The sequence below is a fragment of the Magnetospirillum fulvum genome (genome assembly GCF_900108475.1).
GTDB classification, from domain to species: domain Bacteria; phylum Pseudomonadota; class Alphaproteobacteria; order Rhodospirillales; family Magnetospirillaceae; genus Phaeospirillum; species Phaeospirillum fulvum_A.
This window is the reverse complement of sequence record NZ_FNWO01000007.1, coordinates 113865-171535: the sequence shown is the minus strand read 5'-3', so window position 1 is coordinate 171535 and position 57671 is coordinate 113865. Positions and strand designations below refer to the sequence as shown.

47 protein-coding genes (2 of these 47 cut by a window edge) are annotated in these 57671 nt (G+C 64.7%); 20 read left to right on the top strand and 27 right to left on the bottom strand.

Translation table 11 applies throughout. The features are described from left to right. From BLW40_RS10295 to BLW40_RS10280, 4 genes are all read left to right on the top strand, one after another. Positions 1–1030: the end of an adenylate/guanylate cyclase domain-containing protein gene (locus BLW40_RS10295; protein WP_074768217.1), read on the top strand. The gene continues 1031 nt to the left of window position 1, outside the view; the window shows 1030 of its 2061 coding nt (coding positions 1032–2061); its start codon lies off the left edge, out of view; it ends in the stop codon at positions 1028–1030. A gap of 171 nt (positions 1031–1201) precedes the next feature. After that, a complete protein-coding gene (locus BLW40_RS10290) occupies positions 1202–4858 on the top strand; it encodes a CHAT domain-containing protein (protein ID WP_074768215.1) in 3657 nt (1218 codons plus the stop codon). Next, complete coding sequence (locus BLW40_RS10285; RefSeq protein ID WP_244511129.1) at positions 4810–7131, top strand: cyclic nucleotide-binding domain-containing protein; 2322 nt, start codon at positions 4810–4812, stop codon at positions 7129–7131. Before BLW40_RS10290 ends, BLW40_RS10285 begins: the two co-directional genes overlap by 49 nt. A 32-nt stretch (positions 7132–7163) precedes the next feature. After that, complete coding sequence (locus tag BLW40_RS10280; RefSeq protein WP_139305558.1) at positions 7164–7595, top strand: hypothetical protein; 432 nt, start codon at positions 7164–7166, stop codon at positions 7593–7595. 48 nt (positions 7596–7643) lie between these two features. Here the strand turns inward: BLW40_RS10280 and BLW40_RS10275 are convergent, their stop codons facing one another. After that, positions 7644–8057 carry a bacteriohemerythrin gene (locus BLW40_RS10275; RefSeq protein ID WP_170834555.1) on the bottom strand — a complete coding sequence of 138 codons (414 nt, stop codon included), beginning with the start codon at positions 8055–8057 and terminating at the stop codon, positions 7644–7646. A 145-nt stretch (positions 8058–8202) separates the two neighbouring features. On the opposite strand from BLW40_RS10275, the gene hcp reads away from it, so the two are divergent. Beyond that, positions 8203–9771: a hydroxylamine reductase gene (gene hcp / locus BLW40_RS10270; protein WP_074768211.1), complete on the top strand. Its 1569-nt coding sequence runs from the start codon at positions 8203–8205 to the stop codon at positions 9769–9771. 43 nt (positions 9772–9814) lie between these two features. Here the strand turns inward: hcp and BLW40_RS10265 are convergent, their stop codons facing one another. The 8 genes from BLW40_RS10265 to cysQ all read right to left on the bottom strand — a co-directional run bounded on the left by BLW40_RS10265 (position 9815) and on the right by cysQ (position 20423). Then, entirely contained in the window at positions 9815–10957 is a 1143-nt protein-coding gene (locus BLW40_RS10265) for an HD domain-containing phosphohydrolase (RefSeq protein WP_074768209.1), read from the bottom strand. 2 nt (positions 10958–10959) lie between these two features. Continuing rightward, positions 10960–12171 (bottom strand): response regulator, encoded by a 1212-nt coding sequence (locus tag BLW40_RS10260; protein ID WP_074768207.1) that lies wholly within the window; start codon positions 12169–12171, stop codon positions 10960–10962. Further along, complete coding sequence (locus tag BLW40_RS10255) at positions 12168–15404, bottom strand: PAS domain S-box protein (protein ID WP_074768205.1); 3237 nt, start codon at positions 15402–15404, stop codon at positions 12168–12170. Before BLW40_RS10255 ends, BLW40_RS10260 begins: the two co-directional genes overlap by 4 nt. After that, positions 15401–16240, bottom strand: a complete 840-nt coding sequence (locus BLW40_RS10250; RefSeq protein ID WP_074768203.1) for a phosphate/phosphite/phosphonate ABC transporter substrate-binding protein — start codon at positions 16238–16240, stop codon at positions 15401–15403. Before BLW40_RS10250 ends, BLW40_RS10255 begins: the two co-directional genes overlap by 4 nt. Positions 16241–16325: 85 nt before the next feature. Continuing rightward, a complete protein-coding gene (locus BLW40_RS10245) occupies positions 16326–17735 on the bottom strand; it encodes an FAD-binding oxidoreductase (protein WP_244511127.1) in 1410 nt (469 codons plus the stop codon). A gap of 8 nt (positions 17736–17743) precedes the next feature. Then, positions 17744–18706, bottom strand: coding sequence for an L-threonylcarbamoyladenylate synthase (locus tag BLW40_RS10240; RefSeq protein WP_074768199.1), 963 nt, complete (start codon positions 18704–18706; stop codon positions 17744–17746). 36 nt (positions 18707–18742) lie between these two features. Beyond that, entirely contained in the window at positions 18743–19321 is a 579-nt protein-coding gene (locus tag BLW40_RS10235; RefSeq protein ID WP_074768197.1) for a GNAT family N-acetyltransferase, read from the bottom strand. Between the two features lie 313 nt (positions 19322–19634). Then, complete coding sequence (cysQ, locus tag BLW40_RS10230; RefSeq protein WP_074768195.1) at positions 19635–20423, bottom strand: 3'(2'),5'-bisphosphate nucleotidase CysQ; 789 nt, start codon at positions 20421–20423, stop codon at positions 19635–19637. A 121-nt stretch (positions 20424–20544) separates the two neighbouring features. Here cysQ and BLW40_RS10225 point away from each other — a divergent pair, with 121 nt between their 5' ends. Beyond that, positions 20545–21291, top strand: a complete 747-nt coding sequence (locus tag BLW40_RS10225) for an EAL domain-containing protein (protein WP_074768193.1) — start codon at positions 20545–20547, stop codon at positions 21289–21291. 42 nt (positions 21292–21333) lie between these two features. On the opposite strand, the gene ilvN is transcribed toward BLW40_RS10225, so the two are convergent. The 4 genes from ilvN to purM form a co-directional block, all read right to left on the bottom strand. Continuing rightward, positions 21334–21849: an acetolactate synthase small subunit gene (gene ilvN, locus BLW40_RS10220; RefSeq protein WP_074768191.1), complete on the bottom strand. Its 516-nt coding sequence runs from the start codon at positions 21847–21849 to the stop codon at positions 21334–21336. Between the two features lie 13 nt (positions 21850–21862). Continuing rightward, positions 21863–23629, bottom strand: a complete 1767-nt coding sequence (locus BLW40_RS10215; protein WP_074768189.1) for an acetolactate synthase 3 large subunit — start codon at positions 23627–23629, stop codon at positions 21863–21865. A 78-nt stretch (positions 23630–23707) separates the two neighbouring features. Beyond that, a complete protein-coding gene (gene miaA / locus BLW40_RS10210) occupies positions 23708–24649 on the bottom strand; it encodes a tRNA (adenosine(37)-N6)-dimethylallyltransferase MiaA (protein WP_074768187.1) in 942 nt (313 codons plus the stop codon). Positions 24650–24782: 133 nt separating this feature from the next. Then, positions 24783–25832 (bottom strand): phosphoribosylformylglycinamidine cyclo-ligase, encoded by a 1050-nt coding sequence (purM, locus tag BLW40_RS10205; protein ID WP_074768312.1) that lies wholly within the window; start codon positions 25830–25832, stop codon positions 24783–24785. A gap of 107 nt (positions 25833–25939) precedes the next feature. On the opposite strand from purM, the gene BLW40_RS10200 reads away from it, so the two are divergent. Genes BLW40_RS10200 through BLW40_RS10190 form a run of 3 tightly spaced genes read left to right on the top strand, consistent with a single transcriptional unit; the run spans position 25940 to position 28832 of the window. After that, positions 25940–27022, top strand: a complete 1083-nt coding sequence (locus BLW40_RS10200; protein WP_074768185.1) for a DUF2066 domain-containing protein — start codon at positions 25940–25942, stop codon at positions 27020–27022. Then, on the top strand, positions 27019–28131 hold the full coding sequence (locus tag BLW40_RS10195; protein WP_244511125.1) for an AI-2E family transporter: 1113 nt from the start codon (positions 27019–27021) through the stop codon (positions 28129–28131). The genes BLW40_RS10200 and BLW40_RS10195 overlap by 4 nt, the downstream gene beginning before the upstream one ends. Then, positions 28128–28832: an HdaA/DnaA family protein gene (locus BLW40_RS10190; protein WP_074768183.1), complete on the top strand. Its 705-nt coding sequence runs from the start codon at positions 28128–28130 to the stop codon at positions 28830–28832. The genes BLW40_RS10195 and BLW40_RS10190 overlap by 4 nt, the downstream gene beginning before the upstream one ends. On the opposite strand, the gene BLW40_RS10185 is transcribed toward BLW40_RS10190, so the two are convergent. Then, on the bottom strand, positions 28804–29646 hold the full coding sequence (locus BLW40_RS10185) for a hypothetical protein (protein WP_074768181.1): 843 nt from the start codon (positions 29644–29646) through the stop codon (positions 28804–28806). The two genes, BLW40_RS10190 and BLW40_RS10185, sit on opposite strands and share 29 nt — an antisense overlap. Before the next feature lie 147 nt (positions 29647–29793). Here BLW40_RS10185 and BLW40_RS10180 point away from each other — a divergent pair, with 147 nt between their 5' ends. Next, positions 29794–30858: a sulfate/molybdate ABC transporter ATP-binding protein gene (locus BLW40_RS10180; RefSeq protein WP_074768179.1), complete on the top strand. Its 1065-nt coding sequence runs from the start codon at positions 29794–29796 to the stop codon at positions 30856–30858. A 226-nt stretch (positions 30859–31084) separates the two neighbouring features. Here BLW40_RS10180 and BLW40_RS10175 read toward each other — a convergent pair whose 3' ends face one another. Continuing rightward, positions 31085–31789: a response regulator gene (locus BLW40_RS10175; RefSeq protein WP_083386736.1), complete on the bottom strand. Its 705-nt coding sequence runs from the start codon at positions 31787–31789 to the stop codon at positions 31085–31087. A 240-nt stretch (positions 31790–32029) separates the two neighbouring features. On the opposite strand from BLW40_RS10175, the gene BLW40_RS10170 reads away from it, so the two are divergent. Then, positions 32030–32767 (top strand): ATP-binding protein, encoded by a 738-nt coding sequence (locus BLW40_RS10170; RefSeq protein ID WP_074768177.1) that lies wholly within the window; start codon positions 32030–32032, stop codon positions 32765–32767. Positions 32768–32794: 27 nt separating this feature from the next. Here the strand turns inward: BLW40_RS10170 and BLW40_RS10165 are convergent, their stop codons facing one another. Then, positions 32795–33181 (bottom strand): hypothetical protein, encoded by a 387-nt coding sequence (locus BLW40_RS10165; RefSeq protein ID WP_074768175.1) that lies wholly within the window; start codon positions 33179–33181, stop codon positions 32795–32797. Between the two features lie 120 nt (positions 33182–33301). Here BLW40_RS10165 and BLW40_RS10160 point away from each other — a divergent pair, with 120 nt between their 5' ends. The 6 genes from BLW40_RS10160 (at position 33302) to BLW40_RS10135 (ending at position 40830) form a co-directional block, all read left to right on the top strand. After that, entirely contained in the window at positions 33302–33856 is a 555-nt protein-coding gene (locus tag BLW40_RS10160) for a thioredoxin family protein (RefSeq protein ID WP_074768173.1), read from the top strand. Between the two features lie 119 nt (positions 33857–33975). Beyond that, positions 33976–34662, top strand: a complete 687-nt coding sequence (locus tag BLW40_RS10155; protein ID WP_074768171.1) for a tetratricopeptide repeat protein — start codon at positions 33976–33978, stop codon at positions 34660–34662. Positions 34663–34667: 5 nt separating this feature from the next. Beyond that, the gene (locus BLW40_RS10150; protein ID WP_074768169.1) at positions 34668–36029 is read left to right on the top strand and encodes an outer membrane protein assembly factor BamB family protein; all 1362 of its coding nucleotides are present in this window, start codon (positions 34668–34670) and stop codon (positions 36027–36029) included. Between the two features lie 13 nt (positions 36030–36042). Then, positions 36043–37458, top strand: coding sequence for a ribosome biogenesis GTPase Der (gene der, locus BLW40_RS10145; protein WP_074768167.1), 1416 nt, complete (start codon positions 36043–36045; stop codon positions 37456–37458). A 121-nt stretch (positions 37459–37579) separates the two neighbouring features. Then, complete coding sequence (locus BLW40_RS10140) at positions 37580–38671, top strand: zinc transporter ZntB (protein ID WP_074768165.1); 1092 nt, start codon at positions 37580–37582, stop codon at positions 38669–38671. Continuing rightward, positions 38668–40830, top strand: coding sequence for an RNA degradosome polyphosphate kinase (locus tag BLW40_RS10135; protein ID WP_074768163.1), 2163 nt, complete (start codon positions 38668–38670; stop codon positions 40828–40830). Before BLW40_RS10140 ends, BLW40_RS10135 begins: the two co-directional genes overlap by 4 nt. Positions 40831–40904: 74 nt before the next feature. Here the strand turns inward: BLW40_RS10135 and BLW40_RS10130 are convergent, their stop codons facing one another. Further along, positions 40905–41339 (bottom strand): MaoC family dehydratase, encoded by a 435-nt coding sequence (locus BLW40_RS10130; protein WP_074768161.1) that lies wholly within the window; start codon positions 41337–41339, stop codon positions 40905–40907. A 232-nt stretch (positions 41340–41571) separates the two neighbouring features. On the opposite strand from BLW40_RS10130, the gene BLW40_RS10125 reads away from it, so the two are divergent. The 3 genes from BLW40_RS10125 (at position 41572) to BLW40_RS10115 (ending at position 46385) form a co-directional block, all read left to right on the top strand. Then, positions 41572–43314 carry a hypothetical protein gene (locus BLW40_RS10125; RefSeq protein WP_074768159.1) on the top strand — a complete coding sequence of 581 codons (1743 nt, stop codon included), beginning with the start codon at positions 41572–41574 and terminating at the stop codon, positions 43312–43314. A 172-nt stretch (positions 43315–43486) separates the two neighbouring features. Continuing rightward, on the top strand, positions 43487–45322 hold the full coding sequence (locus tag BLW40_RS10120) for a potassium/proton antiporter (RefSeq protein WP_074768157.1): 1836 nt from the start codon (positions 43487–43489) through the stop codon (positions 45320–45322). 10 nt (positions 45323–45332) lie between these two features. Next, a complete protein-coding gene (locus tag BLW40_RS10115; RefSeq protein WP_074768155.1) occupies positions 45333–46385 on the top strand; it encodes a hypothetical protein in 1053 nt (350 codons plus the stop codon). Positions 46386–46462: 77 nt separating this feature from the next. Here the strand turns inward: BLW40_RS10115 and BLW40_RS10110 are convergent, their stop codons facing one another. The 10 genes from BLW40_RS10110 to BLW40_RS10065 all read right to left on the bottom strand — a co-directional run. Then, complete coding sequence (locus BLW40_RS10110) at positions 46463–46657, bottom strand: YbdD/YjiX family protein (protein ID WP_002729880.1); 195 nt, start codon at positions 46655–46657, stop codon at positions 46463–46465. Next, positions 46650–48710, bottom strand: a complete 2061-nt coding sequence (locus BLW40_RS10105; protein WP_074768153.1) for a carbon starvation CstA family protein — start codon at positions 48708–48710, stop codon at positions 46650–46652. The genes BLW40_RS10110 and BLW40_RS10105 overlap by 8 nt, the downstream gene beginning before the upstream one ends. Positions 48711–48812: 102 nt before the next feature. After that, positions 48813–50060 carry a prohibitin family protein gene (locus tag BLW40_RS10100; RefSeq protein ID WP_074768151.1) on the bottom strand — a complete coding sequence of 416 codons (1248 nt, stop codon included), beginning with the start codon at positions 50058–50060 and terminating at the stop codon, positions 48813–48815. A 105-nt stretch (positions 50061–50165) separates the two neighbouring features. Then, positions 50166–50363 (bottom strand): hypothetical protein, encoded by a 198-nt coding sequence (locus tag BLW40_RS10095; protein WP_074768149.1) that lies wholly within the window; start codon positions 50361–50363, stop codon positions 50166–50168. A 102-nt stretch (positions 50364–50465) separates the two neighbouring features. Continuing rightward, positions 50466–51029 carry a YcjF family protein gene (locus tag BLW40_RS10090; protein ID WP_074768306.1) on the bottom strand — a complete coding sequence of 188 codons (564 nt, stop codon included), beginning with the start codon at positions 51027–51029 and terminating at the stop codon, positions 50466–50468. 228 nt (positions 51030–51257) lie between these two features. After that, positions 51258–52346 carry a TAXI family TRAP transporter solute-binding subunit gene (locus BLW40_RS10085; RefSeq protein WP_074768147.1) on the bottom strand — a complete coding sequence of 363 codons (1089 nt, stop codon included), beginning with the start codon at positions 52344–52346 and terminating at the stop codon, positions 51258–51260. Beyond that, positions 52343–53125, bottom strand: a complete 783-nt coding sequence (locus tag BLW40_RS10080; RefSeq protein ID WP_083386728.1) for a thioesterase II family protein — start codon at positions 53123–53125, stop codon at positions 52343–52345. The genes BLW40_RS10085 and BLW40_RS10080 overlap by 4 nt, the downstream gene beginning before the upstream one ends. After that, the gene (locus BLW40_RS10075; protein WP_074768145.1) at positions 53125–54747 is read right to left on the bottom strand and encodes a cyclic peptide export ABC transporter; all 1623 of its coding nucleotides are present in this window, start codon (positions 54745–54747) and stop codon (positions 53125–53127) included. The genes BLW40_RS10080 and BLW40_RS10075 overlap by 1 nt, the downstream gene beginning before the upstream one ends. Positions 54748–54751: 4 nt before the next feature. Further along, the gene (locus BLW40_RS10070) at positions 54752–56398 is read right to left on the bottom strand and encodes a cyclic peptide export ABC transporter (RefSeq protein ID WP_074768143.1); all 1647 of its coding nucleotides are present in this window, start codon (positions 56396–56398) and stop codon (positions 54752–54754) included. 214 nt (positions 56399–56612) lie between these two features. Next, positions 56613–57671, bottom strand: the 3' portion of a protein-coding gene (locus tag BLW40_RS10065; protein WP_074768302.1) for an alpha-D-glucose phosphate-specific phosphoglucomutase. It continues 570 nt past the right edge of the window; 1059 of the gene's 1629 nt are visible here — the last part of the coding sequence; its start codon lies beyond the right edge, outside the window; it ends in the stop codon at positions 56613–56615.

Here is a 57671-nt window from a genome sequence, read left to right as displayed (position 1 = left end):
CGTGCTGGGGCTGGGGCTGGGCTATATCGCCCTTGCCACCGTGCTGTATGTCCGCCACGGGCTGGTGCTACCGGTCTCCTATGTCGTGCTGGCGATCATTTTCAGCTATTTGCTGATCGAGTTCCGCCAGTACATGGTCGAGCGGGCGCAAAAGCAGCGGATCGCCCGCACCTTCGGGCAATATATCCCGCCTGAATTGGTCGCCGAGATGAATCGGAGCGGCCTTAACGTCGAAATCGGCGGCGAAAGCCGCGAAATGACGGTGCTGTTCTCCGACGTGCGCGGCTTCACCACCATTTCGGAAGGGCTGTCGCCGCAGGATCTGACGATGCTGATGAACGCCTTCCTCAGCCCGATGACCCGGGTGATCCACGAGCATCGCGGCACGATCGACAAATATATGGGCGACGCGATCATGGCGTTCTGGGGCGCGCCACTGCACGATTCCGACCATGCCCGCCACGCTGTCGAGGCGGCGCTGGCGATGGTGCGGAAAATGGAGGAATTGCGCGACGATTTCGTCGCTCGCGGCTGGAAGCCGATCAAGGTCGGGATCGGTCTCAACACCGGGACGATGAATGTCGGCAACATGGGATCGGATTTCCGCATGGCCTATACCGTGCTGGGTGACGCGGTCAATCTGGGGTCGCGGGTCGAGAGCCTGACCAAGCAATATGGCGTCGATCTGATGGTGACCGAATACACCCAGAATGCGGTGCCCGGTCTGGTCAGCCGCGAGATCGATCTGGTCCGGGTCAAGGGCAAGGACACGCCGGTTCGTCTGTTCGAGCCGCTCGGCTTCGAGGACGATATCGACGATGAAACCCACGAGCGTTTGGCTCGTCATCACGAGGCGCTGGCGCTGTACCGCGCCGGAAGGTGGGAGGCGGCGGAGGCGGCCTTCGAGAGTCTGGCGGCACTGGAGCCGGGGCGGCTGATCTATCGCATCCACCTCGACCGCATCGCCCATTTCATCGACAGTCCGCCCGGCGAGGGCTGGGACGGGGTTTATACCCACAAGGAAAAGTAAGACCAAATCCCAGAGAGTTGACCTCACTGGGATTTGGTTAGGCCCAAGGGGCCGCGCGGCTCGTGGCGCGGAAGGCAAGGGTTTCGGAGAAACCCGCCCGCCGTTTGAGGGCCTCGGTGATCGGTTGGGATCGCCGAGACATGGTATAAGACCGGAAAGGGAAGGTCCGTGATGCAGCGTGGTTCGATCGGTTCGGCATTGGGAATCCTCGCCCTGGCGTCTTTTCTGTGGGCCGCTCCGGCCGGGGCTGTGAGCATCGACGAGGCGATCGCCGAGGCCGCTCAGGCCTTCGCCGCCGGACGCGCCGCCGATGTCGCCCGACTGGACAGCGAGATTTCCCGCCTGCGCGAGGTGTATCCCCCCTGGGTCACCGAGAAGCAGGTGGAGGCTTCGGCGGTTCCGGCGGCCAAACAGCGGGCGGCGGCGCTGTGGAACCGGGTCCACCAGCAATCAATCCTTGCCGCCGGTGGGGGCGATCTGGCCAAGGCGCTGGACTCGGCGCGGCAGGCCGTGTCGTTGGCTCACGACAATCTGGGCGACGGACATTTCGCCACCATCATCAGCTATAGCGATCTGGCGGCGTTGCAGCATCTGGGCGGCGATGTCGATGCCGCCGAAGCCTCGTACCGTCAGGCGATCGCGTTGTCACGAGCGGCGCTGGGGGCCGGGCATCCCGAGACGCTGAAGCTGTCGCTGGCGCTGTCTCGCCTTTATCGCGATCAGGGTCGGCTGGAGGCAGCGTCGGCACGTCTGGCCGAGGCGGTGGCGGACGCGACCGGGGCGTTCGGGGCGGGCCATCCGCAGACGCTGGCACTGGCCTTTGCGCTGGCCAACGCCCGGCTCGATCAGGGCAAAGGCCGCGAGGCCGGGGCCGGGCTTGACGCGGTCTGCGCCGCCGCCGCCGCGACGTTCGGCGAGGTCCATCCCGATTTCGCCCGCTGTCTGGCTCTGCAAGGGGCGGTGAAGTATCGGCTGGGCGAGTACGCTCCCGCCGCCGCTTTGCTCGAGCGGGCGATTGCGATTCAGGCGGCGGCTCTTCCCGTGTCGGACCGTCAGGCGCTGGCGACCCGGCTTCAGGCTGCCTTGACCTATCACCGTCAGGGACGGCTGGCTGAGGCTAGATCGGCGCAGGACAGCGTGATCCGCGATGCCGCCGCCGCCGGAGACCAAGAGAGTGTGCTGGCGGCAAAGGGCGACCTTGCCGACGTTCTGGTCGATCTCGGCGAGGATGGCGTCGCCCTGGCGACGGCCCGCGAGGTGCTTGACGCCCAGACGGCGCGGCTGGGGCCGTCCCATCCCTCGACCTTGGCGGCGTTGTCGTCGCTGGCCAGCGTGCTGCGCCGTCAGGGCCATCTGCTCGAAGCGGAAAAGCAGTTCGACGAGGCGTTGCAGCGCTATCGCAAGGCGTTGGGCGACGACCATCCCGCCACCGTGGTCGCGGTCAACAATCTGGGCGAAATCTTGGAAAAGGAAGGGCGTTACGACCGTGCCGAGCCGGTATTGCGCACCGCGCTCGAGTCCAGTCGCCGGGCCTTTGGCGAGAACCACCCGGCGACGATGACGACGATGAACAATCTGGCCCTGCTTTATGAGAGCCAGGGATTGTTCGACAAGGCCGAGCCGCTTTATCAGGGCGTGATCGCGGTGTTTGCCCGCACGATCGGGCCGAAGCATCCCGACACCATCGCCAGCACCAACAACCTCGCCTATCTCTATATGTTAAAGGGCGAGCCGGACCGGGCGGCGGCGATGTTCCGCGAGGTTTATGAATCCTGGGCCAAGGCCTATGGTCCTCGTCACCAGAATACTTTGAAGGCGTTGAACAATCTGGCTCGCGCCCTCCACGCCCAAGGCAAGCTGAAAGAGGCCGAGGCCAGTTTCGACAAGGCCCTGGCGGCGCGGCGCGCCACACTGGGCGAACGCCATCTCGATACCCTGCGCTCGATGCACGATCTGGCCGCGCTGTATCGGACCACCAAACGGCTACCCCAGGCCGAGGCGCTGTTGAAGAAGACCCTGGAGGGCGACGAGGCAGTGCTGGGAGCCAGCCATCCCTATACCTTCGAGACGTTGAACAGTCTGGCGGCCGTGCAGGAGGAGCGGGGCGAGACTGCGGCAGCGTTCGAAACCCGTCGCCTGACCTTCCAACGTCGCACCGAATTCTTTGACCGGGTGTTGCCGGTGACCGGCGACAATGCGCGCGAGGGCTATGTCCGCCTGCATGCCCCGGAATATTCGGCCTATGTCGCCTTGCTGGCCCGGCAGAACGATGCCGCCGCCGCGCGGGCATTGCTGGAGGCCAGCCTCAACCGCAAAGGGGTGCTGCTGAAGATCGCGTCGGAAAGCCAGCAGATCGCGCGACTGGCCCGCGATCCCGAGCTTAACCGTCTGGCCGTCGAACTGACCGAAGTCCGCAAGCGGCTGGCGGCACTGACCCTGTCCGGCCCGACGGCGGAAACCCGCGACAATCATGTCGAAATCGTCAACGGGTTGGAGGATCGCGTCAACGAGCTTCAAGGGACGCTGGGTCGGGCCAGCCAGCGTTTCCGCCGCTCGGTCGCGGCGCTGTCGCTCGACGATCTGATCAAGGCGTTGCCGCCCGAAGCGGTGCTGGTCGATTATGTGATCTATGGAGACGACGGACGGCAGAAGCTGGCGGCGGCGGTGCTGCGCAAGGAGGGCGACCGGCCGGTCTTTGCTTTGGTCCGGTTCGACGATCCCGCTGTGATCGAGGCGGCGGTGACCAAGTACCGCACCGTGATCCAGGACGAGGAGGTCGAGATCGACGACCTGCTCGATGCGGGCGAGGCGGTGACCCGTGTGGTGTGGCAACCGCTCGAGGCGGCGTTGGGGGGGCGCCGGCAGGTTTACGTGGTGCCGGACGGAATCCTCAACATCCTGCCGTTCAGCGCCCTGGTGCAGAAGAACCGCAAATATCTGATCGAATCGGTCGATCTGCACCTGCTGACGTCCAGCCGGGATTTGCTGCCCAGCCCAATCGGGACAACGAAGGGCTATCTGATCAATGCCGGTCCCGATTACAACACCGAGGCGGTGGTCGGGCGGGACGTGCTGGAGCAGGCCCGGTCGCGTTCGGCCGGTGCCGCCGACCTTCAAATGTCGGTGCGGGGGATGTCCGGGCTGCGCGGCCTGCATTTCGACCCGTTGCCGGGAGCCGAGCGGGAAGGCCAGTTGATCCAGCGCACCGTCGAGGGCCAAGGCAAGCCGACGGTGATCCATTCCCGCGCCGACGCCCAGGAAAAGACCCTGCGCGATCTGGAGCAGCCGCCCGAAGTGCTTCACATCGCCACCCACGGCTTTTTCCTGAAACCCGACGACACCCTGCGCAAGCGCCTGCTCAAGCTCCAGCGCTCCAGCGATTTTCAGGTGCCGCCGCCCGGCGACAATCCGTTGCTGCGGGCCGGTCTGGCCTTTGCCGGGATCAATTCGAACGCCCAGGTGCTAGGCGAGATCGACACCGACAATGACGGGGTGTTGACCGCGCTTGAAGTGCTGGGGCTCGACCTCACCGGTACCCGCCTCGCCATCCTGTCCGCTTGCGAAACCGGCTTGGGCGAAATCCACGAAGGCGAGGGCGTTTATGGCCTGCGCCGTGCCTTCCAGGAGGCCGGGGTTCAGTCGGTGGTGTCCTCGCTGTGGGAGGTCAGCGATGCCGGAACCCAGACCCTGATGGCGGCTCTTTACAAACGCTTGCTGGCGGGCAAGAGTCCACATGACGCATTGCGCGAGGCTCAGTTGGAAATGCTCAGAACGCCCCAATGGAGCACGCCCTACATCTGGTCCGCCTTCTTCATGGTCGGTGGCTGATGCAGATCGGACGGCCGGAGCCTCTCTCGCGGTCCCCGGTCGCCGCCTCTCCCGGGGGGCGGATGCGTCTGGTGGCGGTGTCGCCCGGTATCAGTTGGGTCGAGGTGCCCGAGGCCGATCTGCGGGTGCTGTGCGGCTGTCCCGCCGACAGCGTCAAGCATCTGATCAAGCGCGGCCTGATCGTCGAGACCGAGCAAAGCGGGGTTTCGTTCGAGACCGGACCCAACGCAATCCTGCTCTCCGACGTCTCGCTTCAGAACGGGGCGTTCTGCAATCTGTCCGAATTCCCGATTCTTCAGATGCTGTACCGCCAGGGGATGATTCTTCCCGGTCATCCCAATTGTCGCGGTCGCAAGCCGCTGATCATCGGCTCGGCCCAGCAGGTCGATGCCCAGCTCGATTATGTGATGCGGGGCAATTACGGCCTGTTGTCGGTCGAGGAGATGGTCGAGGCCGGGGTGGCTCCCGATATCGCCCAGGAATGGATGCGGATGAAGCTCCGCTTTGCCTTTGGCGCGATCCGTCCGCCCCGCGATTTGGTCGAGACCTGCGTCGTCGGCGAGGGGGCGTCCGAACTGGCGGGCGGAGTGACGGTGCGGCGGATCGAGTTGAACGTGTTCGAATTCGCCTATCAGGGCGAGACGGTCACGGTCGATCTCAATCTCGGCTGCGGGCGGACCTATCAGACCCCCTATCACCTCGGTTACCACGATCTCGAACGCGGCTATTTCACCATTGTCCATTCCGGCGAGGGGGATGGCTGGGACGCCGAACGCGCCGCGATTTCAACGATTATGATGGTCCAGGGCAAGGTCTATCTGATCGATGCCGGTCCCAACATCCACGCCTCGCTCCAGGCGCTGGGGATCGGGGTTCAGGAAGTCGCGGGAATTTTCCATACCCATTGCCATGACGACCATTTCTGCGGACTGACCACCCTGTTTCGCGCCGATCACCGCATCAAATATTTCGCGGTGCCGCCGGTGCGGGCCTCGGTGGCGAAGAAGCTGGCGGCCTTGACCGGGGTCGATGAGGCGTCGTTCGGCGACTATTTCGAGGTCTGCGACCTGACCCTGGGGACGTGGAACGCGATCGAGGGGCTTGAGGTGCTGCCGCTATTCTCGCCTCATCCGGTTGAGACCTCGGTGTTCCATTTCCGCACCCCATGGGAAGACGCCTATCGCACCTATGCCCATCTGGCCGATATCGTCTCGCTCGACGTGCTGGGGCAGATGGTCGATGACGACGAGACTCACCACGGCATCAGCAGCGCTCTGTTCGAGCAGGTCCGCGCCGATTACCTGATCCCCGCCGACATCAAGAAGCTCGATATCGGGGGCGGGCTGATCCATGGCTCGGCCGAGGATTTCAGCGAGGATCGCTCGGGCAAGATTGTGTTGGCCCATACCGCGCTGCCGCTGACCCGCGCCCAAAAACGGATCGGGTCGGGCGCGCCGTTCGGTACCGTCGATGTCCTGATCCCCTCGCACCCCGAATCCCGCCCCAGCGTTGCCCGCGACACGCTGCTCGCCTACTTCCCCGGTGTGCCCGAGCATCAGATCCTCAGCCTGCTCAATCATCCGGTGGTCACGATCAATCCGGAAACCATTTTGCTGCGCGAGGGAGCCTCCTGCGAGGCGATCCATCTGGTATTGACCGGGCTGGTCGAGGTGATCGAGGCCGAAAGCGACGGCAACGCGATTCTGTCGGCCGGGGCGATGGTCGGAGAATCCTACGCCCTGTCCGGCAGCCCATCGCGGGAGACGTTCCGCGCCCTCAGTTTCGTCCGGGCGCTCCGCATTCCGGTGGCGCTCTATCGCACGTTCGTCGAGCGCAACCAGATGACCCGGCGAATCACCCGACTGGCCGAGTTGCGCGATTTCTTCACCCACACCTGGCTGTTCGGCGAGGGCCTGTCGAATTTGACTCAGGTCCGCCTGTCCGAGGCGTCGGCTTTCCTCTCTCTCGGCGATGGCGAGCCGTTCGCGCCGCACGGAAGCGACAGCTTGTATCTGATCCGTGGCGGGGCGCTGCTCCGGCATGGTGACGGCGGCGGATTGATCGAGCGGGCCGGACCGGGCGAGCCGTTCAATGAATCCGAGATTTTGTTCGGTCAGCCGTCTCTCGGGCGGCTGACCGCCGAGGGGGCCAGCGAACTTCTGTCGGTGCCGGGGGCGTTGGTGCGCGAGATTCCTGTGGCGCGGTGGAAGCTGCTGGAGCTACATCAGCGGCGGATGCGTACCTTTTCCCTGTTTGCCGAGGGGGTCTCCTGAACTCGTCCGCCTTTTTCGCCACCGCGAGCGTCGTGGCGTCGCTGCTGGTGTCTTCCTGCGCCTCGGTGGTCAACGGGCCATCGTCCGACGTGCGGATCGGCACCCGTCCCGAATCGGCCCGCTGCGTCTTGAGCGGGCAGGGCGGGTTCAGCCAGAGTGTCCAGTCTCCGGCCACGGTTTCGGTGCCACGAGACGCCGCCCCGGTCACCGTCGCCTGTACCGCTCCCGGCTATCGGCGCACCGTCGCGACCCTGACCGCGACCGCCGACGGCTGGGTGTGGGGCAATTCCGCCTTGATGGTGGTGACGGGTGGGGTCGCCCTGCTGGGGTTGGCGGTCGATGAGGCGGTGGGTTCGGTGTGGGAGTACGATCCCGATTTCACCCTGCCGCTCGATGAAGAGAAACGCCGCCCGCTGACGGTGCGCGAGCGCGGCACGGCGACCGAGTTGAAGCTGGGAGAGTAGCTCAAAGCCGATCCCCGTCGCCTCTTTCCACACTCCCGGCCTGATGCGTTAGGATGTGGGCGACTGGCGCTCGCGGACGAAGGGGGCGTAGCGCATGTCTTCGAGCAAGATATGGTCGATCAGCCAGGAATGAAGGTGGTCGCGCAGGCTGGCGATTGAGTCCGGGCCGGGGGCGATGATGCAGCCCGCGACCATCGTGCCCAGGCGGAGGGCAAAGCCGACATGGCTTTCGGCGTGGTCGGCGACGCCGGGATAGCCCAGCCGTTCCAGCATCTCCTCCTCGCGGCGGAAATGGTTTTCGGCATAATCGATCAGTGTGTCGATCACCTCGCCAAATCGTGCGGGATCAACGCCTTGCGACAACATCGTGTCAAGGTCGTTGATCAGTCGCACCAAGTTGCGATGGTCCCCATCGACCTCGGCGACCCCCGTTTCCAGGTTGCTGTCCCACTCTATCGTCATGGCCTTCATCGTTGCAGAGCGTGTGCGCCAAGTCAATCGGGCGGGCTTGACCGGCGTCAAGGCCGCCGTCGGACGGTTCGGGCACAGTGACGGAGACATCGGGCCAGGAAGGCTGGTTTCCGCTCATCAGGGAAGGGGATAGCTCATGTTCTGTTATCAATGCGAGCAGACCGCGCGCGGTACCGGTTGCACCGAGATCGGTGTCTGCGGCAAAAGTCCGGATGCCGCCGGGTTGCAGGATCTGCTGCTGGATGTCGCCAAGAGCTTGGCCCTCCGCCTGTCCGCTGTGCCGTCGGCGCAGCGCCCCGCCGACCGGAGCGAAATGATCGAGGCGGCGTTGTTCGCCACCGTTACCAACGTCAATTTCGACACCACTCGGCTGGAAATGCAGATTCGCGATCTTGCCGACGCGGCGGGACGCGGTCTTCCCTCCGACAGCGCCGGGTTGAATGCCCTGGCCGATCTGGTCGGCATCGCCGCCCGTCGCCGCGTCGATGGCGACGACATCACCGGTTTGCAGGAATTGCTGACCTATGGGCTGAAGGGGATGGCGGCCTATGCCCATCATGCCCGCCGTCTCGGCCACACCTCGGCCGCAGTCGATGATTTCACCATTGAGGCGCTGGCGGCGCTGGCGCGGGGCGAAACCGATATCGGTCGTCTGCTCGACCTCACCTTGCGCTGCGGCGAAGCCTCGGTCGCGGTGCTGGCGCTGCTCGATGCCGCCAATACCGGCACGTTCGGTCCCCAGACCCCCGGCGCGGTGCGAATGGGCCATGTCCCGGGCAAGGCGATCCTGGTCTCCGGCCACGATCTCGGCGATCTGAAAGCGCTGCTGGAACAGACCGAGGGGACTGGGATCAACATCTATACTCATGGCGAGATGTTGCCCGCCCACGCTTATCCCGAACTGCGCCGTCACACTCACCTTGCCGGTCATTTCGGCGGGGCGTGGATGTGGCAGCGGCGCGAGTTCGACACCTTCCCCGGCGCGATCCTGATGACGACCAACTGCATTCAGCGCCCGGCCGATAGCTATGCCGACCGTCTGTTCACCTGCGGCCCGGTGGCGTGGCCCGGTATCGCCCATGTCAGCGGCCAGGATTTTTCGGCGGTGATCGCGGCGGCGCTTGAAGCCCCGGGCTTTACGGACAGCGCCTCGACCGGCGAGCATCAGGTGGGCTTCGGTCACCATGCCGTGCTGGGGCTGGCCGACACCGTGGTTGGCGCGATCAAAAGCGGAGCGGTCAAGCATTTCGCGGTGATCGGCGGCTGCGACGGCACCGATACCGGGCGCTCTTATTACACCGATCTGGCGGCGGGTCTGCCGCAGGATTGGATCATCATGACGCTGGGCTGCGGTAAGTTCCGTCTGCTCGGTCATGATTACGGCCAGATCGGCCCGCTGCCGCGCCTGCTCGACATGGGCCAGTGCAACGATGCCTTCTCGGCGATCAAGGTGGCCCAGGCCCTGGCCGAGGTCTTCGGTTGCGGTATCAACGACTTGCCGCTCAATCTGATCCTGTCGTGGTACGAACAGAAAGCGGTGTGCGTGCTGTTGGCTCTGCTCCATCTCGGCGTCCGCAACATCCGGATCGGGCCGAGCCTGCCCGCCTTCGTTACTCCGGCGGTGCTTCAGGTGCTGGTCGATAAGTTCAACGTGATGCCGGTTGGCGGCGTCGCCGACGATCTGAAGGCGCTGACGGCGGCCTAAAGACCGGGACCAGGATTGGGGGCGGCCTTGCGCCCCCAATCCTTTAGGCCCGGACCTTGATCGGTTCGATGAAGGTGAAGATCCGGCGCAAATTGCGCAGCCGCTCCAACTGGGCCTCGGAAATCTGGCTGTTGGCGGCCAGGATCAGATGTCCGTTGGTCTGACGGATGTCGGACAGGATCGTCTGTCCCACCCGCAACGAAGACAGCGGAACCTCGATCACCGTCGCCGTTTCGGTTGAAAGGGTTTTTTCCAGCGCGATCCGGACCCCGGCCAGCAGGCGCGGGTCATAACGCTCGCGGTGGACCTCCAACGCAGCAAAGGCGGTGCGGGTCAGCGGCCCTCCCTCGGTGGCCAGGGCAAGATCCTTCAACACCCGCAGCAGCCGGGCATCGAACGGGATCGCATCGCCGGACGGGCCGTCGGCGGGAAAGCCGCTGCCATCAAAGCCCTTGTCCTGGTAATAGAGAATCTCCGCCACCTTTTCCAGGCGGGGGATGTTTGACAGCAGGTTGCGCGCCGCCTCGGGGGCGCGTTCGACAATCTGGCGTTCGATGTCGGTCAGGGTTTCGCCCGCACGCAAGCGGGCGACGATCTCGGTCGGGACCGCCACCTGACCGATCCCGATCAGGGTCGCGGCGATTTCGAGCTGCCAGCGGGTCGGCATCCGCATCTCGACCGCCAGCAGCCGCACCCATTCGCGCAGCCGCACCGCCAATTGGTGGCCGACCGGATCGTTCATCGACACCAGATCAACCAGCAGCTTCAGGCTGCCGCTCAGGGTCTTTTCCAGCAGGTCGCGTTCGGCGGTGACCAGGCGGTATTGCTCGATCCCGGCCTGGATTCCCTCGCGCAGCAGATCGGGCGGGCAGGGTTTGGTATAAAAACGCAGGATCGCGCCGTGATTGACCGCGTCGATCGCGGTGGTCTGGTCGGCATTGCCGGTCAGCATCATCCGTACCGTGTCGGGGGCCAGGGCACGGATTGCCTTTAACGTTTCGATCCCGTCCAAATCGGGCATCCGCATGTCCGAGATCACCACGGCAAAGGGCGGCCCGGTGCGGACGGCCTCGACCCCGGCCTTGCCTCCCGGAGCGGTGACCAGATCGAATTCCTCGTCGAACAGGCGGCGCAGGCCGGAGAGAAGGTGAGGATCGTCGTCGATCAGCAAAACCCGTTCGGCCATGGTTATTCCCCGCTGCGGTCCAGCCCAGCCAACGCACGCCACAAGGGAACGTGGCCGTCGTGTCTGGCCTCGATAAGATACGTCATGTCGAGATCGCGGTCGATCCGGCTGCCGGGGGGAAGCAGTGGTGAGGGCGGCCCCAGCACATGGGCGGCGTGCAGCGCGGTCAGGGCCAGATTGTCGCGGCCGGGGCAGGCAGAGGGGGCGCAATGATAGACCAGCGCCTCGACCACGGGATCGGAGAACCCCCACAGCCCCAGCAGATAGCCGCCAATCGCGGCGTGACCGGCACCAAAGCGGGCGGTCTCGGCCTGTTGCAGCGTTTGCCCCGGCTTCAGATCGGCCAGCATCGTCTGATAGGCGGTGGGGTGGGCGTCGAGCAGCACGACACTCCCGATATTGGCCAGCATCGCGGCGATCTGGGCCGATTTGACGGTGGCGACGTCGCCCCCTTCGCTGGCGGCGATCCGCTCGGCCAAGACCGAGAGGGCGAGGCAGTGTTCGGTCAGGGCTTCCAGCAGGGGGGCAAGCTCGGGCTTGCCCGCGAACTGGCGGAACAGCCCGGCATGGAGCACCAGCGCCTGGATTACCTCGATCCCCAGCAATCGGACCGCTTGAAACGGGGTGGAAACCGACCCGGCAGACGAAAAATAGGCCGAGTTGGTCACCTTCAGCACTTCGGCGGTCATCGCCATGTCCTGGGCGATGATATCGGCGATGCTCTTGGCCGAACAATCCGGCGAGATCAACTCGGCCTGAAGGCGTCCGTAAATCTCGGTCAGGCTGGGCAGATTGGTCAGCCCGGCCAGGGTGGCATGCAGGGCGGGGGTATCGAGCAGCGAGCGCAGCGAGATTTGACGGGCCAGGGCGCGCAGCAGCGTTTCGGCATCGCACGGTTTGGCGAGATAGATGTGGGCCGGGCCGACCGTCCGCAGCACCGCGTCGGAATCGGCATAGCCCGACAAAATCACCCGGATCGTCGCCGGATTGAGATCGCGGACATGACCGAGCAGGGTGGCCCCGTCCATTCCCGGCATTCGCATGTCCGACACAACGACGTCGAACGGCTGGCGACGGATTTCGGCCAGAGCTTCCTCGCCCGAGGAGAAGAACGCCATCTCCCACGTCTCTTCCTGATCGGTCATCGCCCGGCGGATGCCGCGCAAGATGTGCGACTCGTCATCGACAAAGGCGATCCGCGCCGGTGTCGTCATGCCGCGCTGTCCTCGACGACGGTTGTCCCGGCGAGCGGCAGGCGGATTGTGAAGACAGCGCCTTGGCCCGGTTCGCCCCCCGCTTCGATCGTGCCGCCATGCTTGACCGTCACGACGTCGCGGCAGATCGCCAGACCCTGGCCGGTGCCCTTGCCCACCGGCTTGGTGGTGAAGAACGGATCGAACAAGCGGTCGCGGATCGCAGGCGGAATGCCGGTTCCGGTGTCGGCGACGCTGATCTCAACCCAATCGCCATCGCGCCGGGTCGAGATTGTGATCGTGCCCGGCAACGGCTTGCCCGCGCTTTCGATCGCCTGGGCGGCGTTGAGAATAAGGTTGAGGAACACCTGATTGATCTCGCCGGTGTGACAATTGACCGGGGGAAGGTCGGTGTCGAAATTACGTTTAATTTCAGCAACATGCTTCCAGTTGTTGCGGCAGACTGTCAGCGTGCTTTCCAGGGCGCGGTTGATGTCGGTGGCGGTCTTGGCCGAGGTGCCGGGGTGAGAAAATTCCTTCATCGACAGGACGATGCGGCCAATCTGCCCGACTCCGTCCAGTGATTCGGCGACCGCATCGGGCAATTCGGTCAGCAGGCGACCGATCTTGACGCGCGCTGCGGTTTCCTCGAACCGCCCCGCCGCTGCGGCGAGATCGGGGGTGGCGGCAGCCTGGACCGCCAGATCGCGCCCCGCCTCGACCACGCTTTTCAATTTGGTCAAGGCACCGTCGAGATAGCGCAGATTGTCGCCGATATACTGGATCGGGGTATTGATTTCGTGGGCGATCCCGGCGGCAAGCTGGCCGATGCTGGCCAGCCGGGCCGATTGCATCGTTTCGTGCTGGGCCAGTTTCAGCACCCCGATATCGCGGAAGGACAAGATCACCCCGCGTCCGATTTCGTCGTCGATCAACGGCGCACAGGAATAGGCCACCGCCAGGGGGCGGCCGCTGGTCAGGATAAAGCGGGCGTCGTTGTCCGAGGGTGCGGTGCCGCCATCCAGCATCTTGCGGAAGGGCGATTGGGCGAAATCGACCGCGCCTGCGGCGGTATCCAGCCGCATGAACGTATCCAGTGGATAGCCCTCGATATCGGTGATGTCGCCGCATTCCAGCAATTGCCGTGCCGATGGATTGGCGAAAACAAGCTGTCCATGCCGGTCGGTGACCACCACGCCTTCGACCAGACTGTCGGTGATGCCCTTCATCCGCTCGCGCGACGAGCGCAAGGCGGCCTCGGTTCTGGCCCGGATATCGACGGCGCGGACCAGTTCGGCGGTGCGCTCGGCGACCTGGCGTTCCAGTTCCTTTTGCTGGTTGGCCAGGGTCCATTCGTAATGCAGGCGAAGGGTAGCATCGCGGACCAGCAGCACCGCGCCGCCGATCTCGCCTGCTTCGACAATCGGTCCGACATAATAATCAATCGGCAGCGGTTGCGAATTGCCACGCGTGACGATCTGGCCGCGTCCGGTCTCGGCGCGGCCGTCGCGGCAGGCGGTGACGATGCCAGGGGCGGCGGCGGTCTGATTTTCGGGTGCGGTGTCGCCTAACAACTCGATCAGTGCGGTTCCGATCATCCGCTCGTCCGAATAATCCAGCAGCGCCGCAGCGGCCGGATTGGCAAAGGTGACCCGTCCGTCACGATCAAGCCCCAAGATTCCTTCGCCCGCCGCCCCCAGGATCAGGGCATAGCGCCGCCGCAGGATGTCTAACTCGACCTCGCGGCGTTTCAGTTCGGTGATGTCGGTACGGACCGAGACAACTCCGCCTTCCCGGGTGGAGAATTCGCGGCTTTGGAACCAGTGGCCGTCATGGGTCTGGACAATGAAGACCTCGCCATTGGCGTCACGATGGCGGCGGATACGATCATCGATCCAGGTGTCGAAATCCCGTCCGCCGATATTGAACAGGCGGTGATCGTAGGCATAGGTAATGATATCGCGAAAGGTAACGTCGCCGTCCGCCGTTTCCTGGTCGATCCGTAACAGGCCGCGATAGGCCGCATTGCTGATCACCAGATGATCATTGACGTCATAAACTGCGATGGCGTCGGCCAAACTCTCCAGCGCATCAACCAATTGCTGTTGGGCGCGCTGGGCGCGGAATTCGGCCAGGGCCTCGCGGGTGATGTCGGCGCCTACGCCGCGATAGCCGGTGAACCGGCCATCGGCATCGAACACCGGGGTACCGCTGACCCGCACGGTGCGGAAGTCCTTGCCGCCCGGTGGGCCGATATTGATCGTCAGATCGCGGAAGGGGGCGCGTTCGGCCAGATCGTGGCGGTATTGATCGGCCATCTCGGGCAAATCGTTCAGGCCGAGATCGAACCAGGTCAGACCGACCACCGCCGCCGGGGTCACCCCCAACACCGAGGCGATCAGTTCGGAGGCATAGGTCAGCCGACCCTGGTCGTCGCTTTCCCAGAACCAGTCCGAGGCCGAGGCGGCCAGATCGCGGAAGCGGGCTTCACTGGCCCGCAATTCGGCTTCGACCTCCTCGCGGCGGCGGATCGCGATGGTCAGGTCCTGGACCCGCTCGTGGACGGCGCGCGACATCGCGTTGAAGGCGCGGCCCAGACGGCCGATGTCATCGTCTCCCTCGGCCATTTCGACCGAGCCGTAATCGCCTTGTCCGACCGCCTCGCTCATCCGGGCAAAGGCGGTGAGATGGCGGGTCAGCCAGATGCCGATCGCGGTCAGCAGCGCCGCCGACAGAGCAATCTCAGCGGCGGCGATCGCCAGACTTTGCGAAAACTGGGTGTGCAGCGCCGCGACCTGCTCATCAAGGTTCAGCCCGAATTGCAGCCGCCCCAGATCCTGTCCCAGCAGACCGACCGGAGCGCCGACGTCGAATCGGTGGATTCCCGGAGCCTTCTCGTTAAACGAGAGGCGGGACTCCACCACGGGCAGTGGAGTGATCTTGTCCCATCCGCTGATGGCGATGACCCGGCCCCGGGCGTCCTCGACCGCCAGATAATCAAGCGCGTTTGAAACCCGGCTTTCGTCAAGGATCGCCTGAACGGTGGCGTGGTCGCGCTGAGCCAGCGGGGTGATCAGCGCCGCCTGGAGCACCGGCACCAACTGTTCCGCCTGGGACTCGGCCTGGGTTTCCAGACTGACGGACAACACCCGCAATCCGTTGCCGACCATCAAAGTCAGCATCACCGTTTCGACCAGAATCGCGGCGATCAGCAACCGGGCGCGGACAGTGCGGATATGGAACGGCCAGATCATGGGGCAGCCTCGCGCAGCAGGGTGCGGACTTCCTGGGCGAAGGGATCCATTGCCGCCAGATCCTGATGTGTCACCGGGCGGTAGCCAGAGAGAGCTGTACTGTTGAAATAATTCTTGCCTGCCGCAGAGGCGGCAAAGGCTTTCAGCGCGGCGAGGATGGCCGGTCGTTGCTCGGCCAAGGCACCGTTCAGCATGTAGACCCGGCCCAGCATCGGCTCGGAGCGGGCGAGAATGCGCAACTTTGCCTGAACGTCGGGGGCTAGGTTCTGGAACACGGCGGTGGACATGAAGCCGGCGGCAGCTTCGTCGGCCAGCAGCAATTGCGCCATGCTGTCGGCGGCGCTGACATAGCGGGTCTGAATCACGGCGATGCCGTGATCGGCGACCCAGTGGCGTCCCCACTGCGTCACCAGCGAGGTCGGACTGAGGCCGATTATCGTTTTGCCGGTCAAATCCGCGGGCTGCCTGATCGTGGATTGTGCCCCCACCACTACGACGGCGCGGAACTCGGCTTCGTAGGTGACGAGCGGCAGGTAGTCCGCATCCTGCTGCAAGAGCCGGGCCTGATGCCCGGTGGTGATCGCGATGTCATAGTCGTGGGCGAGGGCGCGGCGGACGAACGAAGTGAAATCGGGCGCGGTCTGAATCTCGACCTTGCGGCCCAGTTCGGTCTCCAGCCGTTCGCGCAGGGGCTGGTACATTTCCAGCACGACGCGGGCGCTGGTGTGGGGAACCACGCCGATCCGCAGCGTGTCCTCGGCCCGGCTGGCGGTCGAGGGCAGGATCGCCGTCGCCACCATCGCCGCCATGAGTCCCATCAACGTTCGTCTGCGCATTGTCGGCTCCCCCGTAAGGGTGTTTCCGACTAAAGATATAGCGCAAATCGCAGAATTTCTATAGCGTTCGGGTTGGCTTTGTCGTTCACCGGGGGATCAGCACCGCGCCGGGATTCATCAATCCGTCGGGGTCGAACGCCTGCTTGATCCGGTGCATCAGGTCAAGATCGACGTCCGGTTTGATCCGGACCAGTTCGGCTGCTTTCAACCGGCCGATGCCGTGTTCGGCCGAAATCGAGCCGCCCATCGCCGTGACGACATCGTGGATGATCCGGTTGAGCCGGGGCCATTGATCGAGGAAGGAATCCTTGTCGGCTCCCACCGGCTGGGACACGTTGAAATGGATGTTGCCGTCGCCGATATGGCCGAACGCGACCGGCCGCGCCCCGGGCAACGCTTCCGCCACCGCCGCCGTCGCCCGCCCGATCAGGTCGGGCACATGCGAGGTGGCGACGGAAATGTCGTGCTTGATGCTGCCGCCCTCATGCTTCTGGGCCTCGGGGATCGATTCGCGCAGCCGCCACAGCGCCAGACGCTGGGTCTCGCTTTCGGCCAGCACCGCGTCCTGGGCGGTGCCGTCCTCCAGCGCCTCTTCCAGCACGGTTTCGACCGCCTCGCGCAGGCCGCCCGGCCGCGACGACGACAGTTCGAGCAGCAGCAGCCACGGCGACGCGGTTTGCAGCGGATCGCGCAGGCCGGGGATGTGGCGCACCGCCAGATCGAAGGCAAATCGCGACATCAATTCGCAAGCGGTGACGGCGTCTCCGCTGGCTCGCCGTGCCCGTCCCAACAGGGCCAGCGCCGCCTGCGGGTCGGGCAGGCCGATCAACGCGGTCTGGTGCTCGGCGGGGCGGGGATAGAGCTTCAGCACCGCAGCGGTGACGATCCCCAGCGTTCCTTCCGAGCCGATGAACAATTGGTTCAGTGCATAGCCGGTATTGTCCTTGCGGAGCGCCTTGATCCCGTTCCACACCCGCCCGTCGGGCAGCACCACTTCGAGCCCCAGCACCAGATCGCGGGTCGAGCCATAGCGCAGCACGTTGGTACCGCCGGCATTGGTGGCGATGTTGCCGCCGATCCGGCACGATCCCTCGGCCGCCAGTGACAGCGGGAACAGGCAGCCGACCTCGTCCGCCGCCGCCTGGATCGTGGCCAGGATGCAGCCCGCTTCGACCGTCATGGTGAAATCGACCGGATCGACGGCGCGGATGCGGTCCATCCGCTCGGTCGCGATCACGATCGCCCGCTCCAGCCCGGCGGGAACCGCGCCGCCGCACAAGCCGGTGCGCCCGCCCTGGGGCACCATCGCGATTCCGGCCTCGGCGCAGGCGGTAACCAGGGCGGCGACCTCGGCGGTCGAACCGGGTCGCGCCACCGCCAGGGCCGTCCCGCGGTACAGACCGCGTTCCTCGACCAGATAGGGGGCCATGTCGTCGGGATCGGTGACGAGGTTGCCCGGTCCAACGATTGCGGCCAAATGGTCAAGCTCTCGCATCGGGGCGTTCATCCTCGTGGGGCCGCCGCCCGGCGCAGGCGGTCGTTGATCGCCAGACCCAGCCCGGCATCGGGGATCGGGCGGACGGCGATGCCGGTGAAATCCGGACGATCGAGCGCGCGCAGCATCGCGAACAGGTTGGCGGCGGCTTCGGTCGGATCGCCGCCGGGCGACAGATTGAGGGTCGCCGCGCCGGGACCGAAGCCCAGCAGCGCTTCGCCGGGGGCGGCCTCGGCGGCCTCCAGCCGGACCGGCAGCGCGGGCGCGTAATGGCTGGACAGCATTCCCGGCGCGCGCGGCGTAGAGGAAGACGCGTGGTCCGGGCGGGGGCACAGAGGGCGGAGACCCAGCACCGCCTCCAGCGCGTCCAGCCCGATTCCGCCCGGCCGCAACAGCACAGGCACCGCGCCGGTGAGGTCAAGCACGGTCGATTCGACGCCGACCCGGCAGGGGCCGCCATCCAGGATCATCCCGACCTTGTCGCCCAGCGACTGGGCGACGTGGGCGGCCGTCGTCGGGCTGACCGCGCCCGAGCGGTTGGCCGAGGGGGCGGCGAGCGGTCGGCCGAACGCCCGGATCAGGGCCAGCGCGACCGGATGGTCGGGTACCCGCACCGCGATGCTGTCGAGCCCGGCGGTGGCGAGCAGGGAGATCGGCGAATCGCTTCGTCGGCGCAGCACCAGGGTCAGCGGACCGGGCCAGAACCGCGCCGCCAGCGCCTGGGCCAGCGGGCCGAACTCGACCAAGGCGGCGGCGGCCTCGGCCGATGCGACATGAGAAATCAGCGGGTTGAAGCTGGGGCGGCCCTTGGCGGCGAAAATCGCGGCGACAGCGGACTCGCGGGTGGCGTCGCCGCCCAGCCCGTAAACCGTCTCGGTGGGAAAGGCGACCAGACCGCCTTGGGCCAGCAAATCTGCGGCCTCGGCCAGCCGGTCGGGCGGAATGGGGCAGGGGGGGAACGGGTCGGACATAACGGGTTCGGTATAGCGCAATCCGGCGGCGGAATCCTACTCCTTCGCGCGCATGCCGGGGACCGCCGCGTTGACCAGCGCGCCATAGCGGTCGAACAATTCGGCCCAATCGTGAAACACCGCGAACAGGCCGGTCGACATTTCCTGCGACACCGTTAGCGGGTCGGGCGGCGGCAGCGGCAGGTGGGCCTCGGCCTCGCCCTGGGAGAATTCGACCGCCATCCCGGCGCGGCGAGCCAGCGCCACCATCCCGCGATTGTCGGACAGGCACAGGGTGTAGAGTTTTCCGGCGCGACGATTGCGGGCGAACACCACCGCCTGATTGAGCAATTCCCGCCCCAATCCGCCCGAGCGATGCTCGATATCGACGCTAAGGCCGACCTCGGCGACGGCATTGTCATCGTCGAGGGCAAGATGGGCGGCGGCGATCACCCGCTCACGCAGGACGCCGACCAGGATCAAACCATCCTCGGAGATCGCGGCGACATGGGCGTCGATCCACTCGTCGCTGACCCCGGCGCGGGCGAAGCGCAAATGACGGTCTTCGGGCGATAGCCGTTTGAGGTGGTCGGCATAGGACGACCGTTCGTGCGGGGGAAGCCGGCGGATCAGCATGGTCGTCCCGATGTGATGAAAGGGGCCGTGCCCTTCAGATGGGGGCCGGTCTGGCAAAGGGGAAGGGGAACAACGAAAAGACCGCCGGGCGGGCCGACGGCCTCTCTTCGTGAAGAAGCGGCTAGATCCCCGAGGGGCGGATCGCAGTCCGCCACAACCACTATGGGTTGCGAGTTCCGGCCAAGTCACCGTAAGTGAACTACGGCGGCTAAAGGGTGAAAGGATCAACCTCTCACTCGGTCAGAATGGCTCGATCGTGCGAAAAATGCAACAATTTTGAGCGGGGATTTTCCGTCTGGAACGGTTGTCCAGGCTACACGTGTTGGGGGATCGGCTCGGATCCGCGGGCGACGAAATCGGGATTGAGAAAGCCCGGCTTGGCATAGGCCAGCGGCACGCCGTCAAAGGTCTCGATCGTGCCGCCTGCCGCCCTCAGCACGGCATGAGCGGCGGCGATATCCCATTCGCAGGTGGGGCCAAAGCGGGGGTAAAGGTCGGCCGAGCCCTCGGCGACCCGGCACAGTTTCAGCGACGATCCGGCGAAGTCGAGTTCGGGCTGTTCGAACCGGGCCATCCATCGGGTCAACAGATCGGGCTGATTGTGCGACCGGCTGGTGACGATCCGGACGCCGGTGGTGGGGCGGGGACGGCAGGCGATCGACTGGCGCTGTCCATCGGCATCAACCCGGAAGGCCCGGCCGCCCGCTCCCGACCACAGCAGGCCCGGCACCGGGGCCAGCACCACGCCTGCGACCGGATTCCCGTTGTCGATCAAGCCAATATTGACGGTGAACTCGCCGTTGCGACGGACGAATTCCTTGGTGCCGTCAAGCGGATCGACCAGCCAGAACGGGCGGTCGCTCAGCACCGGCACCCGTCCCGCCGCGACCTGTTCCTCGGCGACGATCGCGAAATCGGGGGTCAGCGCGGCGAGTCCGGGCAGGATGATCGCCTCGGCCCGCAGATCGGCCTCGGTCACCGGCGAGGAATCCGCCTTGTGGCGGACCGCGAACTCCTCGGCATAGATCTCCATGATGGCGGCTCCGGCCTGACGGGCAAGATCCTCCAGGGCGGGAAGCAGGGCAGCGGGCGAGTAAGTCATGATGGGAAAAGAGTAAGCGAAGCCGGTTCGCCGCGCCAGTCATGGTTCCAGTCTCGAACAGGCGCGTTGACCCGGCCCCGGCCCCCGGTGGATGATGCCGGGCAAAGACGGGAGGTGACCGATGCCCACCCAGTGCGGACGATGCCGCGATGGCGAGACCTTCGATATTCCCTTTTCGATGGCATTCCAGCCGGTGATCGACCTGGAATTACGCCGGGTGCATGCGTTCGAGGCGCTGGTGCGTGGCCCCGAAGGCCAGTCCGCCGCCAGCATCCTGTCGCAGGTGACGCCGGAAAACCGCTATGGCTTCGATCAGGCCTGCCGGGTCCGCGCGATCGAACTGGCCGGGCGGCTGGGATTGGACCGTCGCCTCAACATCAATTTCATGCCCAACGCGGTTTATGAGCCCAGTGCCTGTATCCGCGCTACCCTAGCCGCCGCCGAGCGGGTCGGTTTTCCCTGCGACCGCATCACGTTCGAAATCACCGAAGACGAAAGCATCTCCGATCACATCCACCTGTCGCGGATCATTGATTATTACCGCACCCAGGGCTTTCTGGTCGCCCTCGACGATTTCGGAGCGGGGGCCTGCGGCCTCAATCTGCTCGCCAACATCCATCCCGACATCGTCAAGATCGATATCGGTCTGGTGCGGAATTGCGACCGCGACCGCACCCGCCGGGTGATTGTCCAGGCGATGTTGTCGGTGTGCCGCGACCTGGAGATCAAGGTGGTGGCGGAAGGGGTCGAGCGGGCCGAGGAACTGGCGGTGCTGAAAGAGTCCGGCTTGCGCTTCGTTCAGGGATTCCTGTTCGCCCGTCCCGCCTTCGAAGCGCTGACCCCGGACGAGGCGATTGATTTCCGCTGACGGGGGACGGACAAAAGCCGCCCCCCGATCGGCGTTCCGCGATTACAGGGCCTTGGGGCCGCGGGCGATGGCGACGACGCCGGTGCGCGACACGTCGATCAGTCCCAGCGGCTGCATCAGGGTCACGAAGGCATCGACCTTCTCGGTCGCGCCGACCACCTCGAACACAAAGGATTCGTTGGTCGAATCGATCGCGCGGGCGCGGAAGATGTCGGCGATGCGGAGCGCCTCGACCCGCTTTTCCCCGGTCGAGGCGACCTTGATCAAGGCCAACTCGCGCGAGACATGGGGGCCTTCGATGGTCAGATCGTGGACCTTGTGCACCGGCACCAGACGGCGCAGCTGGTTCTTGATCTGCTCGATAATCATCCGGGTGCCCGAGGTAACGATGGTGATCCGCGACAGATTCTCGCGCGCATCGACCTCGGCGACGGTCAGGCTCTCTATATTGTAGCCACGCCCCGAGAACAGGCCGATGACCCGGGCGAGCACGCCGGATTCATTATCGACCAGGACGGAAATGGTGTGGCGGTTGCTGTCTTGAACTGCGTTGGTCAATTCGTAATACCCCTTAGACCAGAACCATGCCGTCCTGTTCGGACCCCGGATTGTCGCGCGAGCGATCTTCCTGTCCCAGCACCATCTCGTTATGGGCCATGCCGGGCATGATCATCGGAAACACGTTCTCGCTGGCGTCGGTGCGCATCTCGACGATGACCGGACGGTTGACCGCCAGCATCTCGGCGATGACGCCGTCCACCTGATCCGGGCGCTCGGCCCGCAGCCCGACCGCGCCGAACGCCTCGGCCAGTTTGACGAAATCGGGGTGATGATCCATGTGGCTTTCCGAGTAGCGGGCGCCGTGGATCAGCTCCTGCCACTGCCGCACCATCCCCATATACTGGTTGTTGAGGATGACGATTTTGACCGGCAGATTGTGCTGAACCAGGGTCGCCATCTCCTGGATATTCATCTGGATCGAGGATTCACCGGCGATGTCGATCACCAGCGCGTCGGGATGGGCGGTCTGGACTCCCATTGCGGCGGGCAGGCCATAGCCCATCGTGCCCAGCCCGCCCGAGGTCAGCCAGTGCAGCGGCAAATCCAGCCGCAGATGCTGGGCCGCCCACATCTGATGCTGCCCGACTTCGGTGCAGATATAGGGATTGCGCGAGCGGGTCAGGTCGTACAGGCGCTGGATCGCGTATTGCGGCTTGATGATCGTGTCGGAGGCGGGATAGCGCAGGCTGTCGGCGCCGCGCCATTCCTCGATCTTGGCCCACCACGCCCGAAGTGCCCGCTCGTCGATCTTGGGCTGACGGGCTTTCCACACCTTGATCATGTCTTCGATGACATGGGCGCAATCGCCGACGATCGACAGATCGACCGCGACGTTCTTGTTGATCGAGCTGGGGTCGATGTCGATGTGGATCTTCTTTGAGTTCGGCGAGAAGGCGTTCAGCCGACCGGTGACACGGTCGTCGAAGCGGGCGCCGATATTGATCATCACGTCGCAATCGTGCATCGCCATGTTGGCTTCGACGGTGCCGTGCATTCCCAGCATGCCGAGGAACAACGGGTCCGATCCCGGAAACGCGCCCAGGCCCATCAGGGTCAGGGTGCAGGGGAAGCCGGTCATCCGCACGAACTGGGTCAGCAACTGACAGGCGGCCAGACCGGAATTGATGACGCCGCCGCCGACATAGAACACCGGCCGCTTGGCGCTGGCGATCAGATCGACCGCCTTTTCGATGGCGCGGAGGTCGCCCTTGACCTGGGGATTGTACTTCGACTTGGTCTTCGACGGCGGCTGATAGAGGCCGCGATTCTGGACGACGTCCTTGGGCAGGTCGATCAGCACCGGCCCCGGTCGGCCCGAGCGGGCGACATGGAACGCTTCGTGCACGGTGCGGGCGAGCTGATTGGTGTCCTTCACCAGATAATTGTGCTTGGTGCAGGGGCGGGTGATGCCGGTGATGTCGGCTTCCTGAAACGCGTCGTTGCCGATCAGATGAGTCGGAACCTGCCCGGTCAGACAGACCAGCGGCACCGAATCGCACTGCGCGTCGGCCAGCCCGGTGACGGCGTTGGTCGCGCCCGGACCCGAGGTCACCAGGACGCAGCCGACCTTGCCGGTCGAGCGAGCATAGCCTTCGGCGGCATGGACCGCCGCCTGCTCGTGCCGGACCAGGATATGACGGATGCGATTCTGCTTGGACAGTTCGTCATAGATCGGGAGCACGGCGCCGCCGGGATACCCGAAAATCACGTCCACGCCCTGATCGACCAGGGCCTTGAGGAGGATTTCCGCTCCGGTCATCGTATCGTGGTGCACCATATCAGCCCCTTGAACTCAAATTAATCCCGCCGCGCCATCGGAGCCCGACGGCACGAAGGGGCACAACCTATCGCCATGTCAAACGGGGGTCAAGCGGAACTGGCGAACTTTCGCAAAGATTGACGTCATCAAACTTTCCGAAAGTTGCGCATCCAACATCATATCCGGCTTGAGTCGATGGCGGACCCAGGTCATCTGGCGTTTGGCATAGGCGCGGGTGGCGCTTTGAGCGGCGGCGATCGCGTCGTCGAGCGAGCGTTCGCCCCGGCAAAAGCCGCCCAGATCGCGCAGGCCCAGCGCCTTCATGATTGGCAGGACGGGGTCGAGGTCGCGCTCGAGGAAGTCGCGGGCCTCGGTGATCGCTCCGGCATCGACCATCGCCACAAAGCGCCCGTCACAGGCTTGACGCAGCCGTTCGCGCGGGGGGGTCAGTGCCAGGGTCAGCCAGCGCGCCGCCACCGCACCTTCGCGCGGTTCGGTCTGCCATTCCGCCAGCGAGCGCCCGGTCGCCGACAAAACCTCCCAGGCGCGGATCATCCGCTGGCTGTCGCCTTGGGGCAGGCGGGCGGCCATGGCGGGATCGGCTTCGCTCAGGCGGCGGTGAAAGTCGGCGTTGCCCAGATCCTCGAACAAGGCGCGGGCTTCGGCGCGGGACTCGGGCGGGATTTCCGGGATCGGCGACAGGCCGTCCATCAGCGCCTCGAGATAGAGCCCGGTGCCGCCGACCACGACCGGCAGACGACCCGCCTCCCAGGCGGCGTAAATCTCGGTGGTGGCGAGATCGCGCCAGCGCGCCGCCGAGCAGGGCTCGGCCGGATCAATCATGCCATAGAGGCGGTGCGGGACACGGGTCAAAGCCCCCGGTCCGGGGCGGGCGGTGAGAATCGGCAGGGCGTCGTAGACCTGCATCGAATCGGCGTTGATGACGACGCCGTCGAAGGCCACCGCCAGCGCAAGCGCCAGTCCCGATTTACCCGAAGCAGTGGGTCCGGCGATTACGACGGCACAAGGAAGAGTCATCAGCGGGGCAGGGTCCGGGTTCGCGGTGGAGCGCTCGGGTCAGCGCGGCGAAGCGACCCGGGGTCGCGTGCCGCATGACCCGGACGCCGGGAGCCGGGCCGCTCCCCCCAAGGGAAACAACCCGGCCGAAGCGTCAGATCCAGCCATCCTGGTTCAGCACTTGGCATTGCGGTTCGTCGCCGCTGCGGGCGCGAACGCGGCCGATCCGAAGGACGGTTTCCCCCTTTTCGGTCAGAATACGCGCCGCTGCGTCGGCCTGATCGGGGGCGACCACCAGGGCCATCCCAATCCCGCAATTGAAGGTGCGGGCCATCTCGGTCGCGGCGACCTTGCCTTCGAACGCCAGCCAGCGGAACACCGGTGGCGGAGCCCAGGCGGCTCCGTCGATCTCGGCGACAACGCCTTCGGGCAGCACGCGGGGCAGGTTCTCGATCAGCCCGCCGCCGGTAATGTGGGCCAGCGCCTTGACGGTTCCGGCGCGGATCGCGGCCAGCGTGCTGGCAACATAGATCCGGGTCGGCTCCAGCAGGGCTTCGCCCAGTGGGCGGGCGGGCGCGAACGGGGCGGGATCGTTATAGGACAGACCGCCGCGTTCGACGATGCGGCGAACCAGCGAGAAGCCGTTGGAATGGACGCCGGACGAGGCCAGACCCAGCACGATATCGCCGGGGGCAACATCGACCAGGGGCAGCAACTGCCCGCGCTCGGCGGCGCCGACCGCGAACCCGGCCAGATCGTAATCGCCATCGGCATACATGCCGGGCATTTCGGCCGTTTCGCCGCCGACCAGGGCACACCCGGCCTGACGGCAGCCTTCGGCGATGCCGGAAACGATCGCCTTGCCTGCGGCGACGTCAAGCTTTCCGGTGGCGAAATAATCGAGGAAGAGCAGCGGCTCCGCCCCCTGGACCACCAGATCGTTGACGCACATCGCGACCAGATCGATGCCGACCGTGTCGTGTCGGCCCGCCTCGATGGCGACTTTCAGCTTGGTGCCGACGCCATCGGTGGTGGCGACCAGGATCGGGTCGGCAAAGCCGGCAGCGCGAAGGTCGAACAGCGCCCCGAAGCCGCCGAGACCGGCAGCGGTGCCGGTGCGGGCGGTCGAACGGGCCAGCGGCTTGATGGCCTCGACCAGGGCCTCGCCAGCATCGATATCGACGCCGGCGTCGCGGTAGGTCAGGCCTTGCTTTTCATCATGCGCGGGAATGGGCTTCCTCGTGGGATTCGGTGTGATATGTTCGGGCCGGAACGGGTTGGCCGAAGATACTTGATCCCGGACGGTTTGCAATGGCTTCTCTCCGGCGCCGTTTCGGCGCTTTGATTCTGTTATGTGTTCTCACCATCGTCGTGACGGGGCCGCGCGCCTTCGCCGCCGATGCCTTTACCGTGCGCGGGCTTGACGTCGATGTCACCGCCACCACCGTCGCCGCCGCGAAGGAGCAGGCGATGGCCGAGGCCGAGCGAACCGGCTTTCGCCGTATGCTCGAGCGGCTGGCCAGCCCTGCCGATCTTGCACGGCTGCCTAACGTCGATGCCCGCCAATACGTCCGCGACGTCGCGGTCGAGCAGGAACGGTCGTCGGCGGTGCGCTATCTGGCGACGATGACGGTGCGTTACAATCCGGTGGCGGTGAAAAAGCTGCTGCGCGAAGCGGGGGTGAAGTTCGCCGAGCCGCGCTCGCGCGCCGTCGTCGTCGTGCCGCTGCTGCGTCCGGCCGGTGGCGGTCTGCCTGCCGCCTGGGACGAACCCAATTCGTGGCGGGCGGCGTGGAGCGGGTTTGCCGGGGGCGGTCTGGTGCCGCTGGCCGTTGCCGGGTCGGTGCCCGACCCGACCGGGGCACCGCCACCGCCGGTCGATCGCATCGTCGCGCTTCAGCCCGATATCCTGGCCGCGATCGGGGCGCGCTATCGCAGCGGCGACGTGCTGGTCGCGCTGGCCTCGGTGGCCGCCAACGGCGCGGTCGAGGTGAGTCTAAGCGGCGGCGGGTCGTTGCCGCGGCCGTTCGACAGCAAGACCTTCACCGCCGAGGGCGGTCCCGAGGCGGCGATGCGTGCCGCCATCGCCGAGATTTCCCAGGGGTACGAGGCCCAATACAAGCAGCAGAACACCCTGTCCTTCGATCATTCCGCCAGTCTGGCCGTCATTGCGCCATTGTCGGGGCTGGGCGATTGGCTTTCCCTGCGCGAGCGGTTGGGGCGGGTGCCTCAGGTCCGGCGGTGGGAGATCGTGTCGTTGACCCGCGACGAGGCGGCCCTGTCGCTCCATGTCGTCGGCGAGACCGAACAGGTTCGTACCGCCCTGGCCTCCGCCGGGCTGACCCTGGAGCAGGTGGGGGGCTTTTGGACCCTGCGGATCGGAGGCGGTCGATGACGAACAGCGAAATCTCGACGGTGGTGGTGACCGGGATGACGCCCGGTCAGCGTCTGCGCTTCTGGCTGACCTGCGCCGTCGTTGCCATCTTTCTGCTGTGGGTTTTGCGCGGCGTGCTGCTGCCCTTCGTCGCCGGGATGGCGGTGGCCTATTTCCTCGATCCGTTAGCCGACCGGCTGGAAGAAAAGGGGCTGTCGCGGACTCTGGCGACAACCGCGATCACGCTTGGTTTCTTCGCGATCTTTATCCTGGCGTTGATGGTGCTGGTCCCGGTGATCGAGCAGCAATCGCTGACCTTCATCGAACGGGTGCCGAACTATGTCCGCGCCCTGGGCGATCGCGCCGGGCCGCTGCTTGACGAATTGCGCCATCGGTTGTCGGTCGAGCAGATTGATAAGATTCAGGGGGCGATCGGCACCTATGCCGGGACGGTGGTCAGCTGGCTGGCCGGACTGGTCCGCGATCTGCTGAAAGGCGGCATCGCCGTGGTCAGCCTGCTGTCGCTGGTGTTCATCACCCCGGTGGTGACCTTTTATCTGCTGCGCGACTGGGACCGGATCGTCGCGACCATCGACGGGTGGCTGCCGCGTCCCCATGCCGAGACGATCCGCGCCGAAATGCGCAAGATCGACCGGACTTTGGCCGGGTTCGTCCGCGGTCAGGCGACGGTGTGCATGACCCTGGCCGCGTTCTACGGTCTGGGACTGACGGTGGTCGGGCTTGATCTCGGGCTGCTGATCGGTGCCGCCACCGGATTGGGGGCCTTTATCCCCTATGTCGGGATGTTGGTCGGGCTGGTGGTCAGCCTGTCTCTGGCCTTGGCGCAAGGGGGCGGCTTGACTCTGCTGGCCGGTGTCGGCGGGGTTTTCCTGATCGGCAATCTGCTCGAAGGCTATGCCCTGACGCCTAAACTGGTCGGCGACCGGGTCGGGCTGCATCCGGTGTGGATCATCTTCTCGCTGCTGGCGGGCGGCGCGCTGTTCGGCTTCGTCGGTATCTTGCTCTCGGTTCCGGCGGCGGCGGTGATCGGGGTGGTGACCCGCTTTGTTCTGCAACGCTATCTGGCCAGTTCGCTTTATCACGGCGGCGAGGCGACGCCCGACCGATGAGCGAGGCACAGCTTCCCCTTGATCTCGGCCACCGACCCGCATTGTCGGCTGGCGATTTCCTCGTTGCGCCGTGCAATGCCGACGCCCATGCCTGGCTGCAACGCTGGCCGGTCTGGCCCGGAGCCGCGTTGGTGCTGACCGGCCCGGCCGGCAGCGGCAAGACCCATCTGGTCCACCTGTTCGGCGCCTCCAGCGGAGCCGCCGTCATTTCCGCCGCCGATTTGACCGTCGAAGCGCCGCCCCGATTGCTGGCCCAGGCCGGAGCGGTCGCGGTCGAGGATTGCGATCAGGCCGCTGCCGCCGGTCGGCTCGACGAGGCGGCCTTGTTCCATCTGATCAATCTGGTGCGGGAAACCCGCGGTCACCTGCTGCTGACCGGGCGCGAGGTGGCGGCGCGCTGGCCGCTGCGGCTGGCCGATCTGATCTCACGGCTGCGGGCGATGCCCGCCGTGGCGATCGGGGCGCCCGACGACGCCCTGTTGGCTTCGGTGCTGGTCAAGCAATTCTCCGACCGCCAGATCAAGGTCGGCGAGGAGGTGGTGAGCTATCTGCTGGGGCGGATGGAGCGCAGCTTCGCCGCCGCCGCTGCCTTGGTCGATAGCCTCGACCGTGCCGCTTTGGCCGGTCAGCGGGCGGTGACGGTGCCGTTGGCCCGCGCCGTTCTCGACGGCGTCACTCCCCCCACGGACGAAGAGGACTGAGCTTTAGTCCGGCGGGAACGCTGGCATGGGCGATGTCGAGGTCCGAGGCGGTGACCGGTATCCGTACCGGACCCGCCGCCAGCGGCAACTCGATCACCCGGCCGCCCGGAGCCGCCTCGGTATAGGACACCAGACGGCTGGCGGTCAGGGTGGCGCGCAGGGCGTTGCCGCGCAAGGGGTTGATCGAAACCAGCAGTACCCGCCGCAGCACCCGGCCCGGCGCGGCATAGGTGATCACTCCCACCGCGCCGCGCGACCACAATTCCTCGTCGGCGACGGCCAGCGCCGCGACCCGGCGGATTTCGGGCTCGAAGGCGAACCCGGCCAGCGGCAGGTCGGTGTCGAACAACCATGATCCATCGGCCAGGGACCAAGCGCTGCGCCGTCCGTCGCGTTCGGTCCAGAACAGTCCGTCATCGCCGACATTGGCCGCGCTGCCCAGGGTGCGAATGGTATAGATGGGGGGGCGGCGCAGATCGACCGGCATTCCGACCGGCCAGGCGTCGAGGCGAATTCGCCCGTTACCGTCGTTGCCGCCATCGGTGCTTTGGCGCAGCAACAGCCGCCGGGGACGGGGCTCGCCCATCACCGGAACGCTGAGTTGGGCATAGGTGGTGTTGGTCATCCGCAGGGTGACGCGACCGCCTTCGTCGCGCATGAGGACGCTCGACCCCCCGCCGAGGACAGCCTCGTCAGGGCCAAGACTGTCGAACAGAGACAGCAGGATGGCGACGATAGCCAGAATCGGCACGGTGACGGCAAAGAAATGAAGGGCGACGATTACCCCACCAAAGAACGGCCATGTGCTGCGCATGCATGATCCCCAGGCGCGGCTGCCCAACCCCGACGCTTCATCACCTTACGACGGGGCGGCATCGCCCGCAACAGGCCCGCGTTGCAACCGCTTTTCTTCGGTTCGTTTCGGGCTCATCCTTTGTTCTGGCAAACGAGGAGCGAGGCGGTGATCGAAGTTCAGAACATCACCAAGCATTTCGGCGCGTTCCGGGCGCTCGACAACGTCTCGCTCCAGGTGCCGAAGGGCAAGCTGGTGGCGCTGCTGGGGCCGTCGGGATCGGGCAAGACGACGTTGTTGCGGATTCTCGCCGGGCTGGACGCCCCCGATCACGGACGGGTGATTCTGGATGGGATCGAGGCGACCGGGCAGAAGGCGCGCGACCGCGGTATCGGCTTCGTCTTCCAGCATTACGCCCTGTTCCGCCATATGACCGTCGCCGACAACATCGCCTTTGGCCTGACGGTGCGGAAAGGCAAGGACCGGCCGCCGCGCGCCGAGATCGACCGCCGCGTCGCCGCCTTGCTCGATCTGGTGCAACTCAGCGGTCTGGCCGGGCGCTATCCCACCCAATTGTCGGGCGGACAGCGCCAGCGCGTCGCCCTGGCCCGCGCTCTGGCGGTCGAACCCCGTCTGCTGTTGCTGGACGAGCCGTTCGGCGCGCTCGACGCCCAGGTGCGCAAGGAACTGCGCCGCTGGCTGCGCCGCCTCCATGACGAACTGGGGCTGACCGGGGTGTTCGTCACCCACGATCAGGAAGAAGCGTTGGAGGTCGCCGACGAGGTGGTGGTGATGAACAAAGGCCGGATCGAGCAGATCGGCACCCCCGCAGAAATCTACGATCAGCCCGCGACTCCGTTCGTGTTCGGCTTTCTGGGCCATGTCAACGCCTTGCCCTGTCGGGTCGAGGGCGGCACCGCCTGTCTGTTCGGCCGTGCGGTCGGAGTGGCCGCCCCGGATGGCGAGGCGATCGCCTTTGTCCGGCCGCACGAAATCGGTCTGGGTCTGCCGGGTGCGGCCCAACCGCAAGCGTCAGTCCGTCAGATTTCGGTGCTGGGGCCGGTGGTGCGGATCGACCTTGACCTGCCCGAGGGCACGACACTCGAGGTCGAAGCCAGCCGCGACGCCTTTTCTCAACTGGAGATCGACCGAGGATCGGCGGTTTCGGTGCTGTTGCGCCGGGTGCGATTTTTCGTCGGCGAGGCAGGTCCGTGGGAGGGGGATGCGGGATGATTCTTCGCCTGCCATCGCATTTTTAGTTGCGGCAACCGGAGGGCGGAGCTATATAGTGCAGTGCAGCAAAGACGTTGGCGCGAACCTGCGCCGCTCGTCTTTCCTGGACGTTTCCTCCCTGACCTTGGGCCGCGCGGGCAACCGTGCGGCCTTTTTTTTGGGTGCGTCTTGCCGGTGGCATTCCGCCGGTATGCACCGCTTTGTGCCGGTTTCCGAGGGCACCATTTTAGCCGCCGACCAGGCGATACCCGACGCCGTGGACGGTCAGAATGATCGCCGGTTGACGCGAATCCGTCTCGATCTTGCGTCGTAACCGTCCGACCAGAACGTCGATGGTGCGGTCGATCACCGCCTCGCCGTCGTGCTGGGTGAGGTCGAGCAATTGATCGCGGGTCAGCGCGCGACCGGCATTGCGGGCCAGCGCGGCCAGCACGTCAAATTCGCCCCGGGTCAGGCGGATGCTGTCTCCGGCCGGGGAAAACAACTGGCGGGCATCGCAATCGAGTTTCCAGCCGGAAAAAGAATACACACCCGAGGCGGAGCGCTCGGCGGCCATCGTCGGGGCAACCCGTCTTTGCAGGTTGCGGACCCGGACCGCCAGTTCGCGCGGGTTAAACGGCTTGGTGATGTAATCGTCGGCCCCGATTTCCAGCCCGACGATCCGGTCGGTTTCGTCGTGACGCGCGGTGACCAGGATGATCCCGACCGAGGATTTTGCCCGTAATTCGCGCGCGAGGATCAAGCCGCTTTCGTCGGGCAGGTTGATATCGAGCAGGACCACGTCGGGGATCGAGCGGGCGACCATCGCTTTCATGTCGCGGGCATCGCCAGCTTCGCTGACTTGAAAGCCCTCGGCAATCATGTAGGCTGCTAATTTGCTTCGGGTTACCGGGTCGTCTTCGACGATCAGCACATGGGCTTTGGCCTGCACGGCTAAATCTCCCATAAAAGCATTCATGACTCATTTACATGGTATTCTCCGTTAATTCAATCGTTGACGTAAATTCATTGTGATCGATGGCGTATAAGGGTTGATGTTTGTGCTGAGGACGTCAAAAGCCGAACAGAACAGCAACCAATGGAAGATATCGGTGTCAGAATGAACGCCAATTCATCCGATCGCGGAAGCAGCCTAACTATAGCGAGATTGTCCCCTATTCTGGGGGCGGTCATGGTTGTCCTGGTCTGGTCTGTCGGAGCCGATGGACTGGTTCGAACCGACGGCGGTTTGCCCCTGCATCCCCTGCTGGGACTGTCGTTCAATCCTGTCGAGCTTTCCCAGGCGATTTCAATTGTTCTGCTGGGCGTCGGCATTGTCGGCATCGCGACGATTCTGACGATTCTGCTCCGTCGTCAGCGCCGTCTTGACGCGCTGTTGCGGATGCGGGGCGCCGATCACACCATTGCCAGCCGATCCGAGCGTGTCGCGGTCATCGTGCCCTCGGGGGCCATCGCGGCGGCGCGCCAGCGTCTGGCCGAGTGTCTGCATGATGCCGATGCCGCCTTGATCGTCGATCCCTTGCCGGAAATCGTTGCCGATCCGGAGCTGCTGGCCGAAATCTTCACCCGACTGATCGGCAATGCCGTGCGTTTCCGCTCACCGCTCCGGCGTCCGGTGGTTCATGTCTCGGCCCTTCGCGACGGGGCGATGATCGACTTTCGTGTCCGCGATAACGGCCTGGGGCTTGACCCCGCCCGCGCTGCCCGATTGTGCGAAATCCTGCGCCACCCCGGCAAAAGCGGGGGAGGGATCGGGATGGGCCTGACCGTGGTCCGTGGTTTGGTCGAACAAATGGGCGGACGGATCTGGGTTGATCTGATTCCGGGGCAAGATGGAACGACCTTTGGTTTTTCCCTGCCGTCTCCGGTTCATCCCCATCGCCGGGCGGATGACTATCGCCCAGTCTGATCTTGCCACCGGTTTGACCGGCCGGGATCAGCGGATCGGCGTTGTCGGCGGCACGAATCCAATCAGACGGTCATTTCCCTCGTTATAAGGTTGGGCATAGCAGGTCGGTCGGGCCAGCGTGCTGTAGCAGTAAATCTGCGGCGGCGGCGGCGGCTTGCCGACCCAATCGCGGCAATAGGCTTCGCCCCGTTCGGCCCGAGGGCTGGAGCAATCCTTGTCGGTGATCCAGCCATAGATGTGATCGACGATCGACTTGTGCGTTCCCATCAGGCTGATCGCCTCGAAATGCATCAGGGTGTAGGGGTCGGGCAGGGGCTTGGGCGCCGATCCGAACCCGGTCGATGTCAAGTAGTAGCATCCCCCCAGCGGGAGGAGCAGAACCAGCGATGCCAGGGGAACGAGTCTTGACACCATTTCCCTGATCCCATCCAAAATATTCCTGTGTATTGTGAGGGGGGATCGGTGCCGAATCAATGGGCAGTTTCTGCCGATGAGGAGGGCAGGGTCCGACGCTGAAGAACAGGGAGCAGAACAATGGCGGTGGAAACTCCGACCGGCAGCTTGGGAGCCGGGATTCAGGATTTTGCGTTGCCCGGCACGGATGGGCGAGTCTGGTCTCTGGCCGATATCGCCGGTCCGCGCGGCACCCTGGTGGTGTTCATGTGCAACCATTGTCCCTATGTGCTGGCGATTATCGACCGTCTCAACCGCGATGCCGCCGACCTGAAGCAACTCGGGATCGGGGTGGTGGGGATCAACGCCAACGATGCCGCGACCTATCCCGACGATTCGTTCGACAATATGGTGGCGTTCGCCCGCCAGCATGGTCTGGTTTTCCCCTATCTGCACGACGAGTCGCAGCAGATCGCCCGGGCCTATGGCGCGGTGTGCACCCCGGACTTTTTCGGTTTCGACGCCGGGGGCGTGCTGCGCTATCGTGGCCGCCTGGACGCGTCGGGGCGACAAGCCGGACCGACCGATGCAAGGCGCGAATTGGTCGAGGCGATGCGCTTGGTTGCCGAAACCGGCGAAACTCCGGCCGATCAGGTTCCCAGCATCGGTTGCTCGATCAAATGGCGGGCGGAGTGATCCGCCCCGGCGTTTGAGACTTAAGGCCATACGAACCGGGGTTTGCCAAGACCGCCGTCGCGGACTATGTTACGGCGCGGCTTGTCTGTGTGCCGCGTTCCCCCCATGGAGAGTCTTTCTTGACCGAGAAGCAGCAGCATGATGCCGCCGCCGACCTTCTTATCAAGGAGGTTGACGAGGATCTGAGGCACGAGCAACTGACGAACCTGTGGAAACGCCATGGGATTTTCGTTGTTGGCGTGGGTGTCGCCGCCGTTCTTGCCGTCGCTGGCTGGCAGGGCTGGCGGGCCTGGGACGGACAGCAGCGCAAGGAATCCTCGCAGCGCTTCCACGAGGTCGCTTCTCTGCTCGAACAGGGAAAGCGCGATCAGGCGATCGACGAACTGACCCGACTGGCCGTCGATGGCGCGAGCGGATACCACTTGCTCGCCAATCTGCGTCTGGCCGATCTGCGTCAGCAGCAGGGCGATATCGCCGCTGCCGCCGCGATCTATAGCGCCGTTGCCGCTGACAGTTCGGCCGAGGCGGTCTATCGCGATATGGCGACGATCCGGGCCGGATATCTGACCCTCGATTCCACCGATCCGGCTCAGTTGGACAAGATGATGGAGCCGTTGGCGGTCGAATCGAGCTCGTGGCGTCACTCCGCCCGCGAGCTTCAGGCTTTGGCCGCGCTGCGACGGGGCGATAAGCCCCGTGCCGCCGAACTGTTCGCGCGCTTGGCCGAAGATGCCGCCGCGCCCGAGGGCATGCGCACCCGCGCCGCCGAAATGCTGGCCGTCACCGGCCAGGCCGATCGGGGCTGACCGTGATGACCGCCGCCGTCTTCCGCCATTCCTCGCCGCGCCGCGCGCCGCGTCTTGCCTTTGCCGGAGCTCTCGCGGCCTCGATCGTCCTGACCGGCTGCGATACGGGTTGGCTGGGAGAACGGTCGGCACCGCCCTTGCCGGGCAAGCGTATCTCGGTGCTGTCGCGTGAAAAGCAGATCGAGCCGGAAATCTCCGGCCCGGTCGCCAAGGTCGTTCTGCCGCCGCCCGAAGCCAACGAAGATTGGCCCCAGGCCGGGGGCTATTCCAACCACGCCATGCAGCACATGGTGGCGGAGGGCGAGCTTCAGGAAGCGTGGTCGGTCAATGCCGGCAGCGGGTCGAGCAAGCGCCGCCGTCTGCTCGGTCAACCGGTGGTCGCCGAGGGGAAGGTGTTTACCGTCGATGCCGCCTCGCAGGTCAGCGCCTTTAACGCTGAAACCGGCAAGCGGCTGTGGGGAACCGATACGATCCCCAGCGACAATTCGAACGTCTATACCAGCGGCGGCATCGCCTATGACGAGGGACGAGTGTTCGTCGCCACCGGGTTCGCCCAGGTGGTCGCGCTCGATGCCGCTTCGGGCCGCATCCTGTGGCGGCAGACGGTGTCCGGGCCGATGCGCGGTGCGCCGACGGTGCGCGGCGGGCGCGTCTTTGCCGTCACCGTCGATAACCAGACTCACACCCTGGCCGCCGAAGACGGTACCGTGCTGTGGACCCATTCCGGCATTACCGAGGCGACCGGCCTGTTGGCGGGCAACAGCCCGGCGGTCGATGGCAACATGGTCCTGGTGCCCTATTCCTCGGGCGAATTGTTCGCGCTTCGGGTCGATACCGGCGTGCCGATCTGGCAGGATTCGCTGGTGACGATCCGCCGCACCGAGATCATCGGCGCGTTGATGGACATTCGGGGCCGTCCGGCGATTGATCGCGGTCGGGTCTATGCCATCAGCAACGGCGACATGCTGGTCTGCCTCGATCAGAAGACCGGTCGCCGCCTGTGGGAAAAGGAAATCGGCGGGGTCGAAAGCCCCTGGGTTGCCGGTGATTATCTGTTCCTGCTGACCAACAACAACGAAGCGGTCGCGGTCGAAGCCAAGACCGGCCGCATCGTCTGGGTCACCCAGATGCAAAGCTGGGAAGACCCCAAGGACAAAGATGGCCGCATCATGTGGTCGGGGCCGGTTCTGGTTTCCGACCGCCTGATTCTCGGCAGTTCCGACGGCAAACTGGTGTCGCTGTCGCCCTATACCGGCGACATGCTCGGCTGGGAGAGGGCGCCCGATGGGGTCAGCATCGCTCCGGTCGTGGCCAACGGCACCTTGTATTTTCTCACCGACGAAGCCGATCTCGTCGCTTATCGCTGAAAACTGAGACCGCATGCCTTTCACCGTTGCCATTGTCGGACGCCCGAACGTCGGCAAGTCCACCCTGTTCAACCGCCTCGTCGGGCGTAAGCTCGCGATCGTCCACGATCTGCCCGGAATTACCCGCGACCGTCGCGAAGGCCGCGCCAGCCTGATGGGGGTCGATTTTCTTGTTGTCGATACCGCCGGTTTCGAGGAACTGGGCGGCGACAGCATCGAAGCGCGGATGCGCTTCCAGACCGACCGCGCGGTGGAAGAGGCCGACGTCGCCCTGCTGCTGATCGACGCCCGCGCCGGGGTGACCCCGCTTGATCGCCATTTCGCCGACCATCTGCGTAAGGCAAAGACCCCGGTGATCCTGGTCGCCAACAAATGCGAGGGCAAGGCGGGGGCTCCCGGCCTGTACGAAGCCTATGGGCTGGGGATGGGCGAGCCGGTGCCGGTGTCGGCCGAGCATGGCGAGGGAATGTACGAATTGTTCGAGGCGTTGATGCCGCACGCCCAAAAGGCGGGCGTGGTGCTCGACGAAGAGGACGAAGACGAGTTTCCGCCGTTCCCCGACGAAGCCGCCGACGCGGTAGCCGAGGATGAAGCCGAACCCGATCCCGGCCGTCCGCTGACGATGGTGATCGTCGGCCGCCCCAATGTCGGCAAATCGACCCTGGGCAATCAGTTGCTGGGCGAAGAGCGCCTGCTGACCGGTCCCGAAGCCGGTCTGACCCGCGATGCGATCGGCGTCGAATGGACCCATGCCGGGCGAGCGGTCAAGCTGGTCGATACCGCCGGTCTGCGCCGCAAGGCCAATATCTACGACGCGGTCGAGAAGCTGTCGGTCGCCAATACCCTGGAATCGATCCGCCGCGCCGAAGTGGTGGTGTTGGTGATGGACGCCGCCCAGATTCTCGACAAGCAGGATCTGACCATCCTACGCCTGATCGCCGACGAAGGCCGCGCCCTGGTCGTCGCCGTCAATAAGTGGGATGTGGTCGAGAATCCCCAGGTGGCGCTGGGTCGCCTGCGCGACCGGCTGGAGACCTCGGCGCCCCAGGTCAAGGGCGTCCGTACCGTGACGATTTCGGCGCTGAACGGGCGCGGCATCTCTCAATTGATGGATGCGGTGGTCGATAGCTGGGCGGTGTGGAACCGCCGCATTCCGACCGCGCAATTGAACCGCTGGCTGGCCGAGGTGATCGAGCGCCACCCGCCGCCCGCGCTGCCCGGCGGTCGCCGTTACAAGATCCGCTACATCACTCAGGTCAAGGCCCGGCCGCCGACCTTCGCGCTGTTCGCGACCAAGCCGGACGAACTGCCTGAATCCTATGTCCGCTATCTGGTCAACGGCCTGCGCGAGGCGTTCGACCTCAAGGGCGTGCCGATCCGCCTGTTCGTGCGCGGCGGGCGCAATCCCTATGCCGATAAGGGGGCCTGACTGGCCTCCTTTGGGGTGTACGGCCCGGCGGTTCCGGCAACCGATCCTTGATCTTCCTTTTGTCACTTCCCGATCGTCCTGGTTCGGTTATCCTGGACGGATGTGACAGGGACGAGGTGCGATGGGAGTCGATAAGGAACTGGCCGCCGGGTTGGAGCCCGGTCTTCGCTTTGCCATGCTGGCCACTGCCAGCGGCGGCTTTGTCGATCTGACCTGGGCTGGGGTCGAAGCCTGGACCCCCATCGACGGCTTCTTGTGGATTCACCTCGAACGCGACGATCCGGTCGCCCAGGATTGGGTGCGGAATCGGGCCGGGCTCGATCCGCTGGTGGCGCTGGCGTTGCTGGCCGACGAATCCCGCCCCCGGGTCGAGGATGTTGACGATTCGCTGCTGGTGGTGCTGCGCGGCGTCAACAAGCCGCGTCCGGGCGAGGACCATCCCGGTTCGGTCGATTCCGAATTGGTGCCGATCCATATCTGGATGGAATCCGGCCGCTGCATCTCGCTGCGCGACAAGGATCACAGCCTTAACGCGCTCCGCGATCTGCGTCTGACGATGCTGAACGGCAAGGGACCGCGCACGGCGGGCGGGCTGATGGCGCGAATCGCCGAGAAGGTCACCGACCATGTCGGCGATCTGGTCGATGAACTGGAAGAGAACGTCTCGTTGCTGGAGGATCGGTTGAGCGAGGCCGATGCCGGGTCCGATCTGCGTTCGGCGATCGCCGACAGTCGGCGTAGCGTGGTCCAGGTCCGGCGCTATCTGGCCCCGCAGCGCGACGCGCTGTACCGGCTGCGCTCCGACGATGCGACATGGCTGACCGACGGGGCGAAGACCCATCTGCGCGAAATCAACGACCGCTTGGTCCGTCATCTCGAAGATCTCGACGAAATCCGCCAGCGCGCCTCGATCTTGCAGGAAGAATTGGCGGCGGTCGTCGCCGAACAGACCAACCGCAACCTTTATACCCTGTCGGTGGTGACGGTGATCATGCTGCCGATGACCTTTATCGCCGGATATTTCGGAATGAACACCGGAGGCTTGCCGTTCGGGTTGGAAAATCCCTATGGAACCCTGCTGGCCAGCGCTCTGATCGCCGTGACTGCCCTGGTGACCGCGCTGGTGTTGCGGTATGGAATCCCCCTGGGGCGGTATGGACGGGTCGGGCGGATGCAGCGCGACAACAGTTTCAAAGATGGAGAGCGGGAATGACCGCGATGGCCGAGGCGGTGGCGACCTTGCCTGCCGATCGTTTTTTTAATCGTGAATTGTCGTGGCTGGCGTTCAACACGCGCGTGATCGAAGAGGCGTTCAATCCTCGCCATCCGTTGCTGGAGCGGCTGCGCTTTCTGTCGATCTCGGCTTCGAATCTCGACGAGTTCTATATGGTCCGGGTCGCCGGGCTGAAAGGGCAGGTCGAGGCTGGGGTGGCGGCTCCCAGCCAGGACGGGCTGACCCCGGCCGAGCAGTTGGAGGCGATCAGCCGCTATGCCGCCGAGCTGATGGCAACCCAATATCGCGGCTGGCGCGAATTGAAAAACGAGCTTCAGGCGGTTGGCGTCACCGTGGTCAAAACCGATCACCTGACCGTCGAAGATACCGTGTGGATGGGCCAGACCTTCGACGAGCAGATCTTTCCGGCCCTGACCCCGCTGGCGATTGATCCGGCCCATCCGTTTCCGTTCATTCCCAATCTCGGTATCGCCCTGGTGGTGCTGCTGACCCGTCGCTCCGACGGCGAGGCGCTGCGGGCGCTGATTCCGGTGCCGCCGCAATTGCGCCGTTTCCTCCGGCTCCCCGGCGAGGGCATCCGCTTCTACCCGCTTGAAGACGCGATCGTCTTGTTCCTCGACCGCCTGTTCCCGGGTTTTCAGGTCGAAAGCGCCGGGATGTTCCGGGTCATCCGCGATTCCGAGATGGAAATCGACGAAGAGGCCGAGGATCTGGTGCGGGTGTTCGAATCCGCGCTGAAGCGCCGCCGCTTGGGCCGGGTGATCCTGCTGACCTTCAAGGCCGGAATCCCCGAGGCGTTGAAGGCGCTGATCGTCGCCGAAATGCATGTCGATGAGCATGACGTGTTCGAATTCGAGGGGCGTCTGGGGTTGGTCGATGCCCGCCAGATCATCACCGATCAGCGCCACGATCTGCTGTTCCCGCCCTATAACGCCCGTTTTCCCGAACGGGTGCGCGATTTCGCTGGCGATTGCTTCGCCGCGATCCGGCAGAAGGACATCGTGGTTCATCACCCGTTCGAAAGCTTCGACGTGGTGGTCCAGTTCATTCGCCAAGCGGCACGCGATCCTCAGGTGGTCGCGATCAAGCAGACGCTGTACCGCACCAGCGCCGACAGCCCAATCGTCAAGGCGCTGATCGAGGCGGCCGAGGCGGGCAAGTCGGTGACCTGCATGGTCGAGTTGAAGGCGCGCTTTGACGAAGAGGCCAACATCCATCTCGCCCGCAAACTGGAACGGGCCGGAGCCCAGGTGGTGTTCGGCTTCATGGAGCTGAAGACCCACGCCAAAATGTCGCTGGTGGTGCGGCGCGAGGAAAGCCGTCTGGTCTCCTACGTCCATTTCGGCACCGGCAATTACCACCCGATCACCGCGAAGATTTACACCGATTTGTCGTTCTTCACCTGCGACCCGCTGTTGTGCCGCGATGCGGCGCGGGCGTTCAACTTCATGACCGGCTATGCCGTTCCCGAAGGGTTGGAGAAGCTGTCGATCGCGCCGCTGTTCCTGCGCCAGACGCTGCTCGATCTGATCGAGATCGAAATCGCCCATGCCAAGGCCGGTCGCCCGGGGACGATCTGGGCCAAGCTCAATTCGCTGGTCGATCCCCAATTGATCGACGCGCTGTACCGCGCCTCCCAGGCCGGGGTGGCGATCGAACTGGTGATTCGCGGTATCTGCTGCCTGCGTCCCGGCATTCCCGGTCTGTCCGAAACGATCCGGGTTCGCAGTATCGTCGGCCGTTTCCTCGAACATGCCCGCATCGTCTGTTTCGGCAACGGAAAGCCTTTGCCGTCGCGTGAGGCCAAGGTGTTCATTTCGTCGGCGGATTGGATGGGGCGCAACATGGATCGGCGGGTCGAGACCTTTGTCCCGATCGAGAATCCGACCGTTCATGCCCAGATCCTTGACGAGATCATGGTCGCTAACCTGCGCGATACCGCCCAGTGCTGGATGCTGGATGCCGACGGGCGCTATCACCGGGTCGATCCGGGCGAGACACCGTTCAGCGCCCACGATTACTTCATGACCAATCCATCGCTGTCGGGGCGGGGCAGCGCCTTGATCGACCCGCCGTTACGGTCGGGCGGAACGGCGGCGAGCCGTCGGAACAAGCGCAAGCCGACCGAGTCGGTCTGAGGCGACCGGGTCCGAGCGACACGGGGCGCGCATCGCGTGTGAGCGCGCGCGCGCGCCCCGTGTCGTCGTCGCTTTTATTCTCTCCGTTCGACCCGCAAGGTCGCTTCGCCCTCCAGCACCACTTTGCCCGCAACGGTCGCGGTGGTCTTGAAGGTCGCGAATTTCCGTTCCGGCACCAGATCAATCAATTCGACATGGGCGGTGACGGTATCGCCGATCCGCACCGGCGCCTTGAACTTAAGCGATTGGGCGACATAGATGCTGCCCGGCCCCGGCAGGCGGGTGCCGAACACCGTCGAGATGAACGCCGCCGACAGCATGCCATGGGCGATGCGGCCCTTGAACGGGGTGGTCAGGGCGAATTCCTCGTTGATATGGACCGGATTGAAATCGCCCGACAATCCGGCGAAGGCGACGATATCGGCTTCGGTTACCGTTTTGGCGAAGCTGGCCGTCTGTCCGATCGACAGATCCTCGTAATACAGGCCGTGCAGGGACTCATCGCTCATGGTTATGCCTCCCGTTTTTGGACGATGCTGCGTCGCAACAGCCGAGTATAGCGTGTGAGCTGGCCCTCCCTAAAGGGCGTATTTGCTGCCCCCGCGATGGATGTTTGGGTTGGTGCGGAGCAAACCCTGCTGATATACATAAAACGAGATATATGCGGCGGATCAATCGCGGCGGGCAGCCTCCCCATTCTCGCCTTGCCGCGTTTCCCACGATCGGATGGAAGGAAAAGGCATGAACCGGTCTTCGGATCTCGGGCGGATGCTGATGATTGGGGGGCTCGGCCTGTTTGTCGCGGTCGCTTATTTTGGTTTTGCGCCGCCCACTCATCATGTCCTTGAATTACTGGCGAAGGCGCGCGATCCGGCGCTGTTTGCCGCCAATCCCTTTCTAAGTGATCCGGGAATCTTTGGCCCGTCGCTGCTCTATCCCCTCGTGCGTCTGCTTCGACTGCCGCTTGGCAACGATATCCTTGGTCTGATCCTGCATCTGACCGCCGGATTTCTGATCCTGGCGGCGGCGGTCGGCGTGGTGCGGCGAAGGCTGACCGGAGGCGACCAGACCGCCGCTTTGTTGACCGTGCTGATCGGCTGTTTCTTCTCGGCCAAGCTGCTGGTCGGCGTTGAGGCGGCTCCGGTTCCGTTTCATGTTCCGACCCCGGCGGGGATCGCTCATTTGTTGGGGTTCGCCGCTCTGTTGGCCGGGCTCGACCGCCGTCCGGCTTGGGCGGCGATCGCCGCCAGCCTGTGTGTTGCCGCTTCGCCCGACGGCAATCTTCTGCTCGCTCTGGCGGTGCCGCTGTGGCTGGCGTTCGACCGCTCGCTGCCGAATCTGTCGCGGCTGTGGGGGCTGCTGCCGCTGGCGGCATCCGGGTTGATGCTGACCATCGTCGCCGCGTTGCCGCCCCGCGCCATTGATGCCGCGACGGCGCTGGCCGGTCAGACGCCGTTGGCCGGGGCGTTGCTGGCGCTGGCCTGCGTCTGGGCGATCCGCGAGGGGAGCAAGACGGACGAGCCCACCCTGCGCGGCTGGTTGTGGGCCTTGAACGGGCCGATTCTGGCTGCGGGGCTGGGGCTGTTGCTCCTGCTGCGGGTCGCGCCGACGCAGACCGATCCGCTGTTGTCGGTGTTGTCGCTGGCGCATGCCAGCGCCTATCCGACCTGGCTGGTGCTGACCGTCATGGTGGCGCGCCTTGCGACTTCGACCCGGTTGGCCGGACTGGAACGTCTGCTACTGCTGGGCGCGCTGCTGGTGCTGGCCCCGCATGCCGTCGCGGTCGGGATCGCGATCGGGCTGGCGCTGTTCGCCCGCCTGCTGCTGCTGATTCGCGAAAAGCTGGGCTGTGGGCTGGGGACCGGGCTGGTTCCGGCCTCGACCCTGGTTCCGCTCTTGTTGCTGCTGCTGCTGGTCCGCAGCGGGGCCGATCTGGCCTCGCCGGCCTGGATCGATCGCACCGCGTTGGCCCATTCCGGTCGCTGGAGCGCCGGAACCTTCGCCGATGAATCGAGTTGGGTCGCCTGGGAGAATCTGGCTCCGTTACCGGACTTCCCCCTGGTGGCGCTGTACGACAATCGTGCCTATCAGGTGCCCGAGGTGAAGGCGGTGGCGCTGCCCGGAGCGTTGGTGGTTCACCCCGAAGCCAATCTTGCGGCGGGGAAATCGTCGTTCCTGGCTCCGCCCGGATTCGTTTCGGCCGATCCTGTCTTGCAGCGCGAAGCGGCGTTGCGCGACGGCGCGATCACCGAACTGATCCACACCTTGGGCCGGGGCGAAGCATTGTCCTCGCAGCCGGTGGGGGCGGTGCGGGTCGGCGCGGATCATGCCACGATCCAGATTCCGGTCAGCCTCGAAACCTTCCTGACCGAGCGACGGATGGCGGTGCTGGTCCCGCCCGGACTGGCTCGGCTGTTTCCCGCCGATTTGCCACGGCGGGCGGTGGGCGAGCAGGTTTTGATCGGTTTTGGCATCGCGCCGTGACGCTGGCGTGATGGGGTGGGGAGAAAAGCGAGGGCGAGCGGGGTCTAGACCATTGCGGCTGCGATATCCCATGGCCTAAGCTTGGAAATGCAGGGGATTTCAGGTTTGGGCGGTGCCGTCCACACTTGGCCCCGGTTCCCCTCGACCCCCCATCCGAAGGGCGCGCCACCCGATGATCGAGTCCATGAACGTCGCCATCCTCATTGTTGCGGGGCTGGTGTCGCTCAGCATCTTCTCCAGCCTGCTCAGTACCCGGATCGGGGCGCCCTTGCTGCTGGTGTTCCTGACCGTCGGCCTCTTGGCTGGCGAGGACGGATTGGGCCACATTCACTTCGACGATGTCCGCGCCGCCTATCTGATTGGCAGCGTCGCGCTGGCGGTGATTTTGTTCGATTCCGGCTTTCATACCGGGATCAAGGCGTTTCGCTCCGCCGCCTTTCCCGCCCTTACTCTGGCCAGCCTGGGGGTTCTGATCACCACCTCGGTGGTGGCGCTGCCGACTCATTACCTGCTGGGAATGGGCTGGGTCGAATCGGCCTTGCTGGGCGCGATCGTCAGTTCGACCGACGCGGCGGCGGTGTTCTTCCTGCTGCGGGTGGGGGGACTGAACCTGCGCGACCGCGTCCGCTCGACCCTTGAAGTCGAATCCGGCAGCAACGATCCGATGGCGATCTTCCTCACCTTGTCCCTGGTCGGGCTGCTGGCCGGGCATCATGGCGTGTCGGGATTGGCCGGTCTTAGCATTTTGTCGGAATTCGCCACCCAGTTTGGCGTTGGCGCACTGGCCGGAATGGCCGGGGGCGGGCTGATCGTTTTCGCGGTCAACCGGATGGGGTTCGAACGCGGGTTGCAGCCTTTGGCCGCGATCAGTCTGGCGATGGTGGTGTTCGCCGCCACCGGGGTGATGCAAGGCAGCGGCTTTCTAGCGGTCTATATCGCCGGGCTGATCGCCGGAAACGCCCGCATCGCCGCACCTGAAACGATGCGGCGATTCCAGGAAGGGTTGACCTGGCTGGCCCAGATCGTGATGTTCCTGACGCTGGGGCTGTTGGCGACACCGTCGCAATTCCCCCCTTATATTCCCGGCGCGCTGGCGGTGGCGGTGGTGTTGATGTTCGTCGCCCGTCCGCTGGCTGCCTGGATGTGTCTGCTGCCGTTCGGGTTCAAGCGTAACGACACCTCGTTTATCGCCTGGGTCGGGCTGCGCGGATCGGTGTCGGTGCTGCTGTCGATCGTGCCGATGGTGGCTGGCCTCAACAACGGCCGCGATTATTTCGTCGTCACCTTCCTGGTCGTGCTGGTCAGTCTGGCCTTGCAGGGCTGGACCATTGCGCCGGTGGCCCGCTTTCTCGGTCAGGTGGTGCCGCGCCGGATTGGTCCGGTCGAGCGAATGGAGCTAGAGATTCCCGGCGCGCGTCACGAACTGGTCGCCTATCGCGTCGTTGCGGATTCGCTGGTGGCGCGCGGCCAGAGGCTGCCGCGCTGGGCCGAGCCGTCACTGGTGCTACGCGATGGACGCTCGTTTGGTGCGTTCGCCGTTGGGGCGCTGCGTCCTGGCGACACCGCCTATCTGTTTGCCCGGCCCGAGCGGGTTCCCCATCTTGACCGGATGTTTGCCAGCGCCGCCCCGGCGGCCGAGGCCGATCACCGCTTCTTCGGCGATTTCGGGCTGGCTCCCACCAGCAAGATGAAGGAATTGGGGGTGTCTTACGGCCTGACCATTCCCGTCGAGGAACAAAATCGGACGGCGTCGGAATGGCTGGTCCGTCAATTGGGCCACACGCCCGGTGTCGGCGACCGGGCGGCGTTGGGCGAGGTCGAACTGATCGTTCGCTCGCTCGATTGGGATGGCACCATCGCCGAGATCGGGTTGGCGCTCGAGCCGACCGCGGTCGATCGGCCGCGCCTGCCGCTGCTGTTCCAGAGTCCGACCGAGATGTTGGGAATGCTGCGCCGCATGTTGCGTCGTCGCGAGAAACCGCCGATCGTGCCCCCATCGGCCGAGTGAGGAAAGTACGATGCCTGTCGCGACGAAGACGGTGAGGATCGGTCTGGGGCTGCTGGCGGTCGCGGTCGGGCTGGGAGGCGGCTGGCTGTTCTATTCGATGTCGGAGCCCCCGCCGGTCCCGCCGGTCCCGCCTGAGGCGGCTCTGCCGGAGACACCTCCCGCGCCGGAAGAGGCACCGCCGCCGATGGCCGAAGCCGCGCCTGATCCGCTTCCCGCCAGTTCGCCGCAAGCCGTGTTTGCCCACATCCAGAGTGAACTGAACCGTGCCGCCGCCGGACGCGAGTCGATCAAAGCCGCCGCCCCCGCTGCCGACCGTCTGGCAATGGTGGCCGAAGCGTTGCGGCGAATTCTGGCGGGCGATGCGGTGGGAGCCAACCGTGCCCTCGACGTGGCCGAAGCGGCAGTCGCGGCGCAGATTCCCTCCGAGGCGAAGATGGAGGCCGATCCGGCCTTGGCCGAGCGGCAGGAATGGTTGGTCAGCTATTTCGAATTGCTGCCCGCTTTGCCGCGCAAGAGCGGCGATGCCGCCGTTACCGCCGCTTTCGTTCGCCTCGCCCTGGTGCTGCGCAAGGTCGATGCGGTTCTGCTGGCCGACATGTTGCCGCGCCTGAACGGCTACGATCTGGTGTCGCGTCGGTCGGCGTCGGGTCTGTCCGCGTTCGACGGGCGCGGTTTGCGGTTGCCCTGCCGGTTGGCGGCGACCCAGCGTGCCCGGTTGGAGATTGCGGCGAAGTCGTTGCGTCAATTGGCCGGACCGCTGACCGACTGCCCGGTTCCTGCTGGCCGCGCCAGCGATTTCGCCGCGCTGGAGCGTTTCGCCCGCGATCCGGTCAAGGGAATCGCCGACGTGGCGCTGGCCAAGCCGTCCCGGCCCGGTCAACCCTCGAGTCCGCTGAGTGCCGCCGCCGCCGGAGGGACGCTCGCCGAGATCGAGGCGGTGGCACAAAGCGGGGCCGATCCCCTGCGTGCCGACGAGCGCGGGCTGATCGCGTTGCATTATCTGGCATCGAATCGCGGTCTGTCGCCCGCCGACCGGTCCCGCGCGGTCGCGCTGCTGTTTTAACCGCTTCCCTTTCCCCAGACGTGACGAAGGCCGACATTGCTGTCGGCCTTCGCCTCGTTACGGATTCGATCTTCGGATCAGCAGCAGCGGGTCGCTCCGCCACCGCCATAGCGTGCATCCTGACGGTTGCGGAAGAATTCCTCGTAGCTCATCACCGGATCGTCGGGGTGGCGGGTCATCTGGTGAATGACATACCCGTCATAGTCGGGAACGCCCACCATCAAACGGCTGGCCTGACTGAGAATGCGATAGGCCGCCTTCAGGTCAAGCATGGCTCGCCTCCTTGGCGGTGCCGGATTCAATCGCGGTCGGGTGATCGGCGGCAATCGCCCGACGGATTGAAATGATGCCGAAACCGACCATCGCCACCACCAGGATCAGCAGGAAGATCGCGATACCGGCATCGACATAGGCGTTGAACACGATCTGGTTCATCTGGTCGATGGACTTGGCCGGAGCAATCACCTTGCCAGCATCCAAGGCGGTGCCGAACTTGTCGGCCTGGGCCAGGAAGCCGATTGCCGGACTGGCGTGGAACACTTTCTGCATTCCGGCGGTCAAGGTGCAGATCAGCAGCCAGATCGCCGGAAGCACGGTGACCCAGGCGTAACGCTGCCGCTTCATCTTGAACAGCACCACCGTGCACAGGACCAGGGCGACGCCTGCCAGCATCTGATTGGCGATACCGAACAGCGGCCACAAGGTGTTGATGCCGCCCAACGGATCAATCACGCCGGTATAGAGGATATAGCCCCACAAAGTGACGGCGATTCCGGTGGCGATCAGGTTGTTGCTCCAGGATTTGGTCTGGCGGAAGCTCGGCGTCACCGCGCCGATCATGTCCTGGACCATGAAGCGGCAGGCGCGGGTGCCGGCATCGACGGCGGTGAGGATGAACAGCGCCTCGAACAGGATCGCGAAATGGTACCAGAACGCCATCATCGTCTTGCCGCCGATGACGCTGGAGAAAATCTGGGCCATGCCCACCGCCAGGGTCGGAGCGCCGCCCGCCCGCGACAGGATCGAGGTCTCGCCGACATCCTTGGCGGTTTCGACCAACATTTCCGGGGTGATCGCAAAGCCCCAGGAGCTGATCACCGTCGCCGCGTTGACGACGTCGGTGCCGATCCGCGCCGCCGGGCTGTTCATCGCGAAATAGACGCCGGGATCAATCACGGTGGCGGCAACCATCGCCATTACCGCGACGAAGCTTTCCATCAGCATCCCGCCATAGCCGATCAGCGGAATCTGCTTTTCGGTTTCCAGCATCTTGGGCGTGGTGCCCGAGGAGATCAGGGCATGGAAGCCCGACACCGCGCCGCAGGCGATGGTGATGAACAGGAAGGGGAACAGATTCCCGGCGAAGACCGGGCCGGTCCCATCGATGAACTGGGTTACCGCAGGCATTTTCAACACCGGCATCGCGACCAGGATGCCGAGTGCGAGGCAGATGATGGTGCCGATCTTGAGGAAGGTCGACAGATAGTCGCGCGGGGCGAGCAGCAGCCACACCGGCAACACCGAGGCGACAAAGCCATAGCCGATGATCATCAGCGCCAATTGCTCACCCTTGAAGGTGAACAGCGGAGCCAGATCGGGGCTTTCGGCGACAGTCTGGCCATAGAGCAGGGCCGTCATCAGCAGGGCAAAGCCGATCAGACTCATCTCGCCGATTCGGCCCGGCCGCAGGAAGCGGGCATAGATCCCCATCAGGATCGCGATCGGAATGGTGGCGATGACGGTGAAGGTGCCCCACGGACTGCCGGTCAAGGCCTTGACCACCACCAGGGCCAGCACGGCCAGGATAATGATCATGATCATCAGCACGCCGACCAGGGCCAACGACCCGGCCAGCGGCCCCATTTCAGAGCGGATCATGTCGCCCAGCGACCGGCCGTCGCGGCGGGTCGAAAGGAACAGCACCATCGAATCCTGCACCGCTCCGGCGAAGACGACACCGGCGAGAATCCATAAGGTTCCGGGAAGATAGCCCATCTGGGCGGCCAGCACCGGCCCGACCAGCGGCCCCGCGCCAGCGATGGCGGCGAAATGGTGGCCGAACAGGACGTACCGGTTGGTGGGGACGTAATCGAGGCCGTCATTGTAGCGAACGGCCGGAGTGATCCGCCCCGGATCGACTTGCATCACTTTTTGGCCGATGAACAGCCCGTAAAAGCGATAGGCGATGAAATAGGTACAGACAGCGGCGATCACGAGCCAGATGGCGTTGACGCTCTCGCCACGTTCCAATGCCACCACGCCCAGCGCAAAAGCACTGAGCAGGGCCGTAGCCAACCACACCAATTTAGATATAGGCGCACCCATGGACATATCCTCCGCTCTGGGAGCCAAGGAAAAAGTTATATTATTGGCGCGCGGCGAAGTCTATTTCCGTCAGGCCCAATCCCTAAATATTGCGACGCAAAATCATTCCCGAGTGGGTTTGCGGGCGGGCGGAGCTGCCGGTTTGCCGTCACTTGACTCCTTGGACGGAGCCTTGCCGTCGCCCGAAGAAACGGCGGCGGGGGGAGCGGGCACGAATTCCGTCGGCACGGGCGAACTCCAAACCGAGGGCCTGCTGCGCCGGTTGACGTCCGTCACCGGAAGAGCGGCGTTGGGCGGCGGAATGTCGGACGAGCGGGCGTTGAACGACTTGGTTTCGGTCGTCGGAGAGGCTTCACGGGTGGGGGCGGGGGCAGCATCGGCGCGGAGGGGGGAGGGGGGCGACGTGTCGGCGGTGTTGAGAATCACCGGCAGTCCATCCTTGCCCCCACCGATGATGATGATCTTGCCGTTGGGAGAGGTCGATAGCGCAATTGTCGCCTCGATCCCGCGCAGACGGAGATATTCCGGGGTGATGGTGCGGGCGACGATGTCCTGGAAGGTGCGGATACCTTCGGCCTCGATCTTCTTGCGCTCGCGTTCCTTTTCCTCGCGGGCGATACGGAAATCGTATTCCAGCATTGCCTGATATTGTTCGGCCTTGCGTTCGATCGCCTCGGACACCTTTTCCGGCAGCTTGACCGAGCGGATCAGCACGTCCTCGACCGTCACCAGCTTGCCGCGAAAGCTCTGGTTGACCAGGGACGAGCCGAGTTGGCGCACCATCCGTTCCAGCAATTCGGCCTGGATGAAGCCGCGCGCGTCGGAATAAAGCTGTTCGGGAGTGTAGCGCGAGATCAGTTCGCGGACATGCGAGCCGATTTCCGGATAGACCAGGATTTCCGGGTAATCCGGCCCGACCAGAGCATGGAGGAGGCCAAGCGAGTCCTTGTTGACCCGATACCGCACCGCCACCTCGACCTGCATCGTCAGGCCGTTCGAGGAAATGGTGTCGTAGGTCCGGACATTGTTCTGGAGCCGGGCATCATAGATATACATCTCGTCCCACGGGAAGATGGCGTGAACACCTTCGCCAAAGGTCCGGTCGGTCACCGTGCCGCCGAAAAAGCGCAGCCACAGCACCCCGGAATGACCGGCAGGGACGTTGATGAAGATGCTGGGGGCAAGCAGGATCATGCCCAGCACCAGCAAGAGCGAGAAGATGTAGATAGAACTGGCGTTGTGGCGCAGTTGACGCTTTAGCGTGTTAAAGCCGCTCTGGTCCAGAAGACGACGGAAGGCCGAGGGCGAGACACTCGCCGCGGGAGTCGCCGCATTGTTTACTTCTGTCATCTCCACCCTTCTCGCTGGTCGGGCTTATTTCGGGTCTGTCGGGTCTTCCCGAATCCCTCGCGATTATCCGACGCGATGCCCGTTCCGGCACCGCCGAGGACAGGGTTACTCTAACGTAACTTTCTCGATCCGTTTACGAATTTCGCGGGACGGGCGGCAGGCGACGAGAATCAACAGGTCGAACACCGGCGATATCACCAGCGCCAACAGGAAATGACCGGCAAACCCAAACGCGGTGGTTCGGCCCAACAGGCCGCAGAGCACGCAGGCAATCACATAAAGAACGATGACAATGATTGGCATGCCGTGTTCCTTCGCCTTCCGCCAAGAACATCGCCGCGGTGGGCGTTTGCCCACCGCGTTCGATACCACACCATACTCTATCGACCGGGGCCGACGATAGCGTTACGCCGCCGCCGTTGCCGCACCGATGCCTTTGTCCTTGGCTTCGGCAAACTCGGCGGCGAAATCGTCCTTGGCCTTCTTGGCGTTGAAGGACAGGAAGGTTCCGCCGGACGCGAAGTGACGCTTGAAGGTCTTGCCCACGGCATAGGTGAACGCCGCCGCGAAAGCGGGCTGGGTCGCCAGTGAGAACAGCGTTCCGAACACCGGCGCATTGCGCAAAAGGCCATAGGCGACGCCGGAAGACAGGATTCCCCCGCTGATCGCGGTGGTGCCGATTCCCGCCAGCAGGGCGGCGACCGAGGATTTGACGGCATTGGCCTTGAATGGCACGCCGTACAGATCGCCCAGTTCCTTCAGCAGTTTAACCTGAACGGCGATCAGCGCCGCGGTGTCGAGGAAGCGTAGCGGAATGACGCCCGCTCCGATCGACCAGTAGACGTTGTTGCGGATGACCGAATCGGCCGCGGCGGAATGAATGTCCGTCTCGGGTGGCGGCGTTATCCTCTCTTCAACAGGCCCGTCCGAAACAGCAGCCTGGGTCTTGGCTTTAGCCTCGCTGGTCATGATCTCCCCCGTGAGGTGAATCCAGTTGGTCAGGATCGACAACGCAAGAATAGCATGAAAACGTCCGCAAAGGATGTTCCCGACAGAGGCGGGGCGTCCCTTTGCGGGCGGAGCGGTGCGGAAGTCGCCGCCGTCGGATATCGAATCGTCGTGGTCGCCAGCGCTCGTGCCGAGGATAGGAGCGCAAGAAAATGCGGTCAACCTGAAATCTTCATGCCTTGCACGCTTTTAGTGTTTGGGTTGTGCTGGGAGCAGGCCCGCCTCGCGCCAATAGCGGGCGGCTCCGGCGTGGAACGGAAGGTAATTGCCGGACGAGATCATCTCGTGGACGGTCAGGGTTTTCAGGGCGGGATGGAGTGTCCGCAGCAATTCGATATTCTCGACCGCCGAACGCACCAGCCAGTAGACGACGGTCGGATCGACCGGTTGATAGGCGACCAGAGTCGCCTTGATCCCATAGGTCTCCTGCGGATTCGTCTGTCCCGGATAGGTGTTGGCGGGCAGGGTCAGTCGCGAATATTCGGGATGGAGGCGCAGCATCTCCTCCATCCCCGGCCCGGCCAGTCCAAGAACCCGCGCGTTGCAGCGCGAAATCGTATCGGAGACCAGTTGTGACGGATGCCCGCTCCATACCGCGAAGGCGTCGATATAGCCGCTGCACAGCCCTTGAGGACTGGAATCGATCGGGAAAGTGTCGCGCCGGGCCAGATCGGCGGGACGAATGCCGCTGGCGGCCAGATAATCGAGGATCAGCTTTTGACCGACGCTGCCGTCCGGACCGAGATTAATCCGTTTGCCGCGCAAATCTTCGGGCGTGATGATCGCGGCTTTGCTGCGTGTCACCAGCATGCCCATTTCGCCGTACAGCGACATGACCGATTGCGCCCCGGGGATCGGTTCCTCGCCCGAAGCGGCCAGATAGGTGACGTCGGATTGCATGATGACCACCTGGGCTCGGCCCTGGCGCATCAGTCTGCGGTTGTCGGTGCTGCCTTGCGAGCGCAATGCGACGCAATGGATGCCATGCTGGTCGAAATTCTTACGCATTGTGTCGCATAATGCACTGGCAACCGTGAAATATACTCCGGTTGTTCCACCAGAATAGATCGTCAGGTACTTTTCCTTGAGCGGATTTAGGGCCGAATTGCTTGAGACAAGATTGATATCGGTCCAATCCTTGTACTGGTTCAGGGGAACGAAATCGGGATTATAGGGGAGGCCGTTCTTTTTCTCGGCCGCCAAACCGTCCGCGACAGGGACCAGCAAAAGCAAAAGCGCGAGAGTCCAGCGCCGGGCCAGGCTTGCGATCCGGGTCATGATGCCTCCTGACAAAGGTCCGTGGCGGAAGCGGACGACGTCCACCCGATTTCCTCGAAGATCAGCCGCAGAATGTCGTTGCGATGACTTTGCGCGAAGAAATGGCCCGCCGCCACCTCTTCGAAGCGGAAGCGACCGGCGGCAAACGCGCTCCAGGCCCGCATGTCGGCCTCGGTGACATAGGGATCGTCGCGTCCGTTTACCGCCAGCAGCGGACAGGCGATTACCGGGGCGGGCGGGCGGGCAAACCCTTCGGACAGCACGAAGTCGGCCCGGAGCACGGGCAGAACCATCGCCATCAATTCGGCGTGCTCCAGCGCCTCGCGCGGGGTTCCGCCCATCGCGCCGATCGCCGTTAGGAAAGCGCGGTCATCCAGCGGCGACAGCGGCGGACGCCGGGGCGGCAGGTACGGAGCGGCCCGGGCCGCCACTGTCACCAGCGCCAGGGGGGCCTGGGCCTCCGTCAAAGCGACGGCAAGATCGAGGGCCAATGATGCTCCCAGACTATGGCCGTACAGCACCAGCGGCGCGGGCGGTAGCGCCAGGACCGCCGCGACCAGTCCCGTCACGATGGTCTTGGCATCGCGGCAAGGCGTTTCGGCCAGACGCCGTTCGCGGCCGGGCAATTGCGCCGCGACCAGATCGACGTCGGGGGGCAGCGCCGTGGCCCAGGGGCGGAACAGCGACGGGCCGCCGCCAGCATGGGGCAACCCCAATAATCGCAGCGAGGGATGACGGGCGGCGGGCTTGCCGATCCGCACCAGCCAGGGGCCGCTCATCAGCCGGTTCCTTCGACAAAAGCGCCCTCGCGCATCGCCAACACCCGGTCGGCGACGCCGAACCAGCGGTCGTCATGGGTGACGCAGATCACCATCTTGCCCTGGGCACGATAGGCGGGAAGGATCTCTTCATAGAACAAATGGCGGAAATGGGGGTCTTGATCGGCGGCCCATTCGTCGAGGATCAGCACCGGCTTGTCCTCCAGTTCGGCGACGACCAGGGCCAGCCGTTTGCGCTGTCCCGCCGACAGGGCCAGGGTCGAAAAGCGTCCGTCCTCGACCCGCACCTTGCGGTCGAGTCCCAGCTTTTCCAGCAACGGCCCGGCATTGGGCCACGCCTCGGGGGCAATGCCGTAGAGCGGGCGAAACAGATGGTAATCGGAGAACACCGCCGAGATGGTGTCGCGATAGGCCTGCATCCGCGCCTCGGTGACGATTTCGCCATCGACCGACAGGGTGCCGCCGCTGGCCGGGACCAAACCGACCAGCAGGCGCAAAAAGGTCGATTTGCCCGAGCCGTTGCCGCCGGTGATGAAGGTGATTTCTCCGGCGCGAAAGCGGGCGTTCAGCGGTCCGACCGAAAAACCGGACTCGCCCTTGTCGTCGGGATAGCGATAGCCCAGGTCGGACAGCACGATTTCCTGCGGCGGGGCCATCGGCGCGGTTGTCGTCGATTCCGCTTCGGCGGCGCGTCCGCCGCGCAGCCTCTCCTTCAATGCGTACAACCCGGTCAAAGCGTGTTCGGCGTCGCCGATGATCGGTACCGCCTGGACCACGGTGCCGATCGGCCCGATCATGAACATCGCGGCGGTGGTGGCCTGGATCGCTTCGGTGTGAAAGGTGGTGGTGACCATCGGCACCACGAACACCATCACTCCGACCAGAACATAGAACGCCAGTTGAATTCCGGCGAATTCGCGCGACCAGCGTTGCTTGATCGCGGTCTTGGCCATCCGGGTGCGGCGCGAGATTTCGGCCAGATCGCCGACCACCTCAAGCCCCCTTTGTTCATTGAGGCGGATTTCCTTCTGCCCGCGCAGCATTCCGCCCAGCCCATCGAACAGCTCCATCTCGGCGGCTTCGGCCCGGCTGGTCTCTTGGCGCAGGTCGGCCATTCGCCGCCAGTGCAGCATCACCGCCAGCACCAGGAACAGCGTCACCGCGCCAAAGGCGGCAAGCGACAGCCACGCGACATAAAGGGCGACGAACAGCAGCGTCACCGCATCCTGCGCTCCTACCGCCAGCATCGGCACGCAGCGCGAGACGGTCTGGCAATCGCGGGTCAGGGCGGAAAACGCCTTCGCCTGACCGATCTCGTCCAGGCTTTGCATGTCGGAATGGCGGATCCCCTCGACCACGTCGCCGCGCAGCCGATCGACCAGCCCCTCGACCTCGGTGGCGCAAATCCCGGTCACCGCCTTCTGGGTGGCTGCGTAGAGGGCGGTGGTGACCAGGAACAGCAGGACAAGGCGAATCCCGGCTCCACCCGACTGCGCCTGCGCCGCCGCGATGTTGATCACCGCCAGAATCAGGGTGGTCGAGCAGGCCGACAGAATCGTCAGAAAGACCAGCCACCGGGGATTGGAGGACATTTCCGAGCGCAATTGGCGGATCATCGTCATCGGCTCAGACTCCGGCGGCCGACGGGGGGACGGGGCGCAGCCGTCCTTCGTCGAGATGGAAGCGGCGGTCGGCGGCGTCGAAATAGGAATCGTCGTGGGTCACTGCGATCACGGTCAAGCCGCGTCGGCGCAACTCGGGAAGAATCTCGCGATAGAAACGGCGGCGGAAATGAGGGTCCTGGTCGGCGGCCCATTCGTCGAGAACCAGGATTGGCCGCCGTTCCAGCAACGCCACCACCAGGGCCAGCCGTTTTTTTTGCCCGGTCGATAGGTCGATCCGGGTGAAACGGTTGCCGTCCAGGCCGCTGACCCTCTCCATTTCCAGCATTTCAAGCAGCGGAGCGGCCTCGGCAATCCGCTCGGGGGGGATCGCGTAGAGACGGGGGAACAGGTGAAAATCGGAGAAGACCGCCGCGATCAGTCCCCGGTACGAGCGCATCGTCGTCGATCCGATCGGGTGGGTGTCGATCTCGATCACCCCCTGCTGGGGCCGATAAAATCCGCACAGCACCTTCATCAGGGTCGATTTGCCCGAGCCGTTGCCGCCGGTGATGAAGATCACCTCGCCCCGCTTGACCGAGAGGTCGATCGGGCCGATGGCAAAGCCGGATTCGCCCTCGGCACCCTCATAGGCATAGCCGATCCCGCTCAGCCGGATCGTCGCGAAATCGGCGGGCAGGGGGGCGGGTTCGACCTGTTCGACCGGATCCTCCATCTCCGCCAGTTGGGAATCGAGGCGGAGGATCTTCTCGGCGGCGGCGTTCGAGGCGGCGAGAATCCCCAGCGAATGGATCAAGGCACCGAGCGGGCCAACGATGAAAATCACCGCCGTCGCCACTTTGACGACGTCGATGTCGGCGCCCAGCTTGTACATCGGGATCGCGAACACGACGACCGCCAGCAGCAAAAAGAAAATGACCTGACCGATGATGAACTGGCTGAAGATATGGGTCTGGACATCAAGCCGGACCGTGCCGACATGGCGGCATTGCCGGGCGACGGTGCGGCCGAAATCGGCGCTGCGCTGGCTTGACAGGCGGATTTCCTTGAAGCCGTCGAACAGGTCGGACAGGCTTTCGAACAATCCGGCCTCTTCGCCCATCATCTCGTGATGACGGCGGTGGAGCCTGGCTCCCAGCCGGGCATAAACCCAGCCGCCGCCCGAAACGCCGAGCGTGACGATGACGAAAGCCAGCGGAGACAGGTAAAGGATATAGAACAGCACCGCCACGGACAGAATTCCCGACCGCAGCGCCAGGGCGAGAAACTGGCTGTTTTGCGAAATCGTCTGCGTCGCCTGGGTGACGCTTTCGAACAGGGTCTGGTGGCCGATCCGTTCCAGCAAGACGAAATCGGCGCGGCGGATGCGGCCCAGGATGCGGACGCGGAGGAAATCTATCGCGGCTTCGAGGTCGGCTCCGACCCGGCCGACCAGAAAAACCTCGGCGTAATAATAGATCGCGGCGGCGGCGACGAAGACGCTCGCCAAGCCCCAATCGACCTGATCGAATCCTTCGCCCGCCATTTTTTCGGCGGCCAGATTGACCGTCGCCAGCAAAAAAACCCCGCCGATACTGGAGGCCACTGCGCTGCCGAGCAGCCGTAGCCGAGGCGTGGCCCCTTGTACGCTCAAGAGGTCGAGGATTTTCATCTGCCGATCGATCCCCCCGGAACATCACCTCCCGACGGGGAAGTCTTCCACTTTAGCCGCAACCGTGCCAAGCCGTCCATCGAATGCCTGCCGCTTCTCTCGGCCGAGACTACAGAAAACAGCCCCCGTCCGGGAGGTGCTTGATCCTGGACGGGGGAACTCTTCTGACAGCAAAAGCTATAAAATCAAGCGGATAGAGCGTGACTGAACGGGGTTAGGTGATCACGGTCGGCTCGGCCCGGCCGGTCCGGTCCTCGATCTGGGCCAGCCGACGGGCGGTGGCGATCAGGTCCACCAACGCCACCTGGGGGTCCAGTCCATGGCGGGACGGATCGGCTTCGTACTGCTCGATATAGACCCTGAGCGTCGCCCCCTGGGTTCCGGTGCCCGACAGGCGATAGACGATCCGGGCGCCGTCCTCGAACAGAACGCGGATTCCCTGCTTGGTGCTGACGCTGCCATCGACCGGATCGGTATAGGCGAAATCGTCGAACACCGAGACGGTGCGGCCGTCCAGTTCGGTGCCGACCAGAGGCAGGCCGCGCAAGTGATCCATCAGCCCTTCGGCGGCGGCGGTCTCGATACCCTCGTAATCGTGACGGGAATAGACGTTGCGGCCGAATTCGCGCCAATGGGCGGTGACGATGTCGGCGACGCTTTCGCGGCGGCGGGCCAGGACGTTGAGCCACATCAGCACCGCCCACAGCCCGTCCTTTTCCCGGACATGGTCGGACCCGGTGCCGAAGCTCTCCTCGCCGCACAAGGTCGCCTTGCCGGCATCGAGCAGGGTGCCGAAGAACTTCCAGCCGGTCGGGGTCTCGTAACAGGGAATCCCCAGCTTGGCGGCGACGCGGTCGGCGGCGGCGCTGGTCGGCATCGAGCGGGCGATCCCGGCCAGACCGCGGGTATAGCCGGGGCAAAGCGGGGCGTTGGCGGCGAGAACCGCCAGCGAATCCGAGGGTGTGACGTAGAAGTCCCGCCCGAGGATCATGTTGCGGTCGCCATCGCCATCCGAGGCGGCCCCGAAATCGGGCGACTCGGGACCGCTCAACGCCGCGACCAGATCGTGGGCATGGGCCAGATTGGGATCGGGATGCCCGCCGCCGAAATCTTCGAGCGGGATGCCGTTCATGACTGTGCCGGGAGCGGCGCCCAGGCGACGTTCGAGAATCTCATGGGCATAAGGGCCGGTGACCGCGTGCATTGCGTCGAAGCGCATCTTAAAGCCCGAGGCGAACAGCGCCCGGATCGCGGCGAAATCGACCAGGGTCTC

Excerpts from the sequence above, each read along its gene's own strand:
- BLW40_RS10110 (WP_002729880.1), bottom strand. The coding sequence starts at position 46,657 with ATGCTTGACCTGAAGGCGGCCTATCGCATTCTCAGTCAGGCCAGCCGT.
- BLW40_RS10200 (WP_074768185.1), top strand. The coding sequence starts at position 25,940 with ATGGCTTCTCTCCGGCGCCGTTTCGGCGCTTTGATTCTGTTATGTGTT.
- BLW40_RS10250 (WP_074768203.1), bottom strand. The coding sequence starts at position 16,240 with ATGCGCAGACGAACGTTGATGGGACTCATGGCGGCGATGGTGGCGACG.
- BLW40_RS10070 (WP_074768143.1), bottom strand. The coding sequence starts at position 56,398 with ATGAAAATCCTCGACCTCTTGAGCGTACAAGGGGCCACGCCTCGGCTA.
- BLW40_RS10265 (WP_074768209.1), bottom strand. The coding sequence starts at position 10,957 with ATGGCCGAACGGGTTTTGCTGATCGACGACGATCCTCACCTTCTCTCC.
- BLW40_RS10125 (WP_074768159.1), top strand. The coding sequence starts at position 41,572 with ATGAACCGGTCTTCGGATCTCGGGCGGATGCTGATGATTGGGGGGCTC.
- BLW40_RS10085 (WP_074768147.1), bottom strand. The coding sequence starts at position 52,346 with ATGACCCGGATCGCAAGCCTGGCCCGGCGCTGGACTCTCGCGCTTTTG.
- BLW40_RS10095 (WP_074768149.1), bottom strand. The coding sequence starts at position 50,363 with ATGCCAATCATTGTCATCGTTCTTTATGTGATTGCCTGCGTGCTCTGC.
- BLW40_RS10105 (WP_074768153.1), bottom strand. The coding sequence starts at position 48,710 with ATGGGTGCGCCTATATCTAAATTGGTGTGGTTGGCTACGGCCCTGCTC.
- BLW40_RS10195 (WP_244511125.1), top strand. The coding sequence starts at position 27,019 with ATGACGAACAGCGAAATCTCGACGGTGGTGGTGACCGGGATGACGCCC.
- BLW40_RS10170 (WP_074768177.1), top strand. The coding sequence starts at position 32,030 with ATGGTTGTCCTGGTCTGGTCTGTCGGAGCCGATGGACTGGTTCGAACC.
- BLW40_RS10115 (WP_074768155.1), top strand. The coding sequence starts at position 45,333 with ATGCCTGTCGCGACGAAGACGGTGAGGATCGGTCTGGGGCTGCTGGCG.
- BLW40_RS10075 (WP_074768145.1), bottom strand. The coding sequence starts at position 54,747 with ATGACGATGATCCGCCAATTGCGCTCGGAAATGTCCTCCAATCCCCGG.
- BLW40_RS10240 (WP_074768199.1), bottom strand. The coding sequence starts at position 18,706 with ATGTCCGACCCGTTCCCCCCCTGCCCCATTCCGCCCGACCGGCTGGCC.
- BLW40_RS10235 (WP_074768197.1), bottom strand. The coding sequence starts at position 19,321 with ATGCTGATCCGCCGGCTTCCCCCGCACGAACGGTCGTCCTATGCCGAC.
- hcp (WP_074768211.1), top strand. The coding sequence starts at position 8,203 with ATGTTCTGTTATCAATGCGAGCAGACCGCGCGCGGTACCGGTTGCACC.
- BLW40_RS10285 (WP_244511129.1), top strand. The coding sequence starts at position 4,810 with ATGGAGCACGCCCTACATCTGGTCCGCCTTCTTCATGGTCGGTGGCTG.
- BLW40_RS10130 (WP_074768161.1), bottom strand. The coding sequence starts at position 41,339 with ATGAGCGATGAGTCCCTGCACGGCCTGTATTACGAGGATCTGTCGATC.
- BLW40_RS10275 (WP_170834555.1), bottom strand. The coding sequence starts at position 8,057 with ATGACGATAGAGTGGGACAGCAACCTGGAAACGGGGGTCGCCGAGGTC.
- BLW40_RS10165 (WP_074768175.1), bottom strand. The coding sequence starts at position 33,181 with ATGGTGTCAAGACTCGTTCCCCTGGCATCGCTGGTTCTGCTCCTCCCG.
- BLW40_RS10120 (WP_074768157.1), top strand. The coding sequence starts at position 43,487 with ATGATCGAGTCCATGAACGTCGCCATCCTCATTGTTGCGGGGCTGGTG.
- der (WP_074768167.1), top strand. The coding sequence starts at position 36,043 with ATGCCTTTCACCGTTGCCATTGTCGGACGCCCGAACGTCGGCAAGTCC.
- BLW40_RS10090 (WP_074768306.1), bottom strand. The coding sequence starts at position 51,029 with ATGACCAGCGAGGCTAAAGCCAAGACCCAGGCTGCTGTTTCGGACGGG.
- BLW40_RS10260 (WP_074768207.1), bottom strand. The coding sequence starts at position 12,171 with ATGACGACACCGGCGCGGATCGCCTTTGTCGATGACGAGTCGCACATC.
- cysQ (WP_074768195.1), bottom strand. The coding sequence starts at position 20,423 with ATGACTTACTCGCCCGCTGCCCTGCTTCCCGCCCTGGAGGATCTTGCC.
- BLW40_RS10215 (WP_074768189.1), bottom strand. The coding sequence starts at position 23,629 with ATGGTGCACCACGATACGATGACCGGAGCGGAAATCCTCCTCAAGGCC.
- BLW40_RS10160 (WP_074768173.1), top strand. The coding sequence starts at position 33,302 with ATGGCGGTGGAAACTCCGACCGGCAGCTTGGGAGCCGGGATTCAGGAT.
- BLW40_RS10135 (WP_074768163.1), top strand. The coding sequence starts at position 38,668 with ATGACCGCGATGGCCGAGGCGGTGGCGACCTTGCCTGCCGATCGTTTT.
- BLW40_RS10245 (WP_244511127.1), bottom strand. The coding sequence starts at position 17,735 with ATGCGAGAGCTTGACCATTTGGCCGCAATCGTTGGACCGGGCAACCTC.
- BLW40_RS10225 (WP_074768193.1), top strand. The coding sequence starts at position 20,545 with ATGCCCACCCAGTGCGGACGATGCCGCGATGGCGAGACCTTCGATATT.
- miaA (WP_074768187.1), bottom strand. The coding sequence starts at position 24,649 with ATGACTCTTCCTTGTGCCGTCGTAATCGCCGGACCCACTGCTTCGGGT.
- BLW40_RS10140 (WP_074768165.1), top strand. The coding sequence starts at position 37,580 with ATGGGAGTCGATAAGGAACTGGCCGCCGGGTTGGAGCCCGGTCTTCGC.
- BLW40_RS10080 (WP_083386728.1), bottom strand. The coding sequence starts at position 53,125 with ATGAGCGGCCCCTGGCTGGTGCGGATCGGCAAGCCCGCCGCCCGTCAT.
- BLW40_RS10100 (WP_074768151.1), bottom strand. The coding sequence starts at position 50,060 with ATGACAGAAGTAAACAATGCGGCGACTCCCGCGGCGAGTGTCTCGCCC.
- BLW40_RS10290 (WP_074768215.1), top strand. The coding sequence starts at position 1,202 with ATGCAGCGTGGTTCGATCGGTTCGGCATTGGGAATCCTCGCCCTGGCG.
- BLW40_RS10150 (WP_074768169.1), top strand. The coding sequence starts at position 34,668 with ATGACCGCCGCCGTCTTCCGCCATTCCTCGCCGCGCCGCGCGCCGCGT.
- BLW40_RS10185 (WP_074768181.1), bottom strand. The coding sequence starts at position 29,646 with ATGCGCAGCACATGGCCGTTCTTTGGTGGGGTAATCGTCGCCCTTCAT.
- BLW40_RS10190 (WP_074768183.1), top strand. The coding sequence starts at position 28,128 with ATGAGCGAGGCACAGCTTCCCCTTGATCTCGGCCACCGACCCGCATTG.
- BLW40_RS10255 (WP_074768205.1), bottom strand. The coding sequence starts at position 15,404 with ATGATCTGGCCGTTCCATATCCGCACTGTCCGCGCCCGGTTGCTGATC.